This window comes from Psychrobacter sp. UBA6766, assembly GCF_002453355.1.
Taxonomy (GTDB): domain Bacteria; phylum Pseudomonadota; class Gammaproteobacteria; order Pseudomonadales; family Moraxellaceae; genus Psychrobacter.
The window spans coordinates 1-56,307 of the sequence record NZ_DKGQ01000036.1; the positions used below are offsets into that span (position 1 = coordinate 1).

Genomic DNA, 56,307 nt, shown 5'->3' on the forward strand with positions numbered 1-56,307 from the left:
TCTGAGAGCGGTTTTATTGACTATCGCGACGCCGAGCTGACGGCTGGTATTCGGGTTAGCGATATTCGCGGTGACCGTATTCGCTGGATCACCGAAAACTTCTTTGCCGGGTTTTATTATTTGCAAAGTATCAATGCGCTTGCTGCCTTGTTTAATCGCAGTTTGTTTGCCGGTATTCGCCATAGTGAGGCGCATTACGCTTGTTATCCAGTGGGATTTGGCTACCAATGGCATAGCGACAATCCCGCTGGGCGTGACGAGCGCGTTATCTCGGCGGTGTTTTATCTCAATGATGATTGGAGCGATAGTGACGGTGGTGCTTTAGAAATCGTCGATAAACATGGCGTCCATCATAATATTATGCCTGTTGCCAATCGGCTGGTCATATTTGATAGCGACCTACAACATCAGGTGCAAATTGCTCATCGTCAGCGTTATTCTATCGCGACGTGGATGCGCCGTGATGGTTTGGTGCCTTTTGTTGAGGATAATATTTAAAATTCATCAGCTATTACTCTTACTTTAAATAAGCCTTGTTTATTAAGGATAATGACAATGCATAAAACCTTATTTAGAAGCTTTCTCTTAATTATCATCTTTCCTCTGATTGTGAGCTGCGAGACGCCCAATCATCAAGCCGCTACTCAACAACACAATGAGTTATTTTTTACCTATTATTTGCCAAAATCCACCCCTGAAAAACCTCTACTAATTAATCCGACCGCCATTACTACTGAATTCAAATATGAGGATGGGTGTCTGCTTGCATTTGACGGAAGCAGATGGATGACACCTGTATTTCCTGAAGGACATGCAACTTTTGATAGTCATTATGAGACTTTAAAACTATTAGAAACAAGTTATAAAATGGGTGATGTCATTTCTGCAGCTGGCTATGTGCGTCCTTACAACGGTGACAAAGTTAAAAGTTATAGTAATATCCCAGCCGAAAAGTGCATTACAAAGTATCTAGCAATATATTACGGCGATTATGAAAAAATTTACTTGGATAAAAACTAAAGTTATCTTGAGTATCAGAATTGAGTTGATAAACATCAGCATTAGATAAATCTTATAAGAATGAGCCAGATGTTATCACAAGAAATATTAAATTAACTTATCTAGGACTGTCATGAGTTTAGAAAATAATAGTAAAACCCATCAACAGCAAACGCTAGACTTAAGCATTGCTCTACTTGAGTGTCCTTCAGTCACACCAGATGATGATGGCTGCCAAGATATATTGTCAGAACGTCTGACGCAGGCTGGGTTTGACTGTGAGTTTATGTATTATGGTGATAGACAGGCAAAAGGCGAACAAGCGGAAGTCAAAAACCTTTGGGCGCGGCGTGGCACTACTGATCCCGTTATTTGTTTTGCTGGTCATACCGACGTCGTGCCTACGGGTGATGAAAACAATTGGACTTATCCGCCATTTACGCCCACCATTGCCGATGGTTATTTATGGGCGCGCGGTGCAGCTGATATGAAAACGGGGATTGCTGCTTTTACCGTTGCCGCCGAGCGTTTCGTCGCTAACCATCCTGAGCACAATGGTTCTATTGCCTTTTTAATCACCGCAGATGAAGAAGGGCCATCTATCAATGGTACAGTGAAAGTCATCGAAGCGCTCGAAGCACGCGATGAAAAAATTACCTATTGCCTCGTTGGCGAGCCATCAAGTACCGATACGCTGGGTGACATTATCAAAAACGGTCGCCGTGGCTCCTTGGGCGCGGTGCTTAGTGTCACTGGCAAACAAGGTCATGTCGCTTACCCGCATTTGGCTTGCAACCCGATTCATGCGGCGATGGCAGCATTAGCAGAACTGACAAACGCGACTTGGGATAACGGTAATGACTACTTCCCTGCGACTTCCTTACAAGTCTCTAATATCAATAGCGGCACGGGTGCAACCAACGTCATTCCAGAAACGCTTAATGCCGTGTTTAATTTTCGCTTTTCTACAGAAACCAGCGAAGATGAGTTAAAAGCAAAAACCCATGCTATCTTTGATAAATACTTTGAGAATAGTAAAGCCAGCTATGGTATTCATTGGAAATTATCCGGTCAGCCATTTTTGACCCCTGAAGGCAAACTCGTATCAGCCTGCCAGAGAGCGATTAAAAAAGTTACTGATATCGATACTACTTTATCAACTTCTGGTGGTACTTCTGACGGACGCTTTATCGCGCCAACCGGTGCGCAAGTGGTTGAGCTTGGCGTACGTAACGCCACGATTCATCAGGTCGATGAAAAGGTAGAAATAGATGATTTGGGCAGATTGGCGCAGATTTATGAAGGGATTTTAGAAAACTTGTTGTTAGGTGATGAGTAATCTACAGGAAAGCGGTTATGAAAATTAATCAACCTCATTTATTTTTGGTACTCGTAAGCTTTGGTTTGGTAGTCAGTGGTTGTAACAATATCAAAAAAGTGCAACCTGAAATGTACGCCGAAAAGGTAGCTTCTGAAAAAATAACTGAACCAGATAATAGTAATGATGTCGATAAAGTGCAAATGCCGCAAGGCGAAGGCAGCTTTCCAGTCAATCCTGCATCAAAAACACCATGGTCTACACTCGATAGAGATGAACAAGTTAATGAGATAAAACGTATTGTCGTGAGTTACGGCGGTGAGTTACAAGGCTTGGGTTATAGTGATGCTAAAATCCTAGAAACTGCTGATATTTATGTCCTGAATGCTGATATATCAGAAGACAATCATCTACAGCTGACTCAAACATTATCAGAGTTGGTAGGAGCACCTATCGTAATAAATATTCTAGATAGTAGGATGGTTGATGAGATGGGAAGCTTGGAAACTTTAGAGCTATCAGCAATTGACCAAAATCAGATAGCAAATTTTTCGATTTATAATAACGAACATATCAACTCAGTAGCGCGAATTGTAGAAACGCATGGCGCTAAACTGCAATCACTTGGTTACTCAGGCGATTCAGAACTTAGCCTTCAAATTAGCTACTATCCCAAAAAACTGACTAAGTCTGATTTTGAAAACTTAGAAAGAGCGTTAAAGCAGCTAACTGGTATTAATGTCACTGTGTTTAGAAAGAGCGTAACCATTAAGCCGCTTTAATCTACCTTTATACATAAGCACTCAATTGGTGGGTTATGCTGCGCCAACCCACCCTACCGCCACTGACAAGATTGCGTCACAGACTTGCGACTCTACTCAATCCCAATATAAAGATCCAACTCGCCATATTCTAAATTACCATCAATATAGTGCTCAAAATCGACCTTATAAGTGCGTTTGTGCTCACAGCTTGGATCATTAAAATACTCCCAAGCCTTCTCCCACGCATTCATTGCTGTATTTGGCATATTACCTTTTTCAGAAAACACCATATATTTTCCTGCAGGGATGCTGACCGATACCAAATTGCTTGCTTGTTTATCGCTATTAGCACTGACCCTATCAACCGCGTCATCATTATCTGACTGTGCCTTCTCACTATCTACCTTCCAACTGGCAACCACATCGAAAGCACCTGCATCGTCACTCTCATAGTTACGATAAATACCGAAGATATCCTGACCTTTTTCAAGCTGGCCCGCATGGTTTTGATAAAAATTTTGCCATAGCTTGCCTAACCTTGCTGTTTCATGGCTAATTTCAGCGTGATTGGTGGTACGAACGCTGATGCCTACGCAGGCTTGTTCATCGGTCAGCTCTTGGATTGGTGCAGTCATGAGGCAGTTTTTCCTGTTTATATTTAAGGTGATATTTTTTATTGAAATATGTTCGATGTATTATGCTAGTCAGCCTCGTCAATCCAATTCATCTGAATCGCTTCTAAAATACCTTCGTTTGATTTTTGCGGGTCATCATCAAAGCCTTCAAGTTCAGTCACCCAGCGATGCAAATCCGTAAAGCGGACATACTGTGGATCAGTCTCTGGAAATTTCTCATAAAGCTCAATAGCGATATCTAAGCTGTCTGTCCATTTTAACTTCTGCGGGGTCATGGTAGCTCCTTATTTTTAATTATTTTCATAAAATAGCGTTATAAAATGTCTCAGCACTATCCTATCAAAATTTATCACAGGATTATAGCCAAGTTAATTATGCTACTGATTTAGTCAGCGTCGTGGATTTGGTAGATTTAATCGCTACTTGATGTTCGTTCCATGAGTCAATAACATCTGTCAGCTGCGCGCCTATCATATCTAGTACCTCAGTTGTGCACTTACCCTTTTTATTGGTTAAAACAAATTTAGTCATACCAACACCCATCAGCTGATTTTTTACAAAAAAACGTGTTTCAAAATAGACATATTTTTTATCCCAACCGACAAGTGTACTATTTACCGTCATTTTATCTAAAAATTTAATCTCTTTAAGATAAACCATTTCTTGCATGGCAATAATCCAGCCGAGATTTTTAATGCCTTTTTGATGACAGCATGCCATCAGCCACTTAGTGATGTTTAACTCGATAAAAGATAAGTAGCGATAATTGGGCAGATGATCACGAAAGCCCATGTCATGTGGTAATACTCTATAGTGGCGTACAATTGGTTTGGTTAATGTTTCGAAACTTAGGTGTTCATTAGCCGATTGCTGTTTAAGCTGCTGCTTTAATAAGCTGACCATAATAAAAAAACGTATCAACATATTCATAAAGGAAGTCTCTGCACCGTTATTCTGTATTAATTATGAGTAAATATAGCTTTGATAAATACTGCCTACCTTAACGTAAAAAAAGCCACCTCAGTGACTTTTTTCGTGAAAATATTATTAGTAGATGATTAGCAATTAATGACCGCCGCCATTGATGCTACGAACCATCTCTTCAACCATCTTTTTGGCATCACCAAAGATCATCATGGTTTTATCCATGTAGAATAGGCTGTTATCAAGACCTGCATAGCCCGTGCTCATCGAACGCTTAATCACCATCACCGTTTGGGCTTTGCTGACTTCTAGAATTGGCATACCAAAGATAGGCGATGTTGGATCGTCTTTAGCAGAAGGGTTGACCACGTCGTTCGCCCCAATGACTAATACCACATCGGTACTGGCAAAATCCGAGTTAATCTCATCCATCTCAAGGATATCGTCATAAGGCACATCAGCCTCTGCTAATAGTACGTTCATGTGTCCTGGCATTCGACCAGCGACTGGATGGATGGCAAAGCGAACATTGACGCCTTCTTCTTTTAATAGCTCGTACAATTCTTTTACCGCATTTTGCGCGCGACCCTGCGCCATACCATAGCCCGGTACGATGACCACATTACTGGCATTGGCCATGAGGAAACCTGCGTCCTCTGCTGATCCTGCTTTATAGTTTTTCGGTGCACCATCATCGCCGCCTGCCGCTGCCGCTGTCTTGCCCATACCGCCAAATAAGACGTTCAGTAATGAGCGGTTCATTGCTTTACACATGATATAAGATAAAATCGCGCCTGATGAACCGACGAGTGACCCTGCGATAATAAGCATCGAGTTGCCAAGGGTAAAACCGATACCTGCTGCCGCCCAACCTGAGAATGAGTTTAGCAAAGACACAACCACTGGCATATCACCGCCACCGATTGGGGCAATCCACATCCAACCGAAGATGACTGCAATCACTGCCATGGCATAAAACGCTGGTAATGAATCAGTAACGAAGTACACGCCACCGAAAGCAATCATCGCAATAAATAGTAGTGCTTGTACTGGCTTTACCCAGCCGCCAACCAAAGTTTTCGCCCAGCTCTTCGCTGCTAATTTACCAAAAGCAAAGACTGACGCTGAAAAGGTAATCGCCCCGATAAAGCAACCGATAAATAATTCAACACGAGCAACTGTGCCGTGCTGTTGTTCAGTATGCAGTACGGTTGCTAAGGCAATAGCGACCGCTGCTAAACCAACAAAGGAATGCATCAAAGCGACCGTTTCTGGCATTTGGGTCATGGCGACTGTCTTTGCTTTCCACATACCGACGATAGCACCTAATACCATCGCACCGATAATTAACCAAAGGACAGGGCCTTCCGCTAAGAAGAATGTCGTCACGACAGCAATGGCCATCGCAACCATACCCATACGGTTACCACGAATCGCCGTCTTTGGACTAGATAAACCACGCAAGGTTAAGACAAAAAGGATAGCACCAACTAAGTAGAACCAGTCAGCATTTGCAGAAATCATGTTTGTTAAATCGCTCATGCGTTGCCTCCATTCTCAGTCGTGCCAGCTTCAAGTGCAGGGGCTTTTTTTACTTTAGGCTTAAACATTGCAAGCATACGCTCAGTCACGGCAAAACCACCGAAAATATTGATACTGGCTAAAAATACCGCGAAGGCACCCAGCAAACTGGTTGGCGCAAATACCGACCCATCAATGGTGACGGTTTGCAGCATCGCACCGACGATAACAATACTTGATAAGGCATTGGTTACTGCCATTAGTGGCGTGTGCAATGCTGGCGTGACGCCCCAAACGACGTAATATCCGACGAAAATAGCGAGCACAAATACCGTGAAAATCGCTACGAACGGTGTGCTACTCATGGCCGCACCCGCTGGCGCTGCCGCTAATATAGTGGCAATCATCTAATCCTCCTAAAAAATTATTCGTTACTGCAAATGTAGGGTCATGAAGTAATTGAGACTTGATTTAAAGCTTAGCGTTTAGCAAGGCGAACTTGGTTGTCATGCGTCACTGCTAATGCGCCTTGAATCTCATCATTCATGTCTAAATTGAGTGCCAGTGTGTTTGCAGCGTCTGTTGCGGCAGGGGCTATTAAGGTGGTGATAAAATTAACTAGGTTATTGGCGTATAAGTCTGAAGACTGCGCCGCCAGTTGTGATGGGATATTTGCTGCGCCAACGATACGAACACCGTTTGCCGTGGTAATGGTCTCGTCAGGAATACTGCCTTCGACGTTGCCGCCCGTTCCAGCGGCCATATCGATGAGCACGGATCCTGCTTTCATTTTGGCAAGCGTTGCCGCATGTACCAAGCGTGGAGCGTTACGACCAGGAATTTGCGCGGTAGTGATAACGATATCAGCATTGCTTAACGCCTTATCCACCACAGCGGCTTGGTCTTTAATGTATTGTTCAGATGGTGTCCACGCATAGCCACCTGTGGCTTTGGCCTTTTGCGCTTCGTCTTCACTCATTGGAACATCAAGCCATTTGCCGCCAAGCGATTCCACTTGTTCTTTCGCAGCAGGGCGCAAATCACTGGCTTCAACAACAGCACCTAAGCGTTTTGCCGTGGCAATCGCTTGCAATCCTGCAACCCCAACGCCTAAGATAACGACTTTAGCAGGTTTGACTGTACCAGCTGAGGTCATAAACATTGGGAATGGTCGTGAATATTCGTTGGCAGCTAGCAGTACTGCCTTATAACCAGCAAGGTTGGCTTGCGATGACAAGACATCCATATTTTGGGCGCGTGACAAGGTTCGTGGCAATAGCTCCATGGCAAAGGCAGTTGCACCTTTGGCTGCATAAGTATCAAGTTGGGCATTACGGTATGGGTCGAGCATACCAATGACGATTTGACCAGCTGTTAAATGTTCAGTCACTGTCATGGGTAAGTCATTCACCGTGGTAATAATTTGAGATTGATTGACGACCTCGGTGCTACTGTTAGCAATGTCAGCTCCAGCAGATTGATACAGCTCATCCGCGTAATACGCCGCTTGACCTGCACCTGACTGAATGACGACTTCAAACCCAAGTTTACGTAATTTTTTTACTGCGTCTGGGGTTAGCGCGACCCGACTTTCACTTGCGCTATCTGCACTAATCACACCAATCTTCATACCGTCTCCTTTTGTCTAACGACTATTCTCACGTCTAATGACTACCTTTTAACACCCTCAACGCACATCTAAAAAGCACAGGGGACAAAAAATCTTCGGTCAGGTTGATTGAGAACTGACGACCAAAGATTATCAATTTAATAAATGATGACTACTTTACCATCATGCCATTTTATTATAGATATATCGTCTTCTAATTTTCATCGTCTAATAATGACCCATAAGTTAATAAAAAGTTTGCCACCTTTGCCATAGTTATAACTTTTATTGTTATATTAAAAACTTTTACTTTTTAGCTATTCTTGAAAATATATAAAGAATTAGAATTGGTAACAGTACAAATAGGAATATATAATATTTCAAATCATAAAATAGTTTTATGATAGAACTTAAAAATACAAAACGATTATCAACAAGTCAAGATAAACTTATGGATGACGTATAATAAGAAAACTGGACACTATACTTTGCTGATTATTGACTCATTATAATAAGGAATAACGATGTATTTTTTACTCTCTCCTGCCAAATCTCTCAATGAAAAAGACTCTATCCCCGTGAATCTAAGCAATCACTATAGCCAGCCTGAACTGATCGAACAGGCGCAAATACTGATGAAAGCATTGAAATCAAAAGAGCCGATTGATTTGCAAGAGCTGATGGGTATCTCTGACGATTTGGCACAGCTCAATGCTAAACGTAATCAAAACTGGGCTTGGAGTAATAATGAACCTTTTACGACCACCAACGCCAAACCTGCGGGTTATTTATTCGATGGTGATGTTTATAGCGGTCTTGATATGTATAACATGGATAAGGAAACTGCTATTTACGTCAATGAGCATCTTGGTATTTTGTCAGGGCTTTATGGCGTATTAAAACCGCTGGATTTAATTCAGCCTTATCGCCTAGAGATGGGAATTAAGCTAAAAAATGAGCGTGGCGATAATCTGTATGAATTCTGGGGAGAGGAAGTAACTAATACTATCAATGCGCGTATGGCAAATAGCGAAGATAAAGTTTTGGTTAACCTCGCTTCTAATGAGTATTTTAAGGTAATAAAAAAGAAAGCACTGAATGCTGAAGTTATCACGCCACGATTTGAAGATGAAAAAAATGGTCAATATAAAGTGATTAGCTTTTATGCCAAAAAAGCGCGTGGACTGATGGTGAAGTATGCGGCTGATAATAAATTAACCAGTGCTGAACAGTTAAAGCAGTTTGATTTGGCGGGATATTATTATATTGATGAGCTATCTGATGATAAAACGTGGGTGTTTCGTCGGGATGAGGCAAGTCAGTAATTTTTAAAAAGTTATCTAATTTGTATCATAAAACCCCGATAAGCTTAGCCTATCGGGGTTTTGTTTAAACTCGGTTTAACGTGTACGTTATGACAAAGTCATACTTCTAGAAAAAAGTGATTTGTCGAGGAAGACGCGCGAAAATGGTATCTATCGTACATTGAGCGCGCCTGACAAATAGAAATCGCTTTTTAGCAGAAGTAAAATTACATCATACCGCCCATGCCACCCATACCGCCCATTCCACCAGCACCGCCCATGCCAGCCATAGGATCAGCACTTTCTGGTAGGTCAGTAATCATGGCTTCAGTAGTCAGCATTAAACCAGCTACAGAAGCGGCGTTTTCTAATGCTGAACGTGATACTTTTGCTGGGTCAAGAATACCCATCTCAAGCATATCGCCATATTCACCAGAAGCAGCATTATAACCGTAGTTACCGCTACCATTTTTCACTTCGTTAACCACTACTGACGCTTCGTCGCCTGAGTTGGTTACGATTTGACGTAATGGCGCTTCCATCGCACGGCGTAAGATATTGATACCAGCGTTTTGGTCGTCGTTATCACCGCGAAGTTCAGACAATGCGTTCATCGCACGAACTAAGGCAACACCGCCACCAGGGACAACACCTTCTTCAACCGCTGCGCGAGTTGCATGAAGCGCATCATCAACGCGGTCTTTCTTCTCTTTCATTTCAGTTTCAGTTGCAGCGCCAACCTTGATAACGGCAACGCCGCCAGCCAGTTTTGCCATACGCTCTTGAAGCTTTTCTTTATCATAGTCAGACGTTGATTCTTCAACTTGACGACGGATAGAATCAACACGGTTTTCGATATCAGCAGTGTTACCAGCGCCGTCAACGATTACGGTGTTTTCTTTACCAACAGTGACTTTCTTAGCCGTTCCCAATTGCTCTAGTGTCGCAGTCTCAAGACTTAGACCAATCTCTTCAGAGATAACGGTACCGCCAGTCAAGGTTGCGATATCTTCTAACATGGCTTTACGGCGATCGCCAAATCCTGGTGCTTTAACGGCACAAGTTTTTAAGCCGCCACGCATGTTGTTTACTACTAAAGTCGCCAATGCTTCGTTTTCTACGTCTTCAGCAATGATGAGTAGTGGCTTGCTTTGCTGCATCACTTGCTCAAGCAATGGCACGATTTCACGAATGTTGCTGATTTTTTTATCGACAAGCAAGATGTATGGGTTTTCAAATTCAGCAGTCAGGCTGTCTTGTTTGTTTGCAAAGTACGGGCTGATATAACCACGGTCAAACTGCATACCTTCGACGACTTCTAAGGTATCTTCAAAGCTTGAACCTTCTTCAACAGTGATAACGCCTTGCTTACCAACTTTTTCCATTGCTTGGGCAATCAATTCACCAATTTTGGTGTCTGAGTTGGCAGAGATAGAACCTACTTGGGCGATCGCTTTAGAATCGTCAGCTGGGGTTGATAGCTCGTGAATTTGCTCAACTGCTGCGCGAACCGCTTTATCGATTCCGCGTTTTAGATCCATTGGGTTCATGCCAGCGGCAACCGATTTCATGCCTTCTTGCAAGATTGACTGAGCCAATACAGTCGCAGTCGTTGTACCGTCACCAGCGACATCGTTGGTGCGGCTAGCGACTTCACGAACCAATTGCGCGCCCATGTTTTCAAATTTGTTTTCAAGCTCGATTTCTTTAGCAACTGAAACACCATCTTTAGTGATGGTTGGTGCGCCAAATGATTTATCGATAACCACGTTACGACCTTTAGGGCCTAAGGTTACTTTTACCGCATTTGCTAGAACGTTTACACCGTCCATCATTTGTTTACGGGCATCAATGCCAAATTTTACGTCTTTTGCCATGTTAAATTACTCCACTATTATAAGTATGAGAATGCAATTAAATGTTTTAATGTTATTTTCAATATTTTCAAAAGGTGCCGAGTATAAAGTAATACTCAAAAAATTAGCCTTCTAGCACACCGAGTACATCAGATTCTTTCATAATCAATAGTTCTTCGCCGTCAACTTTAACCGTTTGACCAGCATATTGACCGAACAAGACTTTGTCGCCAACTTTTACATCTAATGCGCGAGTTTCACCGTTGTCACGAATCTGACCGTTTCCGGTTGCTAGCACTTCACCTTGCGAAGGCTTTTCTTGCGCTGAACCAGGAAGCAAAATTCCACCCGCCGTTTTCGTTTCTTCTTCTATGCGGCGGACAACAATACGATCATGTAAAGGACGAATATTCATCAATATGTCTCCAGTAATGGGTTTTTAAAATAAAGGTTTATTGAAATAAATGGTCTCAAGACCAGTATCTATAAGAATTGCAACTAAGAAGTAGCTTCTTATACATAAGCGTTGAGCTTGATTCAAAAAGTGGGGGCATGGTGAGTTGGCTTCAAGTGTAAAGCCTAAAAATTTACAAGAATTTTTCTTACTAGATAGCGTTTATTAAAAAGCCATCATAAATGATGAATGCGTTCCAAATAACAGGCATTGTCTTGCCAGACTTACAGCAAGTTACTCAATTGATGATAGGAATGATTGCCGTAACATCGGCTACAAGAGCCAAACGACCGCGCAATTCTTACCCCTTGAAAATGTAACAAGTTATGACCATTATAGTCTTTAATAACATAACCGTATTTCTACAGCAAAATCATTCTTACATAATATTTAAACCATCGCATTGCTTCATTTATTATCTAATATAAATTAATTAAGGAATATCAATGACCGTCCATAATGATAAAAAACAAAGTAAATCTAAATTTTTAACGGTTTTAACCACCAGTGCTAGCATCGCTGCTATCGGAGCTTTGAGTATGACTGTACCAACCCTTGCTAGTGCCAAGAGCGTTGAACCCTCAAGCGCCAACTATAGCTTTACTATTGAAGACAAATATAAAGGAACGGCCACTCGTACTTTGAATAAGTCTGGAAATACGTGGAAGTATAATGTCAATGCTCGAGTTGCTGGTGTCGCAACCGCCGCGCAAAACAGTACTTTTACTATTAACGGTAATAATGTCATTCCAACTCAAGCCAGTACTACTTATAAGTTATTGGGTGTTGGTCGAACGCATAAATTGGACTTCAATCCAAGCAGTAAAAAAGTGGTGAGTAATTATAGAGGTAAATCGACCACCTTAAATATGGCGCAGCAAGCCTTTGATGATTTGAGTCTTGAGGTTCAAATTCGCCAAGATTTATTAAATGGCAAATTCTCTGGCAACTATTACATGGCGAAAAAAGACAAAATTGAGAAAACGCCCTTTAAGAAATCGGGTAATACTAAGATTACGGTTCCAGCAGGTACTTTCGATACCGTTCGTGTCGACCGTGTTCACGATGACAATAGCCGCTCGACCAGTTTTTGGCTGGCACCAAGCTTAGATTACTTGCCAGTGAAAGTGAGCCAAATTAACGATGGTAAGAAAATGGACTTGGAATTGACCAAAGTTAATTAAGTTACTGTCTATAAATCACTGTTTATAAGTTAGTTGGTTATCAATAAATAGCTAGCATAAAAAAGGGCGCTCTATGTTAGAGCGCCCTTTTTTGAGTGATTTTTTACTACAAACGATAGTATTTAAAGTCTTAACTAGCGTGATCGAGGTTGCTTAACGACATTGTTCATCGAAGGTAGACGCTTGAGAAGGATAAACAACCAAATATTAATGGCTAACAGTAAAACAAAATCTAACAGATACACTGCTATCTCAACCCAACTGCTGCCATACATACGCGTAAATAGTACTACACCGCTCGCCCCGAGATAAACCAAAGTGAACATACTGCCTATCAATAGCGCATAAGGTGAACGCCCGCGTAGTATCGATGGCGTTAAGACAAACGCTGGCACTAACCATAACGCTTGCCAAGCTATACCGCCGACAATATCTGGACTACTGGGATTGAAAATACTGATTAAGATTGGCAGCCCAAGCAATCTAAAAACCAGCCAAACCAACCAAGTGATCGTTAAACGCTGGCGGATAGGCGCTATCGGTTTTTGCGCCTTAATTGCTTCAGGCATTTTTTCTGCTGGCGTTTGGGTATTACTGTTATGATTGGACTGATTATGGTTAGTAGCCATGAGAGGTATTTAATTCCTAATTGATAGCGGCAAGCGGCAATAAATAAAGGTCAATTAGCGACTCCAATTGGCTTGGGCTAACGCTTTGGCACTAATAGCCAAGCGACGACCTTGAGCAATAGCCAGTTCACGCTCATCAGCCGATACTGGCTGATCGTGCGCCGCGCCGCTAACATGACTTGCGCCATAAGGCGAGCCGCCACGACTAGTACGATTTAGGGCAGGCTCAGCATAGGGCACGCCCACAATCATCATGCCATGGTGCAATAGCGGCATCATCATCGTCAGCAGTGTCGTCTCTTGTCCGCCGTGCATCGAACCGGTTGCAGTAAATACAGCGGCGGGTTTATTCTGTAGATTTCCTGCCAGCCATAGCGTGACGGTATTGTCCCAAAAATACTTCATTGGCGCGGCCATATTACCAAAGTGCGTTGGGCTTCCTAGCGCGAGACCACTACAATCTTTTAAATCGTCCATGGTGCAATATAGATCGCCGTCATCAGGAATAGCAGGCTTACTTGCCGTGGTTTCAGGTGCAACTGTCGGCACCGTACGAATACGCGCTGTCATTCCAGCCTCTTCAATACCTTGGGCGATGGCATATGCTAATGTCTTCGTCGTACCATAATTTGAATAATAAAGCACCAAAACATACGGGGCGGTCTGACTCATTAGCAAAACATCCTTACAAAATCGTGAAAATGAATGATTAAAAGCGTGTCAACTCTATTATAAATGACACGCCTGACCAATAGATGTGCACATTATGCCCGAGTCATTCACCGACATGCAAACAAACCCCTTTTAATAACCCAGTTTTGCTATTTCGTTTTTGTAGAAAACTGACTTAAATTGCTATGGAAGACTCTCAAAACCATGTACACGCCCTCAGTGCATTTTGACACAATTCAGCGGCAGATTCTGGATGTCCATTTTTGCTACACTACTCGCACTCTTATTGCCGTTAAATGGTTGTTATGGAAAATATACTAAAAAAAATCCCCTTTTTACATCAACGCTGGTTCCAGTTTCTACGTTTCTTGACGCGGCACTTTCTTGAAGACAATTGTCAGCAAAAAGCGGCGTCACTAACTTATACGACGCTATTGTCCATTGTACCTATCTTAACGGTACTCTTGATGATTTTGTCTTCTGTTCCAGCACTTGCATCGGTCAGAGCGCAGATTTACGAGGTTATTTATAGTAACTTGCTGCCGCAATCGAGTTTGCAGGTCAGCAAATATATCAATAACTTCGCCGAGAAATCCTCAAATCTGACCATCATCGGTTCGATGGTACTGTTTTTTACCACCATCATGACATTGACGACCATTGAGCGCGCTTTTAATCAAATCTGGCGGGTAGAAAATCGTTCAGGTGGAATGAAGAGCATACTGCGCTATTGGACCATCGTGACGCTGGGACCGCTGATTTTGGGCACAGCATTTATCGTCTCGAGTACGGTACAAAGTTTAAGTTTCTTAAATCGACAAATTGCGGGCTATGGCATTGACTGGTCGTTTTGGATCCAAGTCGTCTCCATTGCGGTTACAGTGGCTGGTTTTATCGGTATGTATTGGTTTATTCCAAAAGCGCGTGTTCCTGCAAAAAATGCCGCGATTGCAGGTGTTTTTGTTGCCGTGATATTCGAGCTAATGAAGAACCTTTTTGGGACGGTAATGGCGAATTTCACCAGCTATGAAGCTATTTACGGAGCATTTGCGGCGCTGCCTATTTTCTTACTTTGGATATATTTGTCGTGGAATTTGATTTTATTGGGCGTTGAAATTAGCTATACCTTGACTATCTTTGAGACGGAAGAGGTCTATCCGCGCCATCCACTCTTAAGTTTGCTCGATATGTTAAATCTCGTTTATACCCATCATCTAAAAGGTGAAGCGGTGAGCGAACAAGCCCTGCGCAATGTTTTGGGACGCAAAGAGTTGCCAAAATGGTATACCTATCTTAACTATCTGCAAGACAGCAATCTCATCACCATGACGGAAGAAGAAGATTACGTACTGAAAAAAGATTTGAGCAAAATGACCTTGTGGGATTTTTACCGCACCTTACCTTACCCCTTACCTATTAAAGATGAGCTCGATGAGATGAGCTTGGAAGAGCAAAAACCTTGGCTGAGTTTATTAGTAGATCGCTTTGAAAATACAGAAGCTTTTGCTAAACAGCAATTGGCTTTACCATTGAACATGATTTTCGCCCATAGTGAACCCCGTAAAAAATCTGAGGAAAATGCAGCAGACTCGGCTAAAAAAAATCGATCTAAGCTTTTTAGAAAATCTAGCGAGGCAGCCCCTAACCATCTATGTAAAAAAGATAAAAATCGGGTTAACGTCACGCCAGATTTTGATCCTATCGCTTATGATAAAGACAGCGACGTAGAGTGCGACGAGAATAATAATGAAATCCTCATTCCTAAAGATGTTAATGAAGATAAAGATTCCATATATCATAATAAAACAAGTAGCAGAGGCGATATCATTACTGAAGCGGATAAGCCTACGAGAGGTTAGCTTAGTATCATTTTGCTAAGACAGCTCTTATTATATAGTTACTGCGAAGTCTAGAAATAAGCCTCTATCATAGGGGCTTATTTTTTTACTAACTTTTTAATCGCTCCTATTTATATGGTAAGGTAATTCCTTTTAAGCCTCTTTATTTAGTGGTGCAATAGCATAGCTTTTATCGACAAAACTTGTTTAATTTTTAGGTCATTTTTGGAGCGCATTATATTGGACAAACACCCTAAAAATGGCGGGCTTAAGTCGCTATTGCTCACAATCATGCATAGGTTAAAGCAATTTGCCCAGCTCTGGTCGCTACAGACGCTATTGGATTTACCCGATCGCCTAAAAAATCTGTGGCAGCAGCTCATTGGTTCTTATTGGTTTATTCCCAGCGCTTGTGTGTTAGCAGGTATTCTCCTCGCGCCTATATTGGTCACCATTGACGAGCATTTTGACCGTGAAACGGTTAGAGAGCTAAGTTTTGCTTTTACCGGCGATGATGAGGCTGCCCGCGCTATCATGACCACCATTGCTGGTGCCGTACTCGGTGTCGCTGGTACGACTTTTTCAATTACCATTGCCGTGTTATCAATGGCGTCTTCGCAATTTGGTCCGCGATTGCTGCGTAATTTTTTGACCGATACGCCCAATCAGTTTGTTTTAGGCGCCTTTATTGGCACCTTTAGTTATAGCTTGTTGGTGTTAAAAGCGATTCATAAATATGATGTTGCCTTTGGTGTGCCGCAATTGGCCGTGACCTTTGGCATTATCATGGCGATTATTTGCGCGTTATTATTGGTGTATTTTGTGCAGCATATGGTACATGCGATTCAGGCATCACATGTGATTGAAGGCGCCAGTAATGAGGCGATTAAGAACATTCACTACTGGTATAAAGACCGCTGCGATCTCAAGCATCAACGTGACGTTGAGCACCAAGATATCGAACAATTTCACACTTGGTCTGTCACGCCCATTTATGCGCTAAGCTCGGGGTATTTACAGCAAATTTACCTTAAGTCACTGGTAGCTCTGAGCCAAGATTATGCAGGCGTGGTGCAAATAAAGACCAATCTTGGTGATTTTGTCACTGATAAGAACGTGATTGGATACTTTTATCAACGTCCAGCCGATCATTCAGACAATCGCCAACAAACCAACACGCCAAATCTCGCTATCGTACCGCGGACGCCTGATGGCATATTTTGGCAACGCTTTGCTGGTTGTATACGCATTGAACAACGCTTGAGCCACTCCGATGATATTGCTTACAGCTTGGGACAAATGACTGAAATCGCCGTTCGTGCCCTATCACCGGGTATTAATGATCCTAAAACAGCGGTGAATTGTGTTCAATCGCTGACTACTTGTTTAAGTATCATGATGCGTTATCAGCCGCCTAGCCCCTATCATTTTTGTACAGCATCGCCAGATAAATCGACGCCAAATAAAGCAGATTCGGATGGCACTGGCACTGTCAAAAATGCGTCAAGCGCCGCCATATTGGCCGTCGTTACTCATGGCCCCAACATATCTGACTTTATTGATGCCTCGCTTGGTGAGATACGTCGCTATGCGACGGCAGATTTATTGGTATTAAAAGCGCTTTGTCAGGCAATGGTGGATCTCAATTATGCTAAAGTCAACGATGACCAACAGCAGACGCTATTGCACGAGTTAACCCTGATTGAACGCGCAGGACAAGACAATCTAAACTATCAAGAATTGGTTGATGACTTAATTGCTATGTGCCAACAGACAAAGCAGTTGATTATTAATGAAAATGCTCAGCATCAATATTTTTCCTACATCCCTAAGTTTGATGCTCATACTCATCAAGCACGACAAAAGCAGTTAATATAACGTCTAAAGCGAGCCCTACTGCCAAAAATAAGTTTGCCATTCATCACTAGGGCGTGTCCTCATTTTAAAAATGGTGATAAAAATGAGATAAATTGCCGTCAAACAAGGAAAATAGCGCAGATAATATCGAGATATTAGTCAGCTATTTGACGCCGTTTGGCAAGATTTAGCCATTTTTAACCCATTTAGATGACTATCGATTGAATTGAGGACACGCCCTAGCAAGCAAATAAAAAACTCACTAAAATACAATACTATTTAACCCCATAATTTTTAAGCATAGGGCAATTTTTTATCATTATTTGAGACCTTTTTCATGGCCCCTACTAGTAGCCTGAGCATACTTGAAATCAGCGCGATATTTTTATCGATTACCGCTTTACTGACTTATGTAAATCATCGATTTATCGGCTTACCAACGACGATTGGTGTGATGGTCATCTCCATTTTGTTATCTATGGCCGCGATATTTTTAGGCTTTTTAGGTTTTGATAAGTTGATTGATTATGAGGTAAGTTTATTAGAGCAGCTTGATTTTACCGAGGTCTTATTAGACGGCATGCTATCTATGTTGTTATTTGCTGGCGCGTTGCACGTCAATATTAGCGACTTAAAACGTTATAAACTGCCCATTGGTATTCTTGCTTGTCTTGGCACCCTCGTATCAGCGCTGCTGATCGCCGCGGCTCTCTACTTTATGCTACCACTGTTTGGTTTTGGGCTGCCATTTTTGTGGTGCTTATTGTTTGGTGCCTTGATATCGCCGACCGATCCGATTGCTGTGATGGGAATTTTGGCGTCAGCTGGCGCCCCAAAAAGCATTGAAACCGTTATCGCTGGTGAATCCTTATTTAATGATGGCATTGGGGTGGTTATTTTTGTGCTGCTGCTCGGTATTTTATCAAGTGGCGATATTCCAACCGTCAATTATGTTGCTCACACCTTAGCAGTAGAAGCTGGTGGCGGTATTGTCTTTGGTTTGGTGCTTGGGACAATTTTATATTACATGCTCAAAAGCATCGACAGCTACCAAGAAGAAGTGTTATTAACGCTTGCTGGCGTGATAGGTGGTTATGCACTCGCCAGCCATTGGCATTTATCGGGTCCACTTGCCATGGTAATGATGGGATTAATGGTGGGAAATCGCGGGCGAGCGCTGGCTATGAGTGATAAAACGCGCCACTATATTGATCTATTTTGGGAATTAATCGATGAAATTCTTAACGCTATTTTGTTTGTATTAATCGGCCTTGAAGTAGTAATGATTGCTTATTCGAGTCATTTATTTATCGCCGCTGGCTTAACAATTCTTATCGCTTTACTGGCACGCTTTATTGTCGTCGGTATGACCACCAAAACCTTTCATCATCAGCTTGATTTACCAAAAGGGGCTTGGAAGGTGCTGACTTGGGGTGGATTACGTGGCGGGATTTCGGTCGCCTTGGTGTTACAGCTACCAGCAGGCACCGAGCGCGATATTTTATTGGCACTTACTTATGCAGTGGTGATATTTTCTATATTAGTACAAGGTTTGAGCGTTGGTAAAGTGGCCAAAAGCATTCGTTCTAATGAAAAAACAGTAAAGGTATAAATGACTTTAATAAGAAACCCAGCATAAAATTTATTTTCATGATCAGTTTTTTGATGGGTTTTTAAAACTAAGGTTAGGTCATTAAATTAAGCCTTTTCGTTTCATATTGCGATAAACCACAATGACAATAATAATATTTAATAACAAAATGGCAAGTTTAAACCAGTCAAACGGACTGGCAAATAAGTAATAAAGCTCAATCGGAATAAAAATTCCGTAGCCTAATACACCAAACCAATAAGCCCACGTTTGATCTTGCCATAAACCATAGGCTTCAAGGAAGCGCAGACTGGCATAAGCGAAAATTAGTAACAAAAATATTGGCCAATTTTGACTTGCCTGCTGGGCGATGCTTACCGCACTAGCAACTTGCGGTGCCAATAGCTGTCCAAAGGTTTGCTGCCAAGACGCTGTCGCTGTCGTAAGCCAGCGCTCAAGGTCATTATGCCATGACCATAATGCCACTGCCCCTAATAACGCACCGATTCCTTTTACGACTTCGTATATGGCCACCGCCTTAATCGATTCGCTAGAAGTACTAGAACGATTGGGTCTTGTAGGCTGTTGGCTGATTAGATCTGGGTCGTTATCCTTCGATGATGATGGCAAGCGGTCATCCCGTCGGGTCGAATTAGGCAAAGAAAGTCTCCACAACACGGCCTTGCAACTGCTGGTTAAAGAATGGGGTATTTTTACCATTCGATATCATAGATTCTATGGTTACTTGCCACTCTAGATTAGGATCGACCAGTACTGCACCGCCAATATTCTCATATTGCTCGCTAATACCAGCAATTTTTGCTGGATTGAGACAGATTTTATCAACCAGTTGCTCAAGCGTTAATATCTCATCACGTACCAATTGACACGCCAACGCCATAAAAGTATCAAAGTTCGAGATACCGGGCGTGCTCTCGGCGAACGGTGCTTTTTTAGCCGTGCTGTTTAGCGGCTCATGATGGCTGCAAATCGCGTCAATAGTGCCATCTTTTAGGCCGCTACGAATGGCTTGCTGATCCGTATTACTACGTAGCGGCGGTAGCACATAAGCTTGGGCATTAAAGCCTTTTAAATTATCATCGGTTAAATACAGCTGATGCATCGCCACATCACAAGTGACAGGCAGACCTTTATCTTTTGCCCAGCGCATCAACTCAATCGAAGACTTACAAGATAACTGGCTAAAATGCGCTGCGATACCCGTTTCTTCAACCATAAGCAATTGCGTTGATAAGGCGACCGTTTCTGCAATCCAAGGAATCCCCTGCAAACCATGATAGGAGGCAATATAGCCTTCATGCGCGACCCCATCGCCCGACAAGCTTGGCTCGTCAGGATAAAAGAATACTTTCATGCCAAAAGTGGCAGCGTACTCAAGTGTGCGCAGTAACACTAAGTCATTACGAAAAGGTCGACGCGCATTCGAGACCGCGATGCAGCCACCTTTTTTAAGACCAGCAATATTCGATGGACGTTCGCCTTCTAAGCCCGCGGTCAAAGCACCCAAAACATGCAAATAAATGCCACCATCGCTCAGCGCGCGCTCACGTAAGCCTTTTAGCAGCGAGCCGTTTTCTAAAATGGGATTGGTATCGGGTGGAATGACTACATGTAAAAAACCATTGGCACGGGCAGCTCGCCCTTCTGATTGCAAGGTGCCATGTTGCTGTTGTCCCGGTTCACGTAGGCGTGCACACAAATCAACTAAAGGCGGCAGTAGCCACATCTCGCGTTCTGACTCAAGTGCAGCCAGCTTATCGGTGACTGCACTTGGTAGCGCGTCTTTGAATGATTGAGGAAGCTGATTAATTATCGGTGTTTCCGTATTTAGCATAGTAGACATGAGCGTTATTACCGTATCAATAAAATGGAATAAATAAATATAGAACAGCGTGGCAAAGTATTATTGACTCGCAGCTTGATGAGCGCGCTGACCTTCCATTGCCAGCGATAATACGGCCATACGAATCGCGATGCCGTTATTTACCTGCTTTAAAATGACAGATTGGTCGCCATCAGCAACGCTTGAGGCAATCTCAACCCCGCGGTTCATCGGTCCCGGATGCATAACCAGTGCGTCCGGTTTGGCCAGTGCTAGCCGTTCGGGCGTAATCCCATAATGCTTATAATACTCACTCGATGAGGCCAGCAGCGGCGAGCCAATCCGCTCGTTTTGTATTCTTAATCCCATAATGACATCACAGTCAGTCACACATTCATTCATATCTTCATAAACTTGCACGCCAAAACGTTCAATGCCTTTAGGTAACAAGGTGCGCGGCGCACAGACGCGAATATCTTTGACACCTAGGGTTTGTAGCGCACTGATATCTGAGCGCGCGACCCGTGAATGCTTAATATCGCCGATGATAGCTACGGACAATTCTTCAAATGGACGCGGCGCTTCACGGTGAATGGTGAGCATATCGAGCATACCTTGGGTTGGATGAGCATGCCAGCCGTCACCGCCGTTAATAATGGCAATATCTGGCGTGACTTCTGTCGCCATAAAATGCGCCGCGCCTGACGCTGAATGCCTTACCACAAAGATATCCGCTGTCATGGCTTGTAGATTCCAAAGTGTATCGCGCAAGCTCTCGCCTTTTTTGGTACTAGAGCGCTCGATATCGATATTAAGCACATTGGCACCAAGACGTTTTTCTGCGACTTCAAAGGTCGTGCGCGTACGAGTTGACGGTTCAAAAAACAAATTCATCACCGTATAACCGTCAAGCTCAGGGCGATTAATCAGTTGACCATTATCATCAAAAAACGTTTCTGCTTTGGTAATAATCGCCTGCAATTGCGCCTTACTCAAACCCTCCACCCCTAAGAAATGGCGAATACTACCATCGTTATTCAGCTGCGGACGACTGAGCGAGGTGTTGAGTTTTTGATGGATGGTCTCAGGATTGAACTTGGTATAATCAGTTGGCGAAACTGTCTCGGTTGAGCGACTATCGATAGAATTTGACATAATGGCACGTCTTTATTGTTAGGTTATATGATGTGATAATCATTATTTATGCGTTTTACGGTCGTTAAGCACAGAGACAAGGACATTTTGGCGCTTATTTGCTACAATTTAGCGCAATGACAGACAGCCTTCAAAACAGTTTTGTCGTTCTACTGAGCAGTGCACTTAGATTTATAGCGCTCATAGCAGAACTTATTGCAAATACGCTTATTAAAACGATAAATAAATAATCATAGCGATAGTGTAGCTGATTTTGTGGTCAGGACAAAGTTGCCTTGCTGGGTATTTAAAAATTTGCCAAATTTAGGTGGATTAAATGCCATTCAATCGACTCTTAAACCTTCAGGCACTCTTTACCCTCACTCATCTTAGTTTTAAAAATTTTTATTTCAATAATATCCATCTCAATAGCCTTTATCAGGACGCCTTATGACAACCTTAGCCAATTATCTAAACGCTCATGCGAGCAACCCAGCAATTAATGACGTGGTTACCACTGTGACCGATGTCGGTAAAACTATCTCGCAGTTACTAAGAAAAGGAGCATTAGCAGATATTTTAGGAGAGGCAGGCAACCAAAACATCCAAGGTGAAGAGCAGAAAAAACTGGACGTCCTGGCTAACGATTTATTGTTAGAGGCTCTGGCAAAAAACACCCATTGTGCCGGCGTTGCCTCTGAAGAGCTGGACGATGCTACCCCTGCCAATGCTGATGGCAGTTTGTTGGTATTGTTCGATCCGCTTGACGGCTCATCAAATATCGATATTAATATGGCCGTCGGTACTATCTTCTCCATTTTACCGTACCAGCGCCAAGGTCAAATTAGTGAAAATAGCGATTTCTTGCAAGCAGGAAAGCACCAATTAGCAGCTGGTTATTTATTATATGGCACCTCTACGGTACTCGCATTAACCATTGCTGATAATGTCGTGATGTTTAGCCTCGACCCTGATAATAATGATTATGTGCTCATAGAAGAAAATGTCCAGATTGATGCGGATACTAGTGAATACGCTATCAATGCTTCTAATTATCGCTATTGGCAAGCGCCCATGCAGCAATATATCGATGAGTTGATTGCTGGCAAGACCGGCGTACGTGGTCGTGACTTTAACACGCGCTGGGTTGCTGCCATGGTCGGTGATGTGCATCGCATTTTATGTCGCGGTGGTTTATTCACTTATCCATTTGACACCAAAGATGCTAATAAAGCGGGAAAATTGCGCTTAATGTATGAAGCCAATCCGATGAGTTTATTGGTTGAGCGCGCGGGCGGCGCTGCTACTGATGCGGTGCAGCGTATTTTGGATATAGAACCAACCGATATCCATCAACGTGTTCCTGTGGTACTTGGTAGCAGAAATGAAGTTGATTACGTTAAAAACCTGCATTTAAAACACGCTGCTAAATAAATTAACCGCACCCCATTTGATAATAATCGGCGTATAACGGTATAAACAATCGACTTTACGCTGATTATTCAAACTCTTTATATTTTTTAAGCGATCCATTATGGTAGCAAATCCCACCGAGCTGATTACCTCAGATAAGAACACCAGTATCAAGTTGGTCAAAGGTTTATTGACGCAAGCGCGCCAACGCAAAAAACAGGCCCAAACGGTCGTTGAGGGCGTGCATTTAATCGATGCCGCTCTGCGTAGCGATTACCCATTTGTTCAAATATTGCTTTCTGAATCAGCGCACCATCACTCTGAAGTTCAGCAACTATTGACGCGCTTGCCAACTTATACGCCTATTTTAACTTTATCGGATTCCCTGTATGAAAGTATTCGCAGTTTAGGAACTGGTATCGATATCATGGCACTGATTAATATCCCAACGCCTAGCCTAACAACCATCAATGATGATTGCTTGATTCTTAATGACGTCCAAGACAGCGGCAATGTGGGCACTCTTTTACGCACGGCTGCTGCAGTTGGTATCAAAAACATACTTTGCACCAGTGGCACAGCACAAGCTTGGTCACCAAAAACACTAAGAGCAGGAATGGGAGCACAGTTCGCCCTCAGCATTTATGAAGGGTTAAGCGTACAAGATATTTTAGATAATGTGCAAACGCCGCTATTTGCCACCAGCTCGCATACCGATACCGTTATTTATCAACATGACTTAAAAAAGCCAATTGCTTGGATTATGGGGCATGAAGGCCAAGGCGTTTGCGATGAGCTGATGCAATGCGCGACCCCTATTGCTCTGCCGCAGCCGAATGGTCAAGAAAGCCTGAATGTCGCTATCGCAGGGTCATTATGCTTGTATGAGACGTTGCGTCAAAGAAATTATGCTTAGAGTCATTCAGATAAAGCATAAAAAACCCGCTATTTTATAGCGGGCTTTTTTACTTCTGATTCATCAAGTAAGTAATAATTAGATCTTGCTAGTCAATTCAGGCAATGCTTCAAATAAATCCGCTTCTAAGAAGTAATCAGCAACGCTAGCGATTGGAGATTCTGGGTCATTATTGATAGCAACGATGACTTTAGAGTCCTTCATACCCGCTAAATGCTGAATCGCACCTGAGATACCAGCTGCGATATACAGGTCTGGTGCAACAATTTTACCCGTTTGACCGACCTGCATATCGTTTGGTACATAACCTGCATCAACAGCGGCACGTGACGCGCCAACCGCAGCACCAAGCTTATCCGCTAGTGGTTCGATGTATTTAGTGAAGTTTTCACCGTTTGCTAGCGCACGACCACCAGAAACCACGATACTTGCTGAGGTCAATTCAGGACGGTCAGACTTTGCCATCTCTTCATTCACAAAGCTTGATTTACCCAAATCTTGGACATTATCAAGGGTTTCAACAGACGCTGAACCGCCTTCGCTGGCTACTGGATCAAAAGCAGTGGTACGAACTGTTAGTACCACTTTATCTTCTGACGTTTTAACGGTTGCCGTGGCGTTACCAGCATAGATAGGACGCTCGAAGGTGTTTGCATCTACCACAGCAGAGACTTCTGACAACATGCTAACGTCAAGTAAAGCGGCAACGCGTGGCATAAAGTTTTTACCAGTGGTGGTAGCAGCGGCGATGATATGACTATAATCACCAGCGATATCAGCAACCAATAGGGCAATATTACCTGCTAATTGATGCTCATAAGCTGCGTTATCAGCTAACAGTACTTTTGTCACACCTTCTGCTTTAGCGGCGGCATCAGCTGCTGCTTGCGCACCGCTACCAGCAACCAATACGTGAACATCATCACCTATTTGCTTAGCAGCAGCGATAGTGTTTAGGGTTGCCTTTTTTAGACTGGCATTGTCATGTTCTGCATATACCAAAATTGCCATTGTTTTTATCCTTTATTTATTCGTATCATCTATTCATGCAGTTGTTGGTGTACAAAGTTATTTAAGAGTCCAGTTTAAATGTTAAACCTTTTAATTATCATAACTTTGCACAAGATATGCCGTAGCAAAATACTCAATACTAAAGTATTAGATTACTTTTGCTTCATTTTTTAGCTTATCGACCAACTCGTCAACTGAACCTACCTTGATGCCCGCTTTACGCTCAGAAGGCGGCACGACTTTGATAATTTCTTGCTTAGAAGCCATATCAACACCAAAATCGGCAGGGGTTTTTTCATCAAGTGGCTTTTTCTTCGCTTTCATGATATTTGGTAATTTAGCATAACGTGGCTCATTTAAGCGTAAGTCGGTAGTGATAACTGCTGGTAGCTCAAGCGCTAGTGTTTGCAAACCACCGTCGATTTCACGTGTGACATTTACTTTGTCGCCTTCAACTTTTACTTCTGACGCGAAAGTACCCTGACCGATACCCATCAATGCCGCGAGCATCTGACCGGTTTGGTTGTTATCGTCATCAATTGCTTGTTTACCCAATAAGATAATATCTGTAGACTCAGATTCAGCGATGCTTTTAAGTATTTTAGCCACTTGTAATGGATAAGGTTTTTCATCAGACACCACTAAAACACCACGGTCAGCACCCAATGCTAAAGCTGCACGAATCTGCTCTTGTGATTCTTTTGGACCGATTGAGGCAACAATCACTTCATCAATCACGCCCGCTTCTTTTAAACGAACCGCTTCTTCAACGGCGATTTCATCAAAAGGATTGATTGACATTTTAGTGTTAGATAAATCCACGCCCGAATTATCAGCTTTTACACGAACTTTTACGTTGTAATCAATGACACGCTTGACCGCTACTAATGCTTTCATACGTTCCTCGTTTATTAATGTTATGAATTAAAACTACCAATTAAGAACCAAAGGTTCATTTTTTTCAAACTGTTGTGAAAATTGTCGTTCAAAATACTACTAAAGGTTATTACCACATTAACATAGATTTAAAACAGCCACTCATAAGCCACTGACCAAAAGTGTATCGGCACAATGTCCATTATTCGCTACTTGTGATTTACTACTAGTATTTACTCAAATTGCTATTTACTAAAAATAGAAATTTAAAAGAAAACCATTAAATCCTGTTAAAGCTAAGCCAACCGTTATTATCAGACCCATCTATCTTGCGTGAGCACAGGAATAAGGTCAAGACAACGCCGTGAATAATGCGTCATAAATTTGTCACCATTGTTGCAAAAACTGTCTATAAGCGCTTAAATAGTAGATTGATCTGATCAAAAGCTTTAACCTTTATAGCATCTTCAATCTTCTAATGACCGACTGTTTTGTTATTATTTCTCAAGCGAGCTTTTTTACCCTCAGGGTGTGTCATCAGACTGCTTTTGAGGAATGAACTAGTAAGTGACTGTCACGAATGTCGTCAAACAGCGACCAGTCAGGCGCGGTATTATCCTGCTTAATGACGCTCATATCGCCGGTCGTTTCCATAATAACGGCGAATACTTCGCTCTTTGATTTCAATCCATTCTTACGCAATACTTCCTGAACATCGCTTTTGGTCAGATTGGCTTCTTTTAAATTATCGCAAAAATACTCTCCATGCGCCATTAATATGATTGCTTGATTATCAATGATCGATTTTAAAGGCTTAAATTTACGCCTAATAAGAGATATAGTACCTTGAATAAGAAATAAAACCGCAACGGCGACTAAGCCTTGCGACAAAGATGGGTTGTCAGATAAGATGGTTGACGCCAGTATGCTGCCGATAGCGACGGTCATTGCAAAATCATAGCTTGAAAGCTTGGAAAAACTGCGCAATCCCATAACCCGAGTGAATAGAATAAGCGCTAAATACAACCCAAACGCCGTTATAGAAATGCCGACTACTTGCTGCCATTCAATCGCAAACCAAGATTTCCAGTCCATAGGCTAGCCTTTTTTATTGAGTTTTAGTAAATAAATACGTTATTAAAATAAGAGCTCTTCTGCTTAAACTTAATGATAACCACACATTGTCTGCCCTGTTTCTCAGCAAAAAAATTTCATAAAAAAAGCAACCTGATGAATGGTTGCTTTTTTTTAAAGTCTAAACAGTATTTTTATTGTTTTAACAAACAAAGGAATCAATACTTATCGATCATCTTTTAGTATCAAGTAAACTGATAAATCAGCCTTACTCAATAATCATTAAGATTAGATAGCTTCGATTTGCTCAGCTTGTGGGCCTTTTTTGCCATCACCTAAGATGAAAGACACTTTTTGGCCTTCGGCTAGAGTTTTGAAACCGTTACCTTGGATAGCGCTGTAGTGAGCGAATACGTCTTGTCCGCCATTGTCTTGAGCGATAAAACCAAAACCTTTAGCTTCATTAAACCACTTTACAGTGCCTTCAACTTTCTCTGACATAAATTTTCCTAACTCTTTAACGGTTGGTGAGACGTCTGTCATCACCGATTGATTGTTATATACTCAAGTATTTTTTGCTAAATGCTTTGGCCTAAACCCTTGATATATCTACAAGATAACCGACGAGTTCTTACCTAAAATCCTATGAGTACAAGCTGATTATAACAGCTTTTCCCAACTGCAACAGGTTAAATTACTTTTTTTTGTAAACAATTACTGCTTACGGTAAATTTTAACTCGAGAGTAGACGTTTTAACTTAAGTATTTGATTATTATCAGTATTTAATAATTAACGAATAATAGCTGATTTCAATTACTCATTATATAAGTAATAAAACATACTTATATCGGTAGCGGCAACCACGGTGATAATAAAACCAGTAAACACAGCGCAAAAAATATCAAGGAAAATGATTGGCTATAAGCAATGTACTTAGCTGGAACGACCAAGTCTTTTGGCGAGTCTGGTATGCCTTTGCGCTTGAGCAATCGGGTGCCATATATCCAGCCGTATATTGTATAAATACTATAAGCCACCGGGACGGCAATCGCTAGTGGCGCCAAGTCAATAACGTATAAGGCAAGAGTAGAGACAAAAAACCAAGCAGTATCCAGTAAAGAGCTGACTCGAAAAAACTTGGATTGGGGCAGCTTACCTTCGCTGCGCTTGAGCATCTCACCTTCTATCCATATCAATACTGCTACCACAGCGCTCAGAGTAATGTAGATAAATTGCGGCGTTAACCAGTTAGGACTTGATATTTGCACAACAGACAACCTGTAATCAAAAAAAAATAAGGATAAGAACCAAGCGCTCAGATAATTTATCAGCGTTTGGTTTTAGTATTTTTTAAATAAATAAGCAAGTCTGCTTATATGAGGCAGGGGTAGTGAGTTTTCAACCAGTAGCAAGCGATTACTGTGGCAACTTTCTCTAGACTATTAAATTGCTAACCATTAAAAAACCCATGCTATCAAGTGATAACATGGGTTTTTAATGCTTAATAATTAAAATATTGAGTGTTGAATGTTTAATCAATCATTCACTAATAAATTAGTTTTTGTCTTTATCAATGATTTTGTTACCACCAATCCAAGGCATCATGCCGCGCAATTTAGCACCAGTCACTTCGATTTGATGTTCAGCGTTGTTACGACGACGGGCAGTCATTGAAGGATAGTTGGTTGCACCTTCAGAGATAAACATCTTTGCGTATTCGCCAGATTGGATGCGTTTTAGCGCATTACGCATGGCTTCGCGTGATTGTTCGTTGATAACTTCAGGGCCAGTCACGTATTCGCCGTACTCAGCGTTGTTACTGATTGAGTAGTTCATATCAGCGATACCGCCTTCATACATGAGGTCTACGATAAGCTTAAGCTCATGTAAACACTCAAAGTAAGCCATTTCTGGTGCATAGCCTGCTTCAGTTAAGGTTTCAAAGCCCATTTTGACTAGCTCAACTGCACCACCACAAAGAACCGCTTGCTCACCAAATAAGTCAGTTTCAGTTTCGTCCTTAAAGGTGGTTTCGATGATACCTGAACGACCACCACCAACACCAGCAGCATAAGACAAAGCCAACTGCTTAGCTTGACCAGACGCATCTTGATAGATAGCGATTAAATCTGGGATACCGCCGCCTTTGGTAAATTCAGAACGTACGGTATGGCCGGGAGCCTTAGGAGCAACCATAATGACGTCAAGGTCGCTGCGTGGTTCTACTTGGTTGTAATGAATGGCAAAACCATGGGCGAAAGCAAGCGTCGCACCTTCTTTGATATTTGGTTCAATCACGTCACTGTAAAGCTGTTTTTGGAACTCATCAGGCGTCAAAATCATAACGACGTCAGCGGCTTTTACTGCATCTTCCACTTCTGCAACTTTTAAACCCGCGTTTTCTGCTTTTTTCCACGAGCTTGAGTTAGCGCGTAGGCCGACTGTTACGTCGACGTCTGAATCTTGTAGATTAAGCGCGTGAGCATGGCCTTGTGAACCGTAACCAATAATAGCGACTTTTTTGCCTTGGATGATTGATAGATCACAGTCTTTGTCATAATAAACGTTCATAAGTAGAGTCCTTTTCCTAAAACATGGCTGGCCATGGATAATAAGCGCTCTTGCTCTAACCACAATCGTAATGTGTTGGCTAAGATGAGCGCGCTGTTGATAATAAATTAAAGTTTTTAATAAAGATTACAAAGCTATAAGCTGAGTGTTTTTTCGCCGCGTGCAATACCAATCACACCCGAACGCACCACTTCCATAATGCGCTCGCGACCAATCACATCGATAAAGCCATCGAGCTTGGCTTTATCGCCAACGATTTGAATGGTGTATAGATTAGAGGTCACATCAACGATTTGAGCCCGAAAAATATCGGCACTGCGTTTAATCTCTTCACGTACGCCGCCCGTCGCCCGTACTTTAATAAGCATCAGCTCGCGCTCAACGTGAACGTTATCTGTCAGATTTAGCACTTTAACCACTTCAATCAATTTATGCAATTGCTTGGTGATTTGCTCAATACTTTCAGGCGAGGTAATCGTTGTGACTGTCAAACGTGAAATACTTGGATCATCGGTAGGTGCGACGTTTAGGGTTTCAATATTGTAGCCACGCTGGGAGAACAAGCCGACTAACCGCGACAACGAACCCGCTTCGTTTTCCATCAATACCGAAATCAGATGTTGTTGTTGCATTAGGTACGCTCCCCTTTTGTTAACCACATATCACGCATCGCTTGCCCAGCGATTTGCATCGGATATACATGCTCATTACGATCGACATAAACGTCGATGAATACCAATTTGTCTGTCATTGCCATGGCTTCAGCCAACTGTGCTTCCATCGTTGCAGGATCAGTAATCTTAATGCCGACATGACCGTAGCTTTCAGCCAGTTTCACAAAGTCTGGTAGTGAGTTCATATAAGACTGCGCATGACGACCTTCATACAGCATATCTTGCCACTGCTTCACCATACCTAACTGTGCGTTATTTAAGTTCAAAATCTTGACCGGCAAATTATATTGCAAGCAGGTTGATAGCTCTTGAATATTCATCTGAATAGAGCCTTCACCGGTAATACAAACCACGTCACGCTCAGGGTGAGCAAGTTTTGCCGCCATAGCATAGGGCAAGCCAACGCCCATGGTGCCCAAACCACCTGAGTTCAGCCACTGACCCGGCTCATTATAAGTATAGTAAAGAGCAGCAAACATCTGATGCTGACCGACGTCACTGGTGATAATGGCGTTACTATTGGTCACTTTGTCTAAAGCTTGCACCACCGCTTGGGGCTTAATACCATTGTCAGTATTGGTGTCATAACGTAGGCCATGACGCTTACGCCATTCATTAATCTGTGACCACCAATCTAATAAGGCGTGTTGCTCAAGCTGTTTATCATCACCGATAATCTCTAACATATCAGTCAGAACTGCTTTAACATCGCCGACGATTGGAATATGCGCATTAATGGTTTTTGAAATAGATGCCGGATCAATATCGATATGAATAATCGTCGCGTTTGGACAGAATTTTTTGACATTATTGGTCACGCGGTCATCAAAACGCGCACCGATTGCCAAAATAACGTCAGCATGATGCATACTCATATTGGCTTCATAGGTGCCATGCATCCCAAGCATGCCTAAGAACTGATCATCAGAACCTGGAAAAGTACCCAATCCCATCAAAGTATTGGTTACTGGCAGGTTTAAACGATGCGCAAGCTCAGTCAACTCTCTGCTGGCTTTACTCCAGATGACGCCGCCGCCTGCATAAATAACGGGGCGCTGCGATGACAACAAGGTTTCAACGGCCTTTTTAATTTGACCGGTATGACCTTTTAGTGATGGCTGATATGAACGTATAAACACATCTTTTGGATAAGCATAAGCATACTTTTCGCTTGGTGCTGTCATATCTTTTGGCACGTCAATGACTACCGGACCCGGACGTCCCGACTGAGCGATATGAAAGGCTTTTTTGACAATCATAGGGATTTCGCTAGCGTGGCGCACTTGGAAGCTATGCTTGACGATAGGACGCGATACGCCGACCATGTCGGTTTCTTGGAAGGCATCTTCACCGATTAGGCTACTAGGCACCTGACCTGAAATAACCACCATTGGCACCGAATCCATATAAGCAGTGGCAATCGCCGTTACCGTATTGGTCGCGCCCGGACCTGAGGTGGCGAGCACCACACCTGTCTGACCGGTCACGCGCGAATAAGCATCTGCCATATGCCCGGCTGCTTGTTCATGACGCACTAAAATGTGCTCAATATTTTCTTGTTGAAACAAGGCATCATAGATATGTAGAACGGCGCCGCCTGGATAGCCAAAAATATATTTGACTCCTTCGTCGGTCAGTGCTTGCACCAACATCTCAGCGCCAGATAACATCACCGGCTGCTCGCTACCTTCTGCAAGGCGCTGTTGCTTTTCTTCAAAATTTTTGGCGGCATTACCCGTTTGGGTATGTCCAGTCATGTTAGGACTTTGCGTGGTTTGCGTCACTGTCATCACCTTTTTTTGTGGTAAGAAGTTGCGCTCACTTATAAGATGAAACACCGTTTGCACAGGGTCGTTCATCTCACAAAAATGACGGCAAATTCTTATCCATATCAAGAATGTGTGCCCGCTATATCCAAGTAACGCTGTTATAGAAGACAGCATGCTACTCAAACACAGCAATATATGGATGGTCAGCGTTGTGACAGAGTTTATCGATAGACAGTGACAAGATGCGAATGCATCTATAAAAGAGGCTTATTATTTACGAAAAATACAAGTTTACGCTAGTGACAAATAAGTAGAGGCAGCATATAAAACGAATCTCAATAGTATTGACACGTTATAGGATTACGAAATCTTATAACTTACTTAATGAGTCGTTGTTGAAATCACACATTGCGCCCTATTGTTTATTACAGCCAAATCTTACTAACCACAGTAATAATAAGTTTATCTTAGTCATTGTAGACAGATAAGTCCGGAGACAATAAATACAGATTTTGATAACCATTACGATAATGGCGCTCTATTCCATATCATTGTCACAAAGAAAATAAAGCTAAGCGAGCTACTGATAAGCAACCCGTAGTCTTTATTTTCAAGTGCCACGACAATTTTATAAAAGCCGCTCACTGACCAATCAACTGCTATTATATTCGATGGTTTAAGCACCTTTGTCAAGAAAAACTTCTAAACCCTATCCCTAACTATTAGTTATTAAACAATATACATTTATAATTATTATTTGCTAAAATCAAACGTTAGTGTATTTATATTGTTATCAATACGATTAAATATTATTCTTAGCTGATAAATACATCTGTTTCTTACCTATTAAGAGGATTGTCACTATGGCAATTGTTAACACGGCATCCACGTCTACCATAAATACCGCTGCTAAACTGCTTATGAGTATCAGCACGGCGTGTATGCTCATGCTGCCAATCAATGCCAGCCATGCTATTCAGGTCTATAAGTCTATCGGCGCGTATGGTGAGGTGAAATACAGTCAACACGCACCGCAAGATGGTAGAAATGTTGAAGTGATTGAGTTTCGCAGTGACGGCAGACAAAGTAAGGCGGGACAATTGGCAGGCAAGACCAAAGCCAATCAAGCAGCGCCGCAAAGCGCAGAAGAGCAGCGCGTGGCTCAGTTAGAAGCGCGTATTAAAGAGCAAGAAGCACAGGCCAATGCTCAGCGTTGCCAATCATTACGCAACAATTTAACCAATCTAAATGTTGGCGGACGTATCTATGAGATGGATGCCAATGGCAAACGTCAATATTTAGATGGCCGCGAAATTGAGCTGAAACGCGAGCGTGTGCAGCAAGCCATCAATCAATATTGTAATGGTTCTGCAACTTAAATGTAATACGCCCTGACTGGCATGAACTGCTCAATCAGTCATTAATTTCATAACATGACGAATGGCAGCAGGCATATCTTGAGCTTGTAAGCCTCGTTGCCCTATCAATAATGGTTTAGCATGATAATTGGAGCTGCTTAATTTTTCCGTCTGCTTGACTAAGCAGTCTCCTGCCAGTCCATGAAGAAGGACTGCTTGGTGCAAACTACGCGTCTCTCCTGTTAAATCCTCCTGAGCTAACAGACCAGCTATCACGCCCGATAGCACATCGCCCATGCCAGCGCTTGCCATGCCTGCATTCCCTACGCCGCAAACATAAACTTGACTCTCTTTTGACTGCTGCTCTAAAACCAATGATCCTGCGCCTTTTAGAACCCAATGACCACCATACATTTTGGCGCACTGCTTTATCGCAGCTAACCTATCCGCTTCTACTTCACTGACCTCTTTGTCTAACAATCTAGCAGCTTCCCCACTATGCGGTGTTAAGCAAACTTGGTTCTTAGTGCTGTATTCTTTTAGCTGCTCTATCAGATTGCGTCCATCTGCCTGTAATGATGCTAAATGATACAGGCCATCGGCATCAATCACTATTGGCTTTTTCTCTTCCATCGCAGTTTGGATATAGTTTATAAATAATGATTTTGCTTTTTCATCGCGGCCCAGTCCCATTCCTATGGCAATAATACTGGCTTCTTTGATGAGGTTTTTTACGCCATCTGAATCATGCAAATTGATGGTCATTGCATCTGGCAGTGAGGTTAATAGTGCCCCATGAAATGCCTCATGACAAGCGACGGTGATTTTACCAGCACCTGTCGCCATCGTACTTGAAGCAGAAAGGATAGCTGCGCCGCCCATGCCTTGAGAGCCATCAATGCGATTACCACCAATGACCAATACATGGCCATAGCTGCCTTTATAACTGTTTTGTCGGCGTGGACTCAAATGATGGGCAGTCGTCATTAATTCGGCCATTGGAGTAAAATCCTTACTGCCCATTTGATAAGGTATCAGCGGAATGTCAATCACTTGTCCGCTATAATCCATCCCATCGTTGGTATGCAAACCAAATTTTCGCGCGATTAAACATAAAGTTGCATCAGCCTGCACCGCGATTTTTTTAAATACTTGGCCGGTAGAGGCAACCAATCCGCTTGGAATATCAACTGCAACGACCAAAGCACCGATAGCCTGAACAGCATCATTAAGGGCGCAAATCGCTTGCTTATAAATTCCGTCAGGCTCGCGATCCAAACCCATACCAAATATTGCATCCACATAAACGTCCGCTTGTAGCTGTTTACTTGCTTTACCATTATCATTAATGTCTTCAAAGCGTTGATAAGGACAATTGGCAGACAGCGCTATCTGTAGCGCTTTTCTCGCATCAGATAAAGAACCTTCCTTGTTAGATGGTTGCGTTGCCTCAGCTGTTTCAAAACCCCCACCATCAAAGCCAACGGTTATTACCTCTACTTGCCAGCCACTTTGCTGCAAATAATAAGCAATCAACCAACCATCACCGCCGTTGTTGCCTTTTCCCACCCAGACACTTACTCGACGCGGATAATTATTGCGGTTATGAGTCTTAGCATGAGCGGATACATGAGTATTGAACATTTTTTGCTCATAAAGCGCTACAATATAATGTGCCATTTGCCACGCCGCTTGCTTCATGAGGCCGAAACTGTCGTGACCTTCAGCAAACCATGCCTGCTCCATTGCATAAATTTGATTGCTGCTATACAGCGCTACAGGCATGGTGGTATTTGTAAATAAATTGGTTGGTACTGTCATAGCCAATCCTCGCTTATTTTTATTTAATAGTTTTATTATTTTAATAACAAGATAACGTGTGAATTATATCTGCTTCGTTAAACTCTGCATTGGTTTATAGATTCATATAAATACAGATTTATTTGCTTTAACACTTGCGCTCTTAGCTCACTGGACTATCATACTGCTATTCACATTATCATTTATAGCTGATTATGAATAGCAAATCACAACCTAGCCCATTGATACAGGTAGATGCGCAGCCATCCTCTGAGCCTAATCATGCCCCACAAACAAAAATTGCCGTTCATAACGCGCCAACCTTTGCAACAGCAGGAGACGTTAAGCAGTGGATTAAAACCCAAGCCCAAGCATTAGGGTTTGCTGATTGCGGTTTTTTATCGGTGCATCATCCTTTATTTGTTCAGCAGACAGAGCACTTAAAGCAATGGTTGGCCAAAGGCTATGAGGGACAATTGCAGTTTATGCACAATAACCATCATTTGCGTGCCCATCCTGAACAACTGGTGGAAGGTGCGAAAACCATCATCAGCGTACGAATGGATTATTTAACCCAAACCCCTACTCCGCGTGCGGTCACTGATAGCGCTTATCCCAATCAAGGCATCATCGCCCGTTATGCCAGAGGGCGCGATTATCATAAAACAATGCGTAGTCGCCTGAAGCAATTGGCATTAAAAATCGAAGCGATGCTTCCTGAGTGGCAGCATCTTAATATTGGTTCAGAGCAAGACTTTATTTTTCGACCTTTTAGTGATTCTGCGCCTATCTTTGAGCGTCCTATTGCAGATGCAGCGGGACTTGGTTGGACGGGCAAGCATACCTTACTTATAAACAAACAAGCCGGTTCATTTTTTGTATTGGGCGAGCTATTTATGAGCCTTGAGCTGCCCGATGATGAACCAGTCAAAGAGCATTGTGGCAGCTGCAGCGCTTGTATCGACGTCTGCCCTACTCAAGCGATTGTCGCGCCTTATGAGCTTAATGCGTCTGCTTGTATCTCTTACCTTACCATTGAGCACGACGGCATTATTGATCCTAAATATCGCCGCGCTATTGGTAATCGTATCTTTGGTTGTGATGACTGCCAGCTTATTTGTCCGTGGAATCGCTACGCCAATATCACGCCCATAGAAGATTTTGCCCCAAGGCACAATCTTGATAACAGCAGTTTGCTTGAGCTATGGCAATGGCAAGAAGCGGAGTTTATGAAAAAAACCGAAGGCAGCCCACTTAGGCGCACCGGTTATGTGAATTTTTTACGTAATATTGCAATCGGTCTCGGCAATGCAGTTCCTAATAAGGACATAATCGTTCAGCTTAAGACGAAATTAGGCCAACATAATGCTACGCTAGATGAACATATTACTTGGGCAATCAAGGAACAGCAGGATAAACTCAACAATCTTGAACCATAGATTTTTTTGAGAAAAAAAATACCTCTTAGTATCATAAGAGGCATTTTTTATTGGCATATAATTCTGAATATTTATGTTTAAAAAATTCTTATCTTTAAACATTTAATTCTAGCTATTCAATAGCATATTATGGTTTAGGGATACGTAGAACTTGGCCTGGATAAATCTTATCTGGATCAGAAAGCATGGGTTTATTGGCTTCAAATATTTTCATATAATCGCTAGTTGAACCATAAACTTCTTTGGCAATTTTAGATAAGCTATCACCAGACTTTACCGTATACATGGTAGATTCAGGGGCATCTTCTTCGATATCAATATTATCGATAACTTTAGCAACGTTTTGCACGTTACCAATAGCGATAATGGCTTTTTCACGATCTGCTTGGGTTTTGGCCTTACCACTGATTTCCGCAGTGTCCGTTGAACCATTATATTTCACTTTTAGATTGCTGATATTCAGATGTTGCTGCTGAATACGGCGTAGTAAAATATTGGCAACTGACTGAGCAGAGGGTTCACTACTTTTTACTGGGGTATTAGCATCCGCTTTGGTTTCTGATTTAGCGTCATGCTTGGCATCGTCACGGTTAAAAATCTTTTCACCGATATCCTTTGCAAAACTGAACATACCCATATAATTGCTCCTTAATATTTTGTTATTTATTATTTATCGTTATTGTTGTGGAAAGCGTCAAATTTGAGTATCACCACCTTTAATCACTCATTACTTTTAATTGATGTTTTTCTCAAGATCGCTTTATTGCCACTGACCATCCTTAGTATAGACAAAGGTAAATGCCGTAGATAGTAATAGTATGTTGAATAATGTTGATTTGGCGTAGCTTATGTAACATAAGAATTAATCGCCATAAGTGATAGAGATTAACTAATTAGATATACATATAGTTATCAAAAAGACATAAAAAAACCGCTTATCGATTAAGATAAACGGTCGTATGACACTTACTCAGCGAATCGCTAATTATAGCTGCGCTTGCACGTAATCAATGGCTTTTTGAACAGTCGTTAATTCTGCTGAATCTTCATCAGGAATTGTGATGCCAAAATCGCTTTCGAATGACATAACCAATTCAACTAGGTCTAATGAATCAGCACCTAAGTCTTCCATGAATGAAGCATCGTTGTTGATATCTTCAATGTTCATACCTAATTGTTCCGCTACCGCAGATTTAACTCTTAGCTCGGTATCATTACTCATGTAGATTTCTCCTTTTTGATCTATTATTTTGACAAATTGCCATCGTGTTTTGATAAAGCACCATGGCAATATATATAAAATGGACTGGTCAAATTATCATGGCTGTCTGAGTGCCTGATAACAAATTATACATTTTGACGGATGTCCGCTAAAACCTAGCTATCATACAGGGCTTTGACAAAAAAGTATGCGCCATTATAGCACCCTTTATTATAGTTTACACTCGTTCACAGAGTTTTTTATTATCAGTATGTAACGCCTAGATAGTTCAGTTAATGCAGTTATTGCCAGTAGGATGCAAATCCTAACCATTACATGTACATGCCACCATTGACAGGAATGACAGCGCCGGTGATATAGCTGGCTTCATCACCGGCTAAGAAAAATACGGCTGCGGCAATGTCTTCTGGCTGGCCAAGACGGCTAATCGGTACCGCATCAAGCATTGAATTAAGTAGACGCTCATCAAGCTCATCGGTCATATCGGTTTCGATAAGGCCTGGAGCGACACAGTTAATCGTTACTTGTCGTGAGCCGATTTCGCGCGCCAGCGTCCGGCTAAACCCTTCAACGCCCGCTTTAGTGGCAGCGTAGTTAGATTGACCTGCGTTACCCATTTGCGCGACCACAGAGGTGATATTGATGATACGGCCGCGGCGCGCTTTCATCATTCCGCGTACCGCCCGCTTACTCATACGGTAAACTGAGGTCAGATTGGTATCGACAACATTGTCCCAGTCTTCATCTTTCATACGCATCAATAAGCCGTCTTGGGTAATACCCGCGTTATTGACCAGTACTTGCACGGCGCCGTAAACGCTTTCGATTTCTTCAAATAGTTTATCAATCTGCGCCGTATTACGCACATCTAACATGCGTCCAATACCGCCACTATCGTGTAAGTATTCTTCAATAAGCGCTGCGCCTTTTTCTGTGGTCGCGGTACCAATGACAAAGTGCCCTTCTTTTGCAAAACGTTTGGCGACGGCTTTACCGATGCCGCGGCTCGCGCCCGTCACTAATGTAATCGTACGGCTCATGATAATACCTCCATTAACTTCTCTAATCGGGCGAGCTTGTCGGTCGGATAGCTGGCAATAGGTTGCGCTTGACGCTTTGCCAAATTACTAAGAACGTTACCGCTGCCACATTCGATTAATATATTAATTTGTTTATCCGCCAATTCCTGCATGGTTTTTGACCATAGGACGGGTTCACTTAATTGCTCAGTCAGGGCTTGCTTGATACCCGTTGCACTGGTTTCAACACGTGCATGACGATTTTGAATTACGGGAATGGCTGCTTGATCAAATTGAATGGCTGCCAACTCGTCAGCCAAGGCACTGGTCGCAGGTTCCATAAGCGCACAGTGCGAAGGCACACTGACTTTTAATGGAATGGCTTTTTTGCCAGTATTTTGAACTTTATCAATAACCGCATTGACGCCTGCCACGTTGCCTGAAACCACCACTTGCCCTGGACTATTAAAGTTTGCTGCCCCAACAATGGCATCATCGACGTGTTCAGTTGCTTGCTCACACAAGTTTTCGACTCTGTGATCCTCAAGACCTAACACCGCTGCCATTGCCGTATCGACACCAACCACCGCCTCTTGCATCAATTGACCACGTTTATGCACTAGCTTTACTGCGTCAACAAGGGATATCACACCAGCGGCACATAAGGCGCTATACTCGCCTAGAGAATGACCCGCTAGGTAACAAGGCTTATCTTCTATTTTTTGTTGTAGAATGCGCCAAATGGCGATACTAGCAGTTAATAACACTGGCTGAGTATATTGAGTCTGATTAAGTTTGTCCTCGTCCTGACAAATTGCCCATAAATCTTCACCAAGTGCCGTACTCGCTTCACTAAAGGTATCACGAATTTCAGGGTATGTTTCAGCCAGTTCACTCAACATACCGACAGCTTGCGAACCTTGTCCGGGGAACAGGACGGCAATACGAGTAGGTTGTTTTTTTATCATATCGGGTACAGAGGCCATAACCAATATTCCTTATTTAATTGGAAATACCCCTAAACTAATGGGGTTTATTATAAGATTAAAGTCTAATAAGAAAGTTTATTCTAAGAGCATTTGCTATCATTATTCCGTTAAGACAGCCGACTGCTATTAAACTATACACTGACGCAGACAATTAGCATAGCCGCCAAAAAGTCGAAAGCTTAAAATAGGGTATTTCTAAAACCCGCGACTGATAAAAAACGCATAACAAAAAGCCAAGTTATCTAGCCCCATAATATATGATAGCGAAATAACTTGGCTTTCGTTTACTCAAACTGCTTGCGCCATAATAACTGTGTAAAATCATCGATAGTCATCAGAACTATCATCATTTTGCAGCAACCATCAATGAGCAAATAACTTAAACGTCTTGACTAACTTTAAAAAGCTGGCGACCACGATAGAAACCATCTTTAGTCATATGATGACGACGATGTTTTTCACCAGTAGTAGCGTCGATGCTTAATTCAGCCACTTCCATACGATGATGTGAACGGCGCATGTCACGACGAGAACGACTTTTACGACTTTTTTGAACAGCCATGATATAGCTCCTATACTTAAAAGGGTTAAGCTTAAAATTCAGCTTTAATCGATACTGACAGAGGCTATATAATCACAACAACCTAAGTCTTACGCATCATTAGTTAAATAGATTGCCACACGTATTAAAGTGCTGACTACGTCTAAAATCTATAGTTCGTTTGCGAAGCCAGCTTCTCTCTGCCAGCGGCAGGTTGCTAGAATGCAATAAACGGGACATTATACGCATGTTTAGCGAATTAATAAAGCCCTGCTTTTCACTCTTGGGCAAAAAGCTGATAAAAGGTGGAAAGTAACGATTTACCGACGTTATACTGCCAATTATTCGGCTATAACTTGCCTTTTAACGAAGCTAACGCTGCAAAAGGATTTTCATTCTCCTCTTCTTCTGGAATTTCACCAAACTGCTCAACGCTCATCTCACAATCATCATGTTTTGGCGCCATCGGCGTTTTTAGTAAAATCTCATCTTCGATCAATTTTTTAAACGGTAATAAACGCTCTGGGGCAGGCTCAGTGATAATTTCATCAAGCAATAGATAATCCTGCTCTTCACCAACCAGGCGCACTTGGCTTTCATTATCAAGTAGGGCGATATCGTAATCATCGGTCAAATCGATAGCGACGGGTTGCAAGCAGCGCTGGCAGGTCAACCATACCTCACCCGTTAGCGTAAAAGATAAATGCAACACGTTATTGTGGCGATATAGATTGGCTTTAAGCTGAAGGTTTGACTGCTCATGCTCGGTCGTCAATATAGCATCGAGGCGCTCAAAACAACGCGGCGCAACTTGTCCCGACCATTCAAAACCGCTGTCTTCCCACTTACTTAAAGAAATATCTTCTGGCAGGTTGGACAACATCGCAGCTGCTGTTTTGTCAGCCTGAAGCGCTGACGGCTTGTTTGTTGGAGTGCTTGACATGCGCGGCCTCATTCATCAAAAACGGTGTATAATATTGCCTGCCATACTAACGGAAAGCGCTGATGAGCGCTAGGGCTAGTATGTTAAGATTTTTGGCACGTGCTTTCGTATTAAGTTTGCATTTACCTTAGCTTGCTCGCGTTGCAAATCACGCGCTCTACCTTTTTATTTAGTTGATCTATTCATATGATATCGCCTGCTGTTGGTCCTGACTTTTCTGTTTTGCTTCCTACCTCTGATGCTAAGCGTTTGCTACATCGTTTAAATACTTTAGAAACCAAAAAGCCTCCTGAGTTTTCGAGCTCTATTTCAGAGATGCAGTTAAACGCACTACCAGAACAATGGCAGAAAATTGCTCGTGCTCAAAGTATAAAAACTGCTGATGAGAATGAAAAAGCAGCGACCGATTGGCTTATAAGTTTATTCAATATACTATTTGCTCACCAGCAAGTGATCCTTGTACGCGGTGATAGCGAGCCAGAATATTTCCCTGCCAAGAATAATGAACCCGCTCGCATCGAATTTGCTCATGGTTTCTTTCAAAGTGCCTTGCATGAATTAAGCCATTTCTGTATTGCAGGTGAGCGTCGTAGGCAGTTAGCTGACTTTGGCTACTGGTACGCTCCCGATGGGCGTTCAGCAGCGCAGCAAAAGGCATTTGAACGTGTAGAGATTAAACCACAAGCGTTAGAGTGTTTATTCTCGCTTGCTTGCGGACGTCCTTTTCAAGTATCAGAAGATAATCTGTTTGCTGATTTTGATACCAGTGACAGCACCTTTGCTGATGATGTTTATCAACAAGCTGAAAAGTATATTACTTACCCTCACACCCTGCCGCGTGATGCCAAAACGTTGCTGCAGTCGTTATTGCATATTTGTATTGCTGATTAGTTTAAAAGTATTCCTTACTTAGCGCTCGTCTATCTTCATTAAACTACTCACTTTATATCGTTAACGTTTCCCTACTCATATTAACGCCTTACTAATAAACTTATATTTGCTTTACGCTATACTATCTTAATAATAGCGCTATCTCAGTAGCAGCGCTATCTTTTGATACCGTTGATCAGAAAATAACACTATCAAGAATCGTCAAATCAACAAATTTATATATTAAAAAACTCCGTATGAAGAAATCTATAATTATAAAATAAGGAACCATTATGCAAGTATTCTACATTCATCCAGACAATCCGCAGCCGCGGCTTATTGAGCAGGCAGCAGACTTATTACGTAGTGATCAATTACTCATCTACCCTACCGATACCAGTTATGCGTTTGGCTGCCGCTTAGGCGCAAAAGCTGCGCTAGAAAAATTAAAACACATCCGTGAGCTTGACGACAAGCATCAATTCACCTTGTTATGCCGTGATCTGAGCGAGATTGCTAACTATGCAACAGTAGATAATGTGCAATTTAAACAGCTAAAAGCGCTTACCCCGGCACCGATTACCTTTATTTTAAACGCTACTAAAGATGTTCCTAAGAAACTGGCACACCCTAAGAAAAAGACCATTGGTATCCGAGTGCCGAGTAATCCTATCGCTCAAGCTCTTTTAGAAGCAATGGATGAACCTATTTTGACCAGCTCTTTAATATTGCCGCATCGCGATGAGATCCTCGATGATCCATTTGAAATTGAAGAGTTACTCGGTAGCCAATTAGATGGTCTAATCAATGCAGGTATTAAAACCACCAAATTGACGACTATCGTTGACATGACAAGTAATCAACCGGAGATTATAAGACAAGGTGCAGCTGACGTTAGCTCATTAGTGCCATAAATAAAAGCTTGTATAAATAAAAGGCATAAAAAAAAGCTCCAAATTATTGGAGCTTTTTTATTATACAATAAGCGTATAAAATTAGTCACGATCAACCAATTCTACATAAGCCATTGGCGCATTGTCACCATCACGGTAACCGCATTTTACGATACGCAAATAACCACCTGGACGAGTTTGGTAACGAGGACCAAGCGTGCCAAATAATTTGCCTACCATAGCTTTGCTACGCATACGGCTGAATGCTAAACGACGGTTAGCAACGCTGTCTTCTTTAGCCATAGTGATTAATGGCTCAGCAACACGGCGCAATTCTTTTGCTTTTGGTAAAGTTGTTTTGATCAGTTCATGCTCAAATAATGAGTTGGTCATGTTCTGAAACATTGCTTTACGATGACTGCCGGTACGACCCAGCTTGACTCCACTCTTACGATGGCGCATAGTCAAAAATCCTTAAAGTTTAACGGCTACGATAAGAAAAGCGATCATCGACACGAAGGTCAGCTGGTGGCCAATTATCTAGGCGCATTCCGAGCTCTAAATCTTTAGACGCTAATACGTCTTTGATTTCCGTCAATGATTTCTTACCAAGATTTGGGGTTTTTAGTAGTTCAGTCTCTGAACGCTGTACCAAATCACCGATATAGTAAATGTTTTCAGCTTTCAAGCAGTTGGCTGAGCGAACCGTTAGTTCAAGATCGTCCACAGGGCGTAATAGCACCGGATCAACCTCTTCTTTTTCTTTCACAGGCTCAGGCGCTTCTTCAGCTTCTAGGTCAACAAAGATAGAAATCTGTTGTTGTAAAATAGTGGCTGCTTTACGAATTGCTTCTTCTGGATCGATAGTGCCATTAGTTTCAAGCTCGATGATAAGACGATCAAGATCGGTACGTTGCTCTACACGTGCGTTCTCAACCTGATAAGCAACACGAAGTACTGGGCTAAAACTTGCATCAAGCTTTAAGCGTCCAATCGCTTTAGTGTCGCCATCTTCACGGCGCTGGTTTGCTGGCTCATATCCACGACCCATTACTACACGCAAACGCATCTTAAGATGACCACGATCGCTTAATGTGCCTAATACCAATTCTGGATTGATAATATCAACATTATGCGGCAACGCGATGTCTGCAGCAGTAATAGTGCCTGGACCTTGTTTATCCAAGGTCAAGAATACTTCATTTTGGTCATGAAGGGTGATTGCCAAGCCTTTTAAGTTCAAAAGCAAGTCAAGCACGTCTTCTTGTAGTCCTTCAAGCGTTGAGTATTCATGGTCAACACCATCAATCTCAGCTTCAATGACTGCAGCACCAGGTAATGAAGATAACAAGATGCGACGTAAGGCATTACCTAAGGTATGCCCAAAGCCGCGTTCTAACGGTTCGAGCGTGACTTTCGCAATCGTTTCATTAACCGTATCCACGTTAATGGCATTCGGCGTTAGAAACTCAGTTGCACTTAGCATCATGATGTCACCTCGATTTATTAAACTGGTTTAATGAACGTTGATTGCTCAATGCTATTTCTATAACATCGAGCAGTACGTTACTTACTTAGAGTATAGCTCAACGATCAAGCTTTCGTTGATTTCAGCAGGAAGATCAATACGATCAGGCGCTTGTTTAAACGTGCCTTGTAGTTTGCTGTGGTCAACATCTAGCCATTCTGGAATACCACGTTGTGTCGCTAGTTCAATAGCGTTTTTAATACGTAGTTGTTCGCGAGATTTCTCTTGGATAGCGACGACATCACCATCTTGCAACTGAATTGATGGAATGTTCACACGAACAAACTCATCACGGCCAGCTTTTTTTACCATCACAGTACGATGGCTAACTAGCTGACGCGCTTCAGCGCGAGTTGAGCCAAAGCCCATACGATAAACGACGTTATCAAGACGACTCTCAAGCATTGCTAGTAGGTTTTCACCAGTAGCGCCACGCTTACGAGCAGCTTCTTTATAGTAGTTAGCAAACTGACGCTCTAACACACCATAGATACGCTTAACTTTTTGTTTTTCACGTAACTGTAGAGAGTATTCTGAGCTTTTATTACGGCTGACACCATGTTGACCAGGTGGACGAGCCGCTTTTTTCGTTTTTACGTCATATGGTTTAACACCAGACTTAAGGCCTAAGTCTGTACCTTCACGACGTGATAATTTGAGTTTTGGTCCAATATAACGGGCCATTGTTATGTCTCCTATAAGCTCTTATGATAAAAAGCTTCGTCTTTAATATTAGACGCGGCGCTTTTTCGGCGCACGGCAACCATTGTGTGGGATTGGGGTTACATCAGAGATGCTGTTAACTTTATAACCCAATGCACCAAGTGCTCTTACCGCAGACTCACGACCCGGTCCTGGTCCTTTGACCAAAACGTCGATATTCTTAACACCGTATTCTTGAGCCGCTTTACCAGCGACTTCAGCTGCAACCTGAGCTGCAAATGGTGTAGATTTACGTGAACCACGGAAGCCTTGTCCACCTGAAGTGGCCCAAGCCAGTGCATTACCTTGACGATCGGTAATCGTAACAATGGTGTTATTAAAAGACGCATGGATATGGGCAACGCCCTCCGATACTGAACGACGAGTCACTTTTTTGCGACTACGAGTGTCTTTAGCCATCTTTTAGCTTCCTAAGTTAATTATCTTTTGAGAGGGCGTGTCGGACCCTTACGAGTACGAGCGTTGTTCTTGGTGTTCTGACCTCTTACTGGTAGATTACGACGATGGCGAATGCCACGGTAACAACCAAGATCAACCAAGCGCTTGATATTCATTGACACTTCACGACGAAGGTCACCTTCAGTCATGTAATTTGCAACTTGTGCACGGATAGCATCTAACTGTGTATCATCTAACTGACTAACTTTAGTAGTAGGGGCAATGCCAACTGCTTCTAAGATTTTCTGAGCAGTGGTACGACCTATACCAAAGATATAAGTTAGTGAAATAACAGCATGCTTATTATCCGGAATGTTTACGCCGGCAATACGAGCCATTGATTTCTCTCCATTAAAGAAAAATATCCTTATTGATTGAATAAGGCGATATTCTTCAGATTTGTTGCTGTCAATACTAAAGCTTTTATAATTATTATCACTGCTTCAACTTGCTCACAAGTTTGTTCATTGACCATTTTATAAAAGATTTCGCATAAACTACGGCAAGTGGCGGATGATATCGCATCCGCCGTTATTTTTCAAGTATTAATTTTATAAATAGAATAAGCTCTATGCTTTATTCTTTTATGACATTAACCTTGACGTTGCTTGTGGCGAGGTTCTGCGGTACAAATAACATGTACACGGCCTTTACGGCGCACAACTTTACAGCTACCACAAATCTTTTTAACTGATGCTTGAACTTTCATAGCATGCTCCTTTGAGATATCGTACCGCTCATTTAAGGTTGAGTGGGCGATTGAATTAACGTCTGATCATGATATTGATGGGTCATCAAATGCGCTTGGATTTGCGAAATGAAGTCCATTACCACAACCACCATAATCAGTAAAGACGTACCACCAAGTTGAAACGGTACACCAAACGATGACTGCACGACCATTGGCATTAAACAAATAACCGTCATATACATCGCGCCAATAAAGGTCAGTCGGTTTAATACATGATCGAGGTAACGCTGAGTTTGTTGTCCGGGGCGAATACCTGGGATATAAGCTCCACTACGTTTAAGGTTTTCAGCTACTTCACGCGGACTAAATACCAATGCCGTGTAAAAGTAACAGAAGAAAATAATCATTGCGCCAAAAAGAACCAAATATAGCGGCTGTCCTGGAGACAATACTAGCGCCATATTTTGTAATATCTTTTGGGTAAAAGTAGGATTAGCAGATTGACCAACCCACTGCCCTAAACTTGCTGGAAACAACAACAATGAACTGGCAAAAATGGCTGGAATAACCCCGGCCATATTTAGCTTGAGCGGCAGATGAGACTGCTGCTGAGCATAGATTTTGCGACCTTGCTGTTGCTTCTGAGCATAGTTTACCGGAACACGGCGCTGAGCACGTTCAATATAAACGATACCGGCAGTTACCGCGATGCCTAGCAATACAAAGATAAAAAGTACAATCAAGTTCATCTGCCCTTGATTGACCTGTTCGATAGACTGCGAAATCATTCCTGGCGTACCAGCCACAATACTCGCAAAAATGAGCATTGAGATACCATTACCTACGCCGCGTTCTGTAATCTGCTCACCAAGCCACATTAAGAACATAGCACCTGCTACCAATGAGGTAACCGCTGGAATGTAAAAGGTCAAACCAGTAGATAAAGTAAGATTCTGACTGATTAAGCCAGCACACATTCCTAATGACTGTACTAGGGCTAATCCAAGCGTCCCTTGACGGGTATACTTGTTTAGCTTACGTCGTCCCGCTTCACCTTCTTTTTTGAGGGCTTCAAGCGATGGCAATACCGCAGACATCATCTGAACGATAATAGATGCTGAGATATATGGCATGATGCCAAGCGCCATGATGGACATACGCTCTAGTGCACCACCTGAGAACATATTAAACATGCTCAAAATGGTATTTTCGTTGCGCGAAAACAGATCAGCCAAGTTGACCGGATTAATACCCGGAACTGGAATATGAGACCCTAAACGATAAACAATCAATGCGCCGATTAAGAATAACAAACGCGTCCATAACTCATCATACTTACGTATGAAGGCAAATGGATTAAGCGGAACACCAGCCGATGACATTGATTGTTTTGACACGTTACTACTCCTCGATGCTACCACCAGCAGCTTCGATTGCTTGCTTGGCGCCTTTAGTCACTTTGATACCTTTAAAAGTATAAGCTTTAGTGACTTCGCCTGACAACATAATACGAACGCGCTTCATGTCATGACGGATAACGTTAGCAGCTTTTAGCGTTTCAATACTAACCACATCGCCTTCGATTTTGTTCAGTTCAGACAGACGTACTTCAGCAGTCGTCATGGCCATTTTACTGGTAAAACCAAATTTTGGTAGGCGACGATATAAAGGCATTTGACCACCTTCAAATCCTGAGCGAATGCTAGAACCTGAACGAGATTTTTGACCTTTTACACCACGACCACCGGTTTTGCCAAGACCTGAACCTATACCGCGACCACGACGTTGGGCAGTTTTCTTGGCGCCAACACCTGGTGATAATTCATTTAATCTAAGTCCCATTACGCTTCCTCCACTTTTACCATGTAGTTGACGCGATTGACCATACCACGGGTTGAAGGAGTATCTTCTACTTCAACAGTATGACCAATACGGCGTAAACCCAATCCTTTCAAGCTCGCTTTGTGGCTCTTGAGGCGATGGGCACCCGATTTAAATTGAGTGACTTTCATTTTTTTCATCGTAACTCACCTAGTTTCTAAGTTAACCCAAGATTTCGTCTACAGATTTACCACGTTTTGCTGCCATCTTTTCTGGAGTTGACATATCACGTAAACCGTTGAATGTTGCACGAACAACGTTTGCCGTGTTGGTAGAACCATGAGATTTTGTTAAAACGTCTTTAACACCAGCAACTTCTAATACCGCACGCATTGCGCCACCGGCGATTACGCCAGTACCTTCAGATGCAGGCTGCATGTAGACTTTACTAGCACCATGACGTGCTTTGATCGGATGGAATAATGTTGCACCATCAAGCTCAACAGTAATCATGTTGCGCTTAGCAGCTTCAAGTGCTTTTTGAATAGCCGCTGGTACTTCACGTGCTTTACCACGACCAAAACCAACACGGCCATTGCCATCACCCACTACGGTTAGCGCAGTGAAAGAGAAAATACGACCGCCTTTAACCACTTTTGCAACGCGATCAACGGTAACTAAGCGTTCTACTAGACCGTCAGTCTGTTCATTTTTATCATTTTTATCATTTCTAGCCATGATTAAAACTCCAATCCGTTTTCGCGAGCAGCTTCAGCTAAAGCTTTTACTCGACCATGATATTTAAAACCACTACGGTCAAAGGCAACTTTAGTAATTCCAGCTGCTTTTGCGCGTTCTGCGATCAATTGGCCCACAGACGTCGCTGCATCAACGTTACCAGTCGCACCTGAACGCAAGCTGCTGTCTAAGGTAGATGCCTGAGCAATCACTTCACCACCGTTCGGAGAGATAATTTGGGCATAGATGTGTCTTGGGGTACGGTTAACCGTTAGACGATTCACGCCTAAGAAACGGATATGCGCACGGGTTTTCTTTGCTCGACGTAGACGAGCTGCTTTTTTATCAAACATTTCAACTCACCTTATTTTTTCTTGGCTTCTTTGCGAATCACATGCTCGTCACTATAACGAATACCTTTACCTTTATAAGGCTCAGGTGGGCGGAAAGCGCGGATATTAGCCGCTGCTTGACCAAGCTGCTGTTTATCGTTTGATTTTAAAACGATTTCAGTTTGCGATGGCGTTTCAGCTGACACACCTTCAGGTAGCGTATATTCTACTGGATGTGAGTAACCAACGTTCAACGTTACTTTATTACCAGTAGCTTGAGCGCGATAACCAACACCGATAAGCTGAAGACGTCTTTCAAAGCCTTCGTTTACGCCGATAACATAGTTGTTAAGCAGGGCGCGCATAGTGCCAGTATGCATCATTGCTTCTTTTGAATCGACTGTAGGTGAGAAAATGATCGCATCATCTTCCTGTTTCAGCTCGACCAATTCATGCAGGCGTAAAGACATATTGCCGTTCTTGCCTTTAACTTCGACCTGCCGATCGTTCAAAGTAACACTTACGCCGCTAGGCAGTGCTACTGGGGCTTTAGCCACACGAGACATAGGAATATTCCTTAAAAAATTGACTTTCTTTTATTAGCGAAAAAACTAACAGGCTAAAAAGCGTGTTAGTTTAGCATAATTGAACACGTTAGACACCCATCAATGTTAAAAAATATCTAGTATAAAATTGATAAGTGCCTAACGAATATCAAGTAGACTTTATCGTCTCATTACCGATAGCAATAATTGCTAATTAGGCAACGAATGCAACGATTTCACCACCGATACCAGCAGCGCGTGCAGCACGATCGCTCATGATACCTTGGCTAGTTGATACGATAGCAACACCCATACCTTGTTTAACAGTAGGGATAGCGTCTTTACCGCGATGCTGGCGTAAACCAGGACGGCTATAACGTTGAATCATTTCGATAACAGCTTTACCTTCGAAGTATTTTAGTTCGATGGTTAAAGTCGCTTTGTTGTTTTCTTGCTCAGTCACAACAGCGCTGGCTACATAACCTTCACTAACCAATAAGTCAGCGATTGATTTACGTAGTTTAGAGCTCGGCATTGCTACCGATACTTTATTAGCCATTTGTGCGTTACGAATACGGGTTAGCATATCCCCAACGGTATCTTGCATACTCATATAGTTACTCCTTACCAGCTTGCTTTACGAACACCAGGCACATCGCCTTGCATGACACGCTCACGCAGCATATTGCGTGATAAGCCAAACTTGCGGAAGTAACCGTGAGGACGACCTGTGATAGCACAACGATTGCGCAGACGAACTGGTGAGGCATTGCGTGGAAGAGCTTGTAGCTCTAACATCGCTTCCATACGAGTTTCATCGCTTGCAGTCATATCACTGATAGTTTCTTTTAGCTTGATACGCTTTTCAGCATACTTAGCAACCATTTTTTCGCGTTTTAGTTCGCGGTTAATCATGCTCTTTTTTGCCATAACGTCTTTACCTTATTTAAATGGGAAGCCGAATGCTTTAAGCAACGCACGACCTTCTTCATCAGTACCAGCTGACGTGGTGATCGTTACATCCATACCGCGGATACGATCAATCTTATCAAAGTCTACTTCTGGGAATACGATTTGCTCTTTGATACCCAATGAGTAGTTACCACGTCCGTCAAAGGCTTTAGGTGAAAAACCACGGAAATCACGAATACGAGGAATTGCAATGGCAATGAGACGATCTAAAAATTCGTACATTTGCTCACCGCGTAGCGTTACTTTACAGCCAATTGGCCATTCTTCACGAATCTTAAAGCCAGCAACTGATTTACGCGCTTTGGTGACCACAGGTTTTTGACCAGCGATAGCGGTCATGTCAGCTACTGCACCTTCAAGCAATTTCTTGTCTTGAGATGCGCCACCTACACCCATATTCAATGTAATTTTAGTGATTTTAGGCACTTGCATCACATTCGCCAAACCAAGCTCTTCTTTGATTTGTTGCTTTAATTCTTCGTTATATAAAGATTTTAATCTTGCCATTACCATTACACCCTTAGTGTCTTACGCAGTCGCCACTACTTCACCGTTCGAACGATAGACGCGTTGTTTTTTGCCGTCTTCGCCGAATTGATAAGTAATACGATCAGCTTTTTGGGTTTGCGCATTTAAGATTGCGACATTTGAAATATGCAGAAAAGCTTCTTGCTTAACAATGCCACCTTCAACACCAGCTGCCTGATTTGGCTTCTTGTGTTTGGTGACGATGTTAATGCCTTCAACTTTAATACGATCATTTTTTACAGCTTGAACAGTACCCTGCTTGCCTTTGTCTTTACCAGCAATCACGATAACTGTATCGCCTTTACGTAATTTTGACATGGATTACCTCACAATACTTCTGGTGCTAGTGATACAATTTTCATAAACTGATCACCACGTAGTTCACGAGTTACCGGTCCAAAAATACGAGTTGCAATCGGTGCTTTGTTTTGGTTCAACAATACCGCAGCATTGTCATCAAAACGCAGAACAGAACCATCAGGACGACGAACGCCTTTTTTGGTACGAACAACTACAGCATTCATCACGTCGCCTTTTTTAACACGACCACGCGGAATGGCTTCTTTAACCGTTACTTTAATAATGTCGCCAACTGATGCATAACGACGATGAGAGCCACCCAGTACTTTAATGCACTGAACTCGTCTTGCACCGCTATTGTCTGCAACTTCCAGCATCGATTCAACCTGAATCATAGCGTTACTCCACACGTATGAGCAATAAAAACCAGTTGCTGCCGCTAGCACAGAATGAGTAGTCGGCATTTTAATAATAATAACCGCTGCTACTCTTAATGTGAGTGATTTACGCTCGGCGCAATCAGCATCCTTAAAAAGGCGGCTATTTTAACAGCTTCTGGCTTTTAATGCAATTTACTTAGATTTTTTCTACTTTTTCAACCACTTCAACCAAAGTCCAAGACTTGGTTTTTGAGATTGGACGCGTTTCTTTGATGCGGACAAGGTCGCCTTGTTGACAAACGTTATCTTCATCATGAGCTTTGATTTTTGTAGAACGACGAAGCTGTTTGCCATACAAAGGATGACGAACCAGACGCTCAATCAAAACTGTGATGGACTTGTCCATCTTGTCGCTGACAACTCGTCCTGTCAATACGCTAGCATTAGCTGTTTGATTGTTATCGCTCATGAGTCGCCTCGTTGTTTCTCGTTAATCAAAGTCTGGATCTGAGCAATCGTACGACGATTGCTTCTGACTTCATGGGTATTACCCAACTGACCAGTTGCTTTAGCCATACGAATACGGAAAGCATCAAGTTGCTTTTCATCAAGTAACTGAGTCAGTTCTTCTAATGATTTATCACGTAATTCACTGATCTTCATTACATTATCGTCCGCTTAACAATGGTAGTTTTAAAGGGCAGTTTTGCTGCAGCAAGCGTTAACGCTTCGCGAGCAAGTTCTTCTGAAACCCCTTCGAGTTCATATAGCACTTTACCAGGTTTGATTTCGCATACCCAGTACTCGACTGGACCTTTACCTTTACCCATACGTACTTCTAGTGGTTTATTGGTAATAGGTTTGTCTGGGAATACACGAATCCAAATCTTACCGCCACGCTTAATTTTACGAGTGATGGTACGACGTGCTGCTTCAATTTGACGGGCAGTCATACGACCACGAGTCAACGATTTTAGACCAATTTGTCCGAATGCAACGGTGCTTCCACGATGAGAAAGACCTGTGTTACGACCTTTATGCATTTTACGAAACTTGGTACGTTTTGGCTGTAACATAGTTTAACCTCTGTCTGAGTTTCGACGGTTTCCGTTTCCACGACCACGGCGTTTTGGCGCACGAGGCTTCTCTTCGTTGACGGGATTATAAACACTGTTCATACCGTCAAGGATTTCGCCACGGAAAATCCAAACTTTTACACCGATAGTGCCGTAAGTTGTCTCTGCACGAATTGACGCGTAGTCAATATCAGCACGGAGTGTATGCAATGGCACACGACCTTCACGGTACCATTCAGTACGAGCAATCTCAGCACCGCCAAGACGGCCAGACAGCTCAACTTTGATACCTTTAGCACCAGAGCGCATACTGTTCTGAACCGCACGTTTCATCGCACGGCGGAACATAACACGGCGTTCAAGCTGGCTACCGATACCGTCTGCTACCAAACGTGCATCAAGATCAGGTGATGTGATTTCTTCAATATTGACCTGAGCAGGAACGCCCATAATTTTGGTCAATTCTTTTTGAAGTCTTTCGATATCTTCGCCTTTTTTACCGATAACAATACCAGGACGCGCAGTGGCGATGGTAATCTTAGCAGCACCAGTAGGACGCTCAATCATAATATTGCTGATCATAGCGTTGTCTAGTTTTTTACGAAGATACTCACGAACTTGAATGTCGTTGATGAGGTATTCTGAGTATTGTTTAGGGTTAGCATACCAGTTTGCGTTATGCTTTTTGACAACACCAAGACGAATTCCGATTGGATGTACTTTTTGACCCATAACTTATTCTCCTACCTTTATAGTGATGTGACAAGTACGCTTACTGATACGATCAGCGCGACCTTTAGCACGTGGTAGGATACGTTTTAGCGTAATGCCTTCATCGACATAGATGGTTGACACTTTAAGAGTATCAATATCTAAACCGTTGTTATGTTCAGCATTGGCGATGGCTGAGTCAAGACATTTCTTAACGAACACAGCGCCTTTTTTATTACTATACGTTAGGATATCCAAAGCACGCTCGATAGATTTGCCACGAACTTCATCAGCAACGAGTCTAACTTTTTGTGCCGATATGGCGGCACCGCGTAATTTTGCAGTTACTTCCATGGTAAGCACCTTATCTCTTAGCTTTTTTGTCAATGCCATGACCACGATATGTACGAGTCGGGGCAAATTCACCTAGTTTATGACCAACCATCTGCTCGCTCACGATAACCGGTACATGAGTACGGCCGTTGTGAACAGATAAGGTTAGGCCAACCATTTGTGGCAAAATCATCGAGCGGCGCGACCAAGTTTTAATTGGTTTGCGTGAGTTGGTGTCTAATGCATTCTCAACTTTAGCAAATAAGTGCGCGTCTATGAATGGACCTTTTTTCAATGAACGAGGCATGAAATTCTTCCTTTATTTCTTCTTGGCGCGGCGGCGGATGATCATACTGTCAGTACGCTTATTATGACGCGTTTTAAGTCCTTTAGACTTCTGACCCCAAGGGCTGGTTGGATGGCGACCTTTGTTACGACCTTCACCACCACCATGTGGGTGATCAACCGGGTTCATAGCGACACCACGAACTGAAGGACGAACACCGCGCCAACGTGAAGCACCGGCTTTACCAAGTGATTTCAAGTTGTTTTCAGTGTTAGAAACTTCACCAATAACAGCACGGCAGTTCACGTGAACGCGGCGAGTTTCACCTGAACGTAGACGTAGAATAGCATAAATACCGTCACGACCTAGTAGCTGAACGCTTGCACCCGCAGAGCGAGCCATCTGTGCACCTTTACCGATTTTAAGTTCGATATTGTGAATCACAGTTCCCAGTGGGATGTTTTTTAGCGGTAAGCAGTTACCTGGACGGATTGGAGAGTTCTCTCCTGACATTACTGTATCACCAACTGCTTGTTTTTTAGCAGCAATGATATAGCGACGTTCGCCATCAGCGTACTTAAGTAAAGCAATGTGTGCAGTACGGTTTGGATCGTATTCGATACGCTCAACCACAGCTGGGATATTGTCTTTAGTACGTTTGAAATCGATAACGCGATAATGATGCTTATGACCACCACCGATATGACGAGTTGTTATGCGACCGTTGTTATTACGACCACCTGACTTACCTTTTGATTCGACAAGTGCTGCAAACGGACGACCTTTGTAAAGGTGTGGATGCACCACTTTTTCAACAAAACGACGGCCTGGTGATGTTGGCTTTGCTTTTACGATAGGCATGAGTGTAATCCTTATTCGTTGATCGCTGTTTCACTAGTAGAAGTAGTCGTATTTGCGACTTCTTCACCAGCATCAGCCATTTGTACATCTTGACCAGCTTTTAAGGTAACATAGGCTTTTTTATAGTCGTTACGACGGCCGATACTCTTACCAAAACGCTTTGTCTTACCTTTAACATTCAAAGTGTTTACTTTAGTAACTTCAACACCTTCAAACATCAACTCAACTGCTTTTTTGACTTCAAGCTTAGTAGCATTAGAATCAATTTTAAATACCTGAACACCAAGTGAGTCGCCAAGCATTTGAGATTTTTCTGAGAATACAGGTCCTCTTAGGATCTGATAAAGTCTTGCGTTATTCATGCTAGTGCTTCCTCAAATTGTTTCGCAGCTTCAACTGACATGATTACTTTATCAAAAGCAATCAAGCTCACTGGATCCACTTCGTTTGTACCAAGTACATTGACGTGTGGAATGTTGCGAGCAGCTAAGTATAAATTTTCGTCAACTTCTTTGGTGACGATGAGTGCACGA

69 protein-coding genes (1 of these 69 only partly in view) are annotated in these 56,307 nt (G+C 42.5%); 15 read left to right on the plus strand and 54 right to left on the minus strand.

The genetic code is table 11. The features are described from left to right. The 4 genes from B4K26_RS07530 to B4K26_RS07545 all read left to right on the plus strand — a co-directional run. On the plus strand, positions 1–498 hold a 498-nt coding region (locus B4K26_RS07530), incomplete at its 5' end, for a 2OG-Fe(II) oxygenase (RefSeq protein WP_296244579.1). A 57-nt stretch (positions 499–555) separates the two neighbouring features. After that, positions 556–1,020 (plus strand): hypothetical protein, encoded by a 465-nt coding sequence (locus B4K26_RS07535; RefSeq protein WP_296244580.1) that lies wholly within the window; start codon positions 556–558, stop codon positions 1,018–1,020. Between the two features lie 112 nt (positions 1,021–1,132). Beyond that, positions 1,133–2,338 carry a succinyl-diaminopimelate desuccinylase gene (gene dapE, locus B4K26_RS07540; protein WP_296244582.1) on the plus strand — a complete coding sequence of 402 codons (1,206 nt, stop codon included), beginning with the start codon at positions 1,133–1,135 and terminating at the stop codon, positions 2,336–2,338. A gap of 17 nt (positions 2,339–2,355) precedes the next feature. Then, the gene (locus B4K26_RS07545; RefSeq protein ID WP_296244584.1) at positions 2,356–3,099 is read left to right on the plus strand and encodes a hypothetical protein; all 744 of its coding nucleotides are present in this window, start codon (positions 2,356–2,358) and stop codon (positions 3,097–3,099) included. Between the two features lie 92 nt (positions 3,100–3,191). On the opposite strand, the gene B4K26_RS07550 is transcribed toward B4K26_RS07545, so the two are convergent. The 6 genes from B4K26_RS07550 to B4K26_RS07575 all read right to left on the minus strand — a co-directional run bounded on the left by B4K26_RS07550 (position 3,192) and on the right by B4K26_RS07575 (position 7,791). Beyond that, on the minus strand, positions 3,192–3,716 hold the full coding sequence (locus B4K26_RS07550) for a GyrI-like domain-containing protein (protein ID WP_296244587.1): 525 nt from the start codon (positions 3,714–3,716) through the stop codon (positions 3,192–3,194). A 65-nt stretch (positions 3,717–3,781) separates the two neighbouring features. Continuing rightward, positions 3,782–3,991: a Fe-S cluster assembly protein IscX gene (gene iscX, locus B4K26_RS07555; RefSeq protein WP_201536908.1), complete on the minus strand. Its 210-nt coding sequence runs from the start codon at positions 3,989–3,991 to the stop codon at positions 3,782–3,784. Positions 3,992–4,088: 97 nt separating this feature from the next. Then, entirely contained in the window at positions 4,089–4,646 is a 558-nt protein-coding gene (locus B4K26_RS07560) for an acyl-CoA thioesterase (protein ID WP_296244591.1), read from the minus strand. A gap of 135 nt (positions 4,647–4,781) precedes the next feature. Further along, on the minus strand, positions 4,782–6,182 hold the full coding sequence (locus B4K26_RS07565; protein WP_409521384.1) for an NAD(P)(+) transhydrogenase (Re/Si-specific) subunit beta: 1,401 nt from the start codon (positions 6,180–6,182) through the stop codon (positions 4,782–4,784). After that, entirely contained in the window at positions 6,179–6,526 is a 348-nt protein-coding gene (locus B4K26_RS07570) for a proton-translocating transhydrogenase family protein (protein ID WP_296244669.1), read from the minus strand. The genes B4K26_RS07565 and B4K26_RS07570 overlap by 4 nt, the downstream gene beginning before the upstream one ends. 113 nt (positions 6,527–6,639) lie before the next feature. Next, positions 6,640–7,791 carry an NAD(P) transhydrogenase subunit alpha gene (locus tag B4K26_RS07575; protein WP_296244592.1) on the minus strand — a complete coding sequence of 384 codons (1,152 nt, stop codon included), beginning with the start codon at positions 7,789–7,791 and terminating at the stop codon, positions 6,640–6,642. A 503-nt stretch (positions 7,792–8,294) separates the two neighbouring features. Between B4K26_RS07575 and yaaA the strand changes: the two genes are divergently transcribed. Beyond that, on the plus strand, positions 8,295–9,095 hold the full coding sequence (gene yaaA, locus B4K26_RS07580; protein ID WP_296244593.1) for a peroxide stress protein YaaA: 801 nt from the start codon (positions 8,295–8,297) through the stop codon (positions 9,093–9,095). Between the two features lie 206 nt (positions 9,096–9,301). Here yaaA and groL read toward each other — a convergent pair whose 3' ends face one another. Together groL and B4K26_RS07590 are read right to left on the minus strand one after the other, a co-directional pair. Beyond that, positions 9,302–10,951: a chaperonin GroEL gene (gene groL / locus B4K26_RS07585; protein ID WP_296244594.1), complete on the minus strand. Its 1,650-nt coding sequence runs from the start codon at positions 10,949–10,951 to the stop codon at positions 9,302–9,304. Between the two features lie 103 nt (positions 10,952–11,054). Next, positions 11,055–11,348 (minus strand): co-chaperone GroES, encoded by a 294-nt coding sequence (locus tag B4K26_RS07590; protein WP_223144876.1) that lies wholly within the window; start codon positions 11,346–11,348, stop codon positions 11,055–11,057. A 482-nt stretch (positions 11,349–11,830) separates the two neighbouring features. On the opposite strand from B4K26_RS07590, the gene B4K26_RS07595 reads away from it, so the two are divergent. After that, positions 11,831–12,568, plus strand: a complete 738-nt coding sequence (locus B4K26_RS07595; RefSeq protein ID WP_296244595.1) for a DUF3108 domain-containing protein — start codon at positions 11,831–11,833, stop codon at positions 12,566–12,568. Between the two features lie 134 nt (positions 12,569–12,702). Here the strand turns inward: B4K26_RS07595 and B4K26_RS07600 are convergent, their stop codons facing one another. Both B4K26_RS07600 and wrbA read right to left on the minus strand, forming a co-directional pair. Further along, on the minus strand, positions 12,703–13,137 hold the full coding sequence (locus B4K26_RS07600) for a hypothetical protein (protein ID WP_409521386.1): 435 nt from the start codon (positions 13,135–13,137) through the stop codon (positions 12,703–12,705). A 114-nt stretch (positions 13,138–13,251) separates the two neighbouring features. Next, the gene (wrbA, locus tag B4K26_RS07605; RefSeq protein WP_296244597.1) at positions 13,252–13,869 is read right to left on the minus strand and encodes an NAD(P)H:quinone oxidoreductase; all 618 of its coding nucleotides are present in this window, start codon (positions 13,867–13,869) and stop codon (positions 13,252–13,254) included. 305 nt (positions 13,870–14,174) lie between these two features. Here wrbA and B4K26_RS07610 point away from each other — a divergent pair, with 305 nt between their 5' ends. The 3 genes from B4K26_RS07610 to B4K26_RS07620 all read left to right on the plus strand — a co-directional run bounded on the left by B4K26_RS07610 (position 14,175) and on the right by B4K26_RS07620 (position 19,176). Further along, on the plus strand, positions 14,175–15,728 hold the full coding sequence (locus B4K26_RS07610) for a YihY family inner membrane protein (protein ID WP_296244599.1): 1,554 nt from the start codon (positions 14,175–14,177) through the stop codon (positions 15,726–15,728). A 270-nt stretch (positions 15,729–15,998) separates the two neighbouring features. Beyond that, the gene (locus tag B4K26_RS07615) at positions 15,999–17,585 is read left to right on the plus strand and encodes a DUF2254 domain-containing protein (RefSeq protein ID WP_409521385.1); all 1,587 of its coding nucleotides are present in this window, start codon (positions 15,999–16,001) and stop codon (positions 17,583–17,585) included. A gap of 316 nt (positions 17,586–17,901) precedes the next feature. Next, a complete protein-coding gene (locus tag B4K26_RS07620; protein WP_296244602.1) occupies positions 17,902–19,176 on the plus strand; it encodes a cation:proton antiporter in 1,275 nt (424 codons plus the stop codon). Between the two features lie 81 nt (positions 19,177–19,257). On the opposite strand, the gene B4K26_RS07625 is transcribed toward B4K26_RS07620, so the two are convergent. The 3 genes from B4K26_RS07625 to B4K26_RS07635 are packed head-to-tail and all read right to left on the minus strand — an operon-like array spanning position 19,258 to position 22,153. Then, positions 19,258–19,815 (minus strand): DUF2127 domain-containing protein, encoded by a 558-nt coding sequence (locus B4K26_RS07625; protein ID WP_296244603.1) that lies wholly within the window; start codon positions 19,813–19,815, stop codon positions 19,258–19,260. Further along, complete coding sequence (locus B4K26_RS07630; protein WP_409521383.1) at positions 19,808–21,019, minus strand: dihydroorotase; 1,212 nt, start codon at positions 21,017–21,019, stop codon at positions 19,808–19,810. The genes B4K26_RS07625 and B4K26_RS07630 overlap by 8 nt, the downstream gene beginning before the upstream one ends. Before the next feature lie 60 nt (positions 21,020–21,079). Continuing rightward, positions 21,080–22,153, minus strand: a complete 1,074-nt coding sequence (locus tag B4K26_RS07635; RefSeq protein ID WP_296244604.1) for an aspartate carbamoyltransferase catalytic subunit — start codon at positions 22,151–22,153, stop codon at positions 21,080–21,082. Between the two features lie 429 nt (positions 22,154–22,582). Between B4K26_RS07635 and B4K26_RS07640 the strand changes: the two genes are divergently transcribed. Beyond that, entirely contained in the window at positions 22,583–23,566 is a 984-nt protein-coding gene (locus B4K26_RS07640) for a class 1 fructose-bisphosphatase (protein ID WP_296244605.1), read from the plus strand. Positions 23,567–23,666: 100 nt separating this feature from the next. Further along, the gene (locus tag B4K26_RS07645) at positions 23,667–24,461 is read left to right on the plus strand and encodes a TrmH family RNA methyltransferase (protein WP_296244606.1); all 795 of its coding nucleotides are present in this window, start codon (positions 23,667–23,669) and stop codon (positions 24,459–24,461) included. 78 nt (positions 24,462–24,539) lie between these two features. Here the strand turns inward: B4K26_RS07645 and B4K26_RS07650 are convergent, their stop codons facing one another. The 8 genes from B4K26_RS07650 to B4K26_RS07685 form a co-directional block, all read right to left on the minus strand. Further along, positions 24,540–25,472: an FAD-binding protein gene (locus B4K26_RS07650; protein ID WP_296244607.1), complete on the minus strand. Its 933-nt coding sequence runs from the start codon at positions 25,470–25,472 to the stop codon at positions 24,540–24,542. Between the two features lie 147 nt (positions 25,473–25,619). Then, positions 25,620–26,369, minus strand: a complete 750-nt coding sequence (locus tag B4K26_RS07655) for an electron transfer flavoprotein subunit beta/FixA family protein (RefSeq protein WP_296244608.1) — start codon at positions 26,367–26,369, stop codon at positions 25,620–25,622. Positions 26,370–26,885: 516 nt separating this feature from the next. Continuing rightward, complete coding sequence (locus B4K26_RS07660; RefSeq protein WP_296244609.1) at positions 26,886–27,443, minus strand: DUF421 domain-containing protein; 558 nt, start codon at positions 27,441–27,443, stop codon at positions 26,886–26,888. A 267-nt stretch (positions 27,444–27,710) separates the two neighbouring features. Further along, positions 27,711–27,923 (minus strand): cold-shock protein, encoded by a 213-nt coding sequence (locus tag B4K26_RS07665; protein ID WP_068408416.1) that lies wholly within the window; start codon positions 27,921–27,923, stop codon positions 27,711–27,713. A 342-nt stretch (positions 27,924–28,265) separates the two neighbouring features. Further along, positions 28,266–28,691, minus strand: a complete 426-nt coding sequence (locus B4K26_RS07670) for a hypothetical protein (RefSeq protein WP_296244610.1) — start codon at positions 28,689–28,691, stop codon at positions 28,266–28,268. Positions 28,692–28,977: 286 nt separating this feature from the next. After that, a complete protein-coding gene (gene ilvC, locus B4K26_RS07675) occupies positions 28,978–29,994 on the minus strand; it encodes a ketol-acid reductoisomerase (RefSeq protein ID WP_296244613.1) in 1,017 nt (338 codons plus the stop codon). A gap of 134 nt (positions 29,995–30,128) precedes the next feature. Next, positions 30,129–30,626 carry an acetolactate synthase small subunit gene (gene ilvN / locus B4K26_RS07680; protein ID WP_296236299.1) on the minus strand — a complete coding sequence of 166 codons (498 nt, stop codon included), beginning with the start codon at positions 30,624–30,626 and terminating at the stop codon, positions 30,129–30,131. Continuing rightward, entirely contained in the window at positions 30,626–32,458 is a 1,833-nt protein-coding gene (locus tag B4K26_RS07685; protein ID WP_296244674.1) for an acetolactate synthase 3 large subunit, read from the minus strand. The genes ilvN and B4K26_RS07685 overlap by 1 nt, the downstream gene beginning before the upstream one ends. Positions 32,459–33,300: 842 nt before the next feature. On the opposite strand from B4K26_RS07685, the gene B4K26_RS07690 reads away from it, so the two are divergent. Then, positions 33,301–33,816, plus strand: coding sequence for a DUF4124 domain-containing protein (locus B4K26_RS07690; protein WP_296244615.1), 516 nt, complete (start codon positions 33,301–33,303; stop codon positions 33,814–33,816). Positions 33,817–33,846: 30 nt separating this feature from the next. Here the strand turns inward: B4K26_RS07690 and B4K26_RS07695 are convergent, their stop codons facing one another. Further along, positions 33,847–35,616: an NAD(P)H-hydrate dehydratase gene (locus B4K26_RS07695; RefSeq protein ID WP_296244616.1), complete on the minus strand. Its 1,770-nt coding sequence runs from the start codon at positions 35,614–35,616 to the stop codon at positions 33,847–33,849. Between the two features lie 194 nt (positions 35,617–35,810). Between B4K26_RS07695 and queG the strand changes: the two genes are divergently transcribed. Next, positions 35,811–37,034, plus strand: a complete 1,224-nt coding sequence (queG, locus tag B4K26_RS07700; protein ID WP_296244617.1) for a tRNA epoxyqueuosine(34) reductase QueG — start codon at positions 35,811–35,813, stop codon at positions 37,032–37,034. A 127-nt stretch (positions 37,035–37,161) separates the two neighbouring features. Here queG and lysM read toward each other — a convergent pair whose 3' ends face one another. From lysM to B4K26_RS07730, 6 genes are all read right to left on the minus strand, one after another. Further along, positions 37,162–37,671, minus strand: coding sequence for a peptidoglycan-binding protein LysM (lysM, locus tag B4K26_RS07705; protein WP_296244618.1), 510 nt, complete (start codon positions 37,669–37,671; stop codon positions 37,162–37,164). 348 nt (positions 37,672–38,019) lie between these two features. Further along, positions 38,020–38,256 (minus strand): acyl carrier protein, encoded by a 237-nt coding sequence (acpP, locus tag B4K26_RS07710; protein WP_296244620.1) that lies wholly within the window; start codon positions 38,254–38,256, stop codon positions 38,020–38,022. A 311-nt stretch (positions 38,257–38,567) separates the two neighbouring features. Then, entirely contained in the window at positions 38,568–39,302 is a 735-nt protein-coding gene (gene fabG, locus B4K26_RS07715; protein ID WP_296244676.1) for a 3-oxoacyl-ACP reductase FabG, read from the minus strand. Then, complete coding sequence (fabD, locus tag B4K26_RS07720) at positions 39,293–40,261, minus strand: ACP S-malonyltransferase (protein ID WP_296244621.1); 969 nt, start codon at positions 40,259–40,261, stop codon at positions 39,293–39,295. The genes fabG and fabD overlap by 10 nt, the downstream gene beginning before the upstream one ends. 382 nt (positions 40,262–40,643) lie before the next feature. After that, positions 40,644–40,826, minus strand: a complete 183-nt coding sequence (rpmF, locus tag B4K26_RS07725; protein WP_296244622.1) for a 50S ribosomal protein L32 — start codon at positions 40,824–40,826, stop codon at positions 40,644–40,646. Positions 40,827–41,154: 328 nt separating this feature from the next. After that, positions 41,155–41,748 carry a YceD family protein gene (locus B4K26_RS07730; protein ID WP_296244623.1) on the minus strand — a complete coding sequence of 198 codons (594 nt, stop codon included), beginning with the start codon at positions 41,746–41,748 and terminating at the stop codon, positions 41,155–41,157. 186 nt (positions 41,749–41,934) lie between these two features. Between B4K26_RS07730 and B4K26_RS07735 the strand changes: the two genes are divergently transcribed. Together B4K26_RS07735 and B4K26_RS07740 are read left to right on the plus strand one after the other, a co-directional pair. Continuing rightward, on the plus strand, positions 41,935–42,639 hold the full coding sequence (locus B4K26_RS07735; protein WP_296244624.1) for an elongation factor P hydroxylase: 705 nt from the start codon (positions 41,935–41,937) through the stop codon (positions 42,637–42,639). 272 nt (positions 42,640–42,911) lie between these two features. After that, positions 42,912–43,532 (plus strand): L-threonylcarbamoyladenylate synthase, encoded by a 621-nt coding sequence (locus B4K26_RS07740; RefSeq protein ID WP_296244625.1) that lies wholly within the window; start codon positions 42,912–42,914, stop codon positions 43,530–43,532. A gap of 81 nt (positions 43,533–43,613) precedes the next feature. Here the strand turns inward: B4K26_RS07740 and rplQ are convergent, their stop codons facing one another. From rplQ to rplD, 26 genes are all read right to left on the minus strand, one after another. Then, entirely contained in the window at positions 43,614–43,973 is a 360-nt protein-coding gene (rplQ, locus tag B4K26_RS07745) for a 50S ribosomal protein L17 (RefSeq protein WP_021813387.1), read from the minus strand. 19 nt (positions 43,974–43,992) lie between these two features. Continuing rightward, positions 43,993–45,000, minus strand: a complete 1,008-nt coding sequence (locus tag B4K26_RS07750; RefSeq protein WP_296244626.1) for a DNA-directed RNA polymerase subunit alpha — start codon at positions 44,998–45,000, stop codon at positions 43,993–43,995. An 81-nt stretch (positions 45,001–45,081) separates the two neighbouring features. Beyond that, positions 45,082–45,723: a 30S ribosomal protein S4 gene (gene rpsD / locus B4K26_RS07755; protein WP_296244627.1), complete on the minus strand. Its 642-nt coding sequence runs from the start codon at positions 45,721–45,723 to the stop codon at positions 45,082–45,084. 48 nt (positions 45,724–45,771) lie between these two features. Further along, positions 45,772–46,161 (minus strand): 30S ribosomal protein S11, encoded by a 390-nt coding sequence (gene rpsK, locus B4K26_RS07760; RefSeq protein ID WP_058368279.1) that lies wholly within the window; start codon positions 46,159–46,161, stop codon positions 45,772–45,774. A 20-nt stretch (positions 46,162–46,181) separates the two neighbouring features. Then, positions 46,182–46,538 (minus strand): 30S ribosomal protein S13, encoded by a 357-nt coding sequence (rpsM, locus tag B4K26_RS07765; RefSeq protein WP_058025564.1) that lies wholly within the window; start codon positions 46,536–46,538, stop codon positions 46,182–46,184. 254 nt (positions 46,539–46,792) lie between these two features. After that, the gene (rpmJ, locus tag B4K26_RS07770; RefSeq protein WP_011279805.1) at positions 46,793–46,909 is read right to left on the minus strand and encodes a 50S ribosomal protein L36; all 117 of its coding nucleotides are present in this window, start codon (positions 46,907–46,909) and stop codon (positions 46,793–46,795) included. Between the two features lie 32 nt (positions 46,910–46,941). Continuing rightward, positions 46,942–48,273, minus strand: a complete 1,332-nt coding sequence (secY, locus tag B4K26_RS07775; RefSeq protein ID WP_296244678.1) for a preprotein translocase subunit SecY — start codon at positions 48,271–48,273, stop codon at positions 46,942–46,944. A gap of 19 nt (positions 48,274–48,292) precedes the next feature. Further along, complete coding sequence (gene rplO, locus B4K26_RS07780) at positions 48,293–48,733, minus strand: 50S ribosomal protein L15 (protein WP_296244628.1); 441 nt, start codon at positions 48,731–48,733, stop codon at positions 48,293–48,295. Further along, the gene (gene rpmD, locus B4K26_RS07785; protein ID WP_068408453.1) at positions 48,733–48,912 is read right to left on the minus strand and encodes a 50S ribosomal protein L30; all 180 of its coding nucleotides are present in this window, start codon (positions 48,910–48,912) and stop codon (positions 48,733–48,735) included. Before rpmD ends, rplO begins: the two co-directional genes overlap by 1 nt. Positions 48,913–48,934: 22 nt before the next feature. Beyond that, positions 48,935–49,450: a 30S ribosomal protein S5 gene (gene rpsE, locus B4K26_RS07790; protein WP_068408455.1), complete on the minus strand. Its 516-nt coding sequence runs from the start codon at positions 49,448–49,450 to the stop codon at positions 48,935–48,937. 2 nt (positions 49,451–49,452) lie between these two features. Beyond that, positions 49,453–49,803 (minus strand): 50S ribosomal protein L18, encoded by a 351-nt coding sequence (rplR, locus tag B4K26_RS07795; RefSeq protein ID WP_068408457.1) that lies wholly within the window; start codon positions 49,801–49,803, stop codon positions 49,453–49,455. A gap of 11 nt (positions 49,804–49,814) precedes the next feature. Further along, on the minus strand, positions 49,815–50,348 hold the full coding sequence (gene rplF / locus B4K26_RS07800) for a 50S ribosomal protein L6 (protein WP_296244631.1): 534 nt from the start codon (positions 50,346–50,348) through the stop codon (positions 49,815–49,817). 193 nt (positions 50,349–50,541) lie between these two features. Beyond that, the gene (gene rpsH / locus B4K26_RS07805; RefSeq protein WP_296244635.1) at positions 50,542–50,940 is read right to left on the minus strand and encodes a 30S ribosomal protein S8; all 399 of its coding nucleotides are present in this window, start codon (positions 50,938–50,940) and stop codon (positions 50,542–50,544) included. Positions 50,941–50,951: 11 nt separating this feature from the next. Further along, on the minus strand, positions 50,952–51,257 hold the full coding sequence (rpsN, locus tag B4K26_RS07810; RefSeq protein WP_296244638.1) for a 30S ribosomal protein S14: 306 nt from the start codon (positions 51,255–51,257) through the stop codon (positions 50,952–50,954). Positions 51,258–51,269: 12 nt separating this feature from the next. Next, positions 51,270–51,806 carry a 50S ribosomal protein L5 gene (gene rplE, locus B4K26_RS07815; RefSeq protein ID WP_102077550.1) on the minus strand — a complete coding sequence of 179 codons (537 nt, stop codon included), beginning with the start codon at positions 51,804–51,806 and terminating at the stop codon, positions 51,270–51,272. Positions 51,807–51,827: 21 nt separating this feature from the next. Continuing rightward, positions 51,828–52,145, minus strand: coding sequence for a 50S ribosomal protein L24 (gene rplX, locus B4K26_RS07820; protein ID WP_296244640.1), 318 nt, complete (start codon positions 52,143–52,145; stop codon positions 51,828–51,830). An 8-nt stretch (positions 52,146–52,153) separates the two neighbouring features. After that, the gene (gene rplN, locus B4K26_RS07825) at positions 52,154–52,522 is read right to left on the minus strand and encodes a 50S ribosomal protein L14 (RefSeq protein WP_010196702.1); all 369 of its coding nucleotides are present in this window, start codon (positions 52,520–52,522) and stop codon (positions 52,154–52,156) included. Positions 52,523–52,703: 181 nt separating this feature from the next. Next, entirely contained in the window at positions 52,704–52,976 is a 273-nt protein-coding gene (rpsQ, locus tag B4K26_RS07830; RefSeq protein ID WP_068408467.1) for a 30S ribosomal protein S17, read from the minus strand. Then, positions 52,973–53,170 (minus strand): 50S ribosomal protein L29, encoded by a 198-nt coding sequence (gene rpmC, locus B4K26_RS07835; protein ID WP_068408469.1) that lies wholly within the window; start codon positions 53,168–53,170, stop codon positions 52,973–52,975. Before rpmC ends, rpsQ begins: the two co-directional genes overlap by 4 nt. Next, complete coding sequence (gene rplP, locus B4K26_RS07840) at positions 53,170–53,583, minus strand: 50S ribosomal protein L16 (RefSeq protein ID WP_296244643.1); 414 nt, start codon at positions 53,581–53,583, stop codon at positions 53,170–53,172. The genes rpmC and rplP overlap by 1 nt, the downstream gene beginning before the upstream one ends. 3 nt (positions 53,584–53,586) lie before the next feature. Then, positions 53,587–54,315: a 30S ribosomal protein S3 gene (gene rpsC / locus B4K26_RS07845; RefSeq protein ID WP_409521382.1), complete on the minus strand. Its 729-nt coding sequence runs from the start codon at positions 54,313–54,315 to the stop codon at positions 53,587–53,589. Positions 54,316–54,318: 3 nt separating this feature from the next. After that, entirely contained in the window at positions 54,319–54,648 is a 330-nt protein-coding gene (gene rplV, locus B4K26_RS07850) for a 50S ribosomal protein L22 (protein ID WP_068408473.1), read from the minus strand. 10 nt (positions 54,649–54,658) lie between these two features. Further along, positions 54,659–54,934 carry a 30S ribosomal protein S19 gene (gene rpsS, locus B4K26_RS07855; protein WP_010196682.1) on the minus strand — a complete coding sequence of 92 codons (276 nt, stop codon included), beginning with the start codon at positions 54,932–54,934 and terminating at the stop codon, positions 54,659–54,661. A 12-nt stretch (positions 54,935–54,946) separates the two neighbouring features. Further along, positions 54,947–55,774 (minus strand): 50S ribosomal protein L2, encoded by an 828-nt coding sequence (gene rplB / locus B4K26_RS07860; protein WP_296237160.1) that lies wholly within the window; start codon positions 55,772–55,774, stop codon positions 54,947–54,949. Between the two features lie 11 nt (positions 55,775–55,785). Beyond that, positions 55,786–56,136, minus strand: a complete 351-nt coding sequence (rplW, locus tag B4K26_RS07865; RefSeq protein WP_296244646.1) for a 50S ribosomal protein L23 — start codon at positions 56,134–56,136, stop codon at positions 55,786–55,788. Beyond that, on the minus strand, positions 56,133–56,307 hold the 3' portion of the coding sequence (gene rplD, locus B4K26_RS07870; RefSeq protein WP_068408479.1) for a 50S ribosomal protein L4. It continues 428 nt past the right edge of the window; 175 of the gene's 603 nt are visible here — the last part of the coding sequence; its start codon lies beyond the right edge, outside the window; the stop codon is at positions 56,133–56,135. The genes rplW and rplD overlap by 4 nt, the downstream gene beginning before the upstream one ends.

Bases quoted from the DNA above. Each gene is read 5' to 3' on its own strand.
- B4K26_RS07535 (WP_296244580.1), top strand. From the start codon at position 556: ATGCATAAAACCTTATTTAGAAGCTTTCTCTTAATTATCATCTTTCCT.
- dapE (WP_296244582.1), top strand. From the start codon at position 1,133: ATGAGTTTAGAAAATAATAGTAAAACCCATCAACAGCAAACGCTAGAC.
- B4K26_RS07545 (WP_296244584.1), top strand. From the start codon at position 2,356: ATGAAAATTAATCAACCTCATTTATTTTTGGTACTCGTAAGCTTTGGT.
- B4K26_RS07550 (WP_296244587.1), bottom strand. From the start codon at position 3,716: ATGACTGCACCAATCCAAGAGCTGACCGATGAACAAGCCTGCGTAGGC.
- iscX (WP_201536908.1), bottom strand. From the start codon at position 3,991: ATGACCCCGCAGAAGTTAAAATGGACAGACAGCTTAGATATCGCTATT.
- B4K26_RS07560 (WP_296244591.1), bottom strand. From the start codon at position 4,646: ATGAATATGTTGATACGTTTTTTTATTATGGTCAGCTTATTAAAGCAG.
- B4K26_RS07565 (WP_409521384.1), bottom strand. From the start codon at position 6,182: ATGAGCGATTTAACAAACATGATTTCTGCAAATGCTGACTGGTTCTAC.
- B4K26_RS07570 (WP_296244669.1), bottom strand. From the start codon at position 6,526: ATGAGTAGCACACCGTTCGTAGCGATTTTCACGGTATTTGTGCTCGCT.
- B4K26_RS07575 (WP_296244592.1), bottom strand. From the start codon at position 7,791: ATGAAGATTGGTGTGATTAGTGCAGATAGCGCAAGTGAAAGTCGGGTC.
- yaaA (WP_296244593.1), top strand. From the start codon at position 8,295: ATGTATTTTTTACTCTCTCCTGCCAAATCTCTCAATGAAAAAGACTCT.
- groL (WP_296244594.1), bottom strand. From the start codon at position 10,951: ATGGCAAAAGACGTAAAATTTGGCATTGATGCCCGTAAACAAATGATG.
- B4K26_RS07595 (WP_296244595.1), top strand. From the start codon at position 11,831: ATGACCGTCCATAATGATAAAAAACAAAGTAAATCTAAATTTTTAACG.
- B4K26_RS07600 (WP_409521386.1), bottom strand. From the start codon at position 13,137: ATGCCTGAAGCAATTAAGGCGCAAAAACCGATAGCGCCTATCCGCCAG.
- wrbA (WP_296244597.1), bottom strand. From the start codon at position 13,869: ATGAGTCAGACCGCCCCGTATGTTTTGGTGCTTTATTATTCAAATTAT.
- B4K26_RS07610 (WP_296244599.1), top strand. From the start codon at position 14,175: ATGGAAAATATACTAAAAAAAATCCCCTTTTTACATCAACGCTGGTTC.
- B4K26_RS07615 (WP_409521385.1), top strand. From the start codon at position 15,999: ATGCATAGGTTAAAGCAATTTGCCCAGCTCTGGTCGCTACAGACGCTA.
- B4K26_RS07620 (WP_296244602.1), top strand. From the start codon at position 17,902: ATGGCCCCTACTAGTAGCCTGAGCATACTTGAAATCAGCGCGATATTT.
- B4K26_RS07630 (WP_409521383.1), bottom strand. From the start codon at position 21,019: ATGTCTACTATGCTAAATACGGAAACACCGATAATTAATCAGCTTCCT.
- B4K26_RS07635 (WP_296244604.1), bottom strand. From the start codon at position 22,153: ATGTCAAATTCTATCGATAGTCGCTCAACCGAGACAGTTTCGCCAACT.
- B4K26_RS07640 (WP_296244605.1), top strand. From the start codon at position 22,583: ATGACAACCTTAGCCAATTATCTAAACGCTCATGCGAGCAACCCAGCA.
- B4K26_RS07645 (WP_296244606.1), top strand. From the start codon at position 23,667: ATGGTAGCAAATCCCACCGAGCTGATTACCTCAGATAAGAACACCAGT.
- B4K26_RS07650 (WP_296244607.1), bottom strand. From the start codon at position 25,472: ATGGCAATTTTGGTATATGCAGAACATGACAATGCCAGTCTAAAAAAG.
- B4K26_RS07655 (WP_296244608.1), bottom strand. From the start codon at position 26,369: ATGAAAGCATTAGTAGCGGTCAAGCGTGTCATTGATTACAACGTAAAA.
- B4K26_RS07660 (WP_296244609.1), bottom strand. From the start codon at position 27,443: ATGGACTGGAAATCTTGGTTTGCGATTGAATGGCAGCAAGTAGTCGGC.
- B4K26_RS07665 (WP_068408416.1), bottom strand. From the start codon at position 27,923: ATGTCAGAGAAAGTTGAAGGCACTGTAAAGTGGTTTAATGAAGCTAAA.
- ilvC (WP_296244613.1), bottom strand. From the start codon at position 29,994: ATGAACGTTTATTATGACAAAGACTGTGATCTATCAATCATCCAAGGC.
- ilvN (WP_296236299.1), bottom strand. From the start codon at position 30,626: ATGCAACAACAACATCTGATTTCGGTATTGATGGAAAACGAAGCGGGT.
- B4K26_RS07685 (WP_296244674.1), bottom strand. From the start codon at position 32,458: ATGACAGTGACGCAAACCACGCAAAGTCCTAACATGACTGGACATACC.
- B4K26_RS07690 (WP_296244615.1), top strand. From the start codon at position 33,301: ATGGCAATTGTTAACACGGCATCCACGTCTACCATAAATACCGCTGCT.
- B4K26_RS07695 (WP_296244616.1), bottom strand. From the start codon at position 35,616: ATGACAGTACCAACCAATTTATTTACAAATACCACCATGCCTGTAGCG.
- queG (WP_296244617.1), top strand. From the start codon at position 35,811: ATGAATAGCAAATCACAACCTAGCCCATTGATACAGGTAGATGCGCAG.
- lysM (WP_296244618.1), bottom strand. From the start codon at position 37,671: ATGGGTATGTTCAGTTTTGCAAAGGATATCGGTGAAAAGATTTTTAAC.
- acpP (WP_296244620.1), bottom strand. From the start codon at position 38,256: ATGAGTAATGATACCGAGCTAAGAGTTAAATCTGCGGTAGCGGAACAA.
- fabD (WP_296244621.1), bottom strand. From the start codon at position 40,261: ATGGCCTCTGTACCCGATATGATAAAAAAACAACCTACTCGTATTGCC.
- rpmF (WP_296244622.1), bottom strand. From the start codon at position 40,826: ATGGCTGTTCAAAAAAGTCGTAAAAGTCGTTCTCGTCGTGACATGCGC.
- B4K26_RS07730 (WP_296244623.1), bottom strand. From the start codon at position 41,748: ATGTCAAGCACTCCAACAAACAAGCCGTCAGCGCTTCAGGCTGACAAA.
- B4K26_RS07735 (WP_296244624.1), top strand. From the start codon at position 41,935: ATGATATCGCCTGCTGTTGGTCCTGACTTTTCTGTTTTGCTTCCTACC.
- B4K26_RS07740 (WP_296244625.1), top strand. From the start codon at position 42,912: ATGCAAGTATTCTACATTCATCCAGACAATCCGCAGCCGCGGCTTATT.
- rplQ (WP_021813387.1), bottom strand. From the start codon at position 43,973: ATGCGCCATCGTAAGAGTGGAGTCAAGCTGGGTCGTACCGGCAGTCAT.
- B4K26_RS07750 (WP_296244626.1), bottom strand. From the start codon at position 45,000: ATGATGCTAAGTGCAACTGAGTTTCTAACGCCGAATGCCATTAACGTG.
- rpsD (WP_296244627.1), bottom strand. From the start codon at position 45,723: ATGGCCCGTTATATTGGACCAAAACTCAAATTATCACGTCGTGAAGGT.
- rpsK (WP_058368279.1), bottom strand. From the start codon at position 46,161: ATGGCTAAAGACACTCGTAGTCGCAAAAAAGTGACTCGTCGTTCAGTA.
- rpsM (WP_058025564.1), bottom strand. From the start codon at position 46,538: ATGGCTCGTATTGCCGGCGTAAACATTCCGGATAATAAGCATGCTGTT.
- rpmJ (WP_011279805.1), bottom strand. From the start codon at position 46,909: ATGAAAGTTCAAGCATCAGTTAAAAAGATTTGTGGTAGCTGTAAAGTT.
- secY (WP_296244678.1), bottom strand. From the start codon at position 48,273: ATGTCATCGGCTGGTGTTCCGCTTAATCCATTTGCCTTCATACGTAAG.
- rplO (WP_296244628.1), bottom strand. From the start codon at position 48,733: ATGGGACTTAGATTAAATGAATTATCACCAGGTGTTGGCGCCAAGAAA.
- rpmD (WP_068408453.1), bottom strand. From the start codon at position 48,912: ATGAAAAAAATGAAAGTCACTCAATTTAAATCGGGTGCCCATCGCCTC.
- rpsE (WP_068408455.1), bottom strand. From the start codon at position 49,450: ATGGCTAGAAATGATAAAAATGATAAAAATGAACAGACTGACGGTCTA.
- rplR (WP_068408457.1), bottom strand. From the start codon at position 49,803: ATGTTTGATAAAAAAGCAGCTCGTCTACGTCGAGCAAAGAAAACCCGT.
- rplF (WP_296244631.1), bottom strand. From the start codon at position 50,348: ATGTCTCGTGTGGCTAAAGCCCCAGTAGCACTGCCTAGCGGCGTAAGT.
- rpsH (WP_296244635.1), bottom strand. From the start codon at position 50,940: ATGAGTATGCAAGATACCGTTGGGGATATGCTAACCCGTATTCGTAAC.
- rpsN (WP_296244638.1), bottom strand. From the start codon at position 51,257: ATGGCAAAAAAGAGCATGATTAACCGCGAACTAAAACGCGAAAAAATG.
- rplE (WP_102077550.1), bottom strand. From the start codon at position 51,806: ATGGCAAGATTAAAATCTTTATATAACGAAGAATTAAAGCAACAAATC.
- rplX (WP_296244640.1), bottom strand. From the start codon at position 52,145: ATGTCAAAATTACGTAAAGGCGATACAGTTATCGTGATTGCTGGTAAA.
- rplN (WP_010196702.1), bottom strand. From the start codon at position 52,522: ATGATTCAGGTTGAATCGATGCTGGAAGTTGCAGACAATAGCGGTGCA.
- rpsQ (WP_068408467.1), bottom strand. From the start codon at position 52,976: ATGAGCGATAACAATCAAACAGCTAATGCTAGCGTATTGACAGGACGA.
- rpmC (WP_068408469.1), bottom strand. From the start codon at position 53,170: ATGAAGATCAGTGAATTACGTGATAAATCATTAGAAGAACTGACTCAG.
- rplP (WP_296244643.1), bottom strand. From the start codon at position 53,583: ATGTTACAGCCAAAACGTACCAAGTTTCGTAAAATGCATAAAGGTCGT.
- rpsC (WP_409521382.1), bottom strand. From the start codon at position 54,315: ATGGGTCAAAAAGTACATCCAATCGGAATTCGTCTTGGTGTTGTCAAA.
- rplV (WP_068408473.1), bottom strand. From the start codon at position 54,648: ATGGAAGTAACTGCAAAATTACGCGGTGCCGCCATATCGGCACAAAAA.
- rpsS (WP_010196682.1), bottom strand. From the start codon at position 54,934: ATGCCTCGTTCATTGAAAAAAGGTCCATTCATAGACGCGCACTTATTT.
- rplB (WP_296237160.1), bottom strand. From the start codon at position 55,774: ATGCCTATCGTAAAAGCAAAGCCAACATCACCAGGCCGTCGTTTTGTT.
- rplW (WP_296244646.1), bottom strand. From the start codon at position 56,136: ATGAATAACGCAAGACTTTATCAGATCCTAAGAGGACCTGTATTCTCA.